This is a genomic window from Sphingobium cyanobacteriorum (assembly GCF_030580935.1).
Taxonomy (GTDB): Bacteria; Pseudomonadota; Alphaproteobacteria; order Sphingomonadales; family Sphingomonadaceae; genus Sphingobium; species Sphingobium cyanobacteriorum.
In genome coordinates this window covers 57444-112456 of record NZ_JAUQOM010000005.1, presented here as the reverse complement: position 1 = coordinate 112456, position 55013 = coordinate 57444, and the positions used below count along the sequence as shown (strand labels likewise).

The window sequence follows — 55013 nt, the reverse complement described above, 5'->3', positions numbered from 1 at the left end:
GTTCGATGAGGTGGAAAAGGCGCATGGCGACGTGTTCAACATCCTGCTCCAGGTGCTGGACGATGGCCGCCTGACCGACGGGCAGGGGCGCACGGTCGACTTCACCAACACGATCATCGTCCTGACATCGAACCTGGGCAGCCAGTTCCTCACCGGCCTCGCCGATGACGATCCGGTGGAAAAGGTCGAACCGCAGGTGATGGAAATCGTGCGCGCCCATTTCCGCCCGGAATTTCTCAACCGGCTGGACGAGGTGATCCTGTTCCACCGCCTGGGCGCGGCGCATATGGCCCCGATCGTCGACATCCAGGTCGCGCGCATCGGCAAGCTGCTGAAAGACCGCAAGATCGTCCTCGACCTGACCGACGAGGCGCGCGCCTGGCTCGGCCGTGTCGGCTATGATCCCGTCTATGGCGCGCGCCCCTTGAAGCGCGCGGTCCAGCGCTACCTCCAGGACCCGCTCGCCGACCTCATCCTGCGCGGCGACGTGCCCGATGGGGCCACCGTGCGGGTCGAGGATGGCGACGGCGCGCTGATGCTCTCCATCGCCTGAACCGCAAAGGCCCGCCGATCACTCGGCGGGCCTTTTCTTGGATGCGGTCGCTATTCTGCTCTGTTCCGCGTAACTATTGCCGGACTTGTTCTTCGCTATCTCATCACCTCGGCAATTAAGGAGACATTCCCCAATGCCAAATCAGCCTTATTTCCCATCCAGGCGCACGGTACTTGCTGCGGCTGTCGGTGCGATCACCGCCTTGGGTGGGTGTGCTACTCTTTCGCCAGCGGGTCGTAAATTCTGGATGGACGGCCTCAGCTTCCTGCCTGATGACCTGGCGGACATTGGCGTGGCGGGTCTCGACGGCATGATCTGCGACGTGTCGGAGATCGAGGAAATCCGCGATGCACAGGGTGTACCTCGCTATCTGCGCACCTACATCAAATGTAGCGCCGCTCTGGATGCTGCGACTGCCCGGCTGGCGGGTAGCTCTGACGCCTATGTCGCGCGCAAGGGGTCTGACATCGGCACACGGCCGGGATGCGCTACCTTCCTTCAGTTCCAATCCTGTGAGCCGATCGGGACGGACCTGTCGCGAATCGCTGACTTTCACCGACGCGGCCTGCGGGTGTTGCAATTCACCCACCATAATCAGACCCTGTTTGCGGGGGGCGCGCTCGATCCGAAATGGACTGGCCTGACGCCACTCGGCATCGAAGGGCTGGCGGAAATGAACCGGGTCGGCATCATGCCCGACGTGTCGCATGGTTCGGAACCCACGATGCTGGAAGCGGCGCGGCGCAGCAGCACTCCGATCCTGCTGTCGCACGGTGCCTGCAAGGCGATCGTGAATCATCCGCGTTGCGCCTCCGACACGGTGATCCGCGCGATCGCCGACAAGGGTGGGATGATGGGGATTTTCATGATGAGCTTCTGGCTGACGCGCGATCCGGTGCCGACGGTCGATCATCTGATCGCCCATATCCGTCACGTCGTCAATATTGCCGGCATCGACGCGGTCGGCATTTCCAACGACTTTCCGATGGCTGGACAACCAAATCTGGTGAAGCTGGACAATGACAATCGGGAAGGGGTGAAGGAATATATTGCCTGGTGGCTAGCCATGCGCGGGCAGGGGATCAGCGGCTTTGACTGGACCCCGGAACATGTCGTGATCCCGCAATTGAACCGCATTGATCGCATGGCGACCATCGCTGCGGCGCTGGATCGGGCGGGGTTCCGCAGCAGCGCCGTCGAACGGATCATGGGGGGTAACTGGCGCCGGGTACTGACTGACACATTGGGCTGAATACTCTTTAACGAACGATAAAAAAGGCGGCTCCCTTTGGGGGAGCCGCCTTTTTTGGTTCCTGCGACCGGATTACCCGGTCTCAGGCGATCTTAGAAACGGAAATCGACACCGGCGTAGAGCATACGACCATAGAGGTCATAGGTGTTGGCCGAAGTCTGGGTACCTGGGAAAGTGACCGGATTGGTGTCGCCGAACACCGGCGGCTTCTTGTCGAAAACATTGTCGACACCGAAATACAGCTCGTAGGTCTTTTCCTTGTCCAGACCGATGCGCAGTTGGGCGTCATGATACCAGTAAGCGCCAGTGCGGGTTGCGTCAGGATCGGTGATGTCGTCCTTGACCGACGACAGATAGTTTACGCGCCAATTGAGTGAGACATTGTTCAGACCGATAGTCGCCGACACATTGACCTTGTCTCGGAACCCGGTGCCCAGACGGCCGCAGCTATAGCAATCAAGCTGGCCGACTTCCTTCTGGGTGGGGCCACCTGGGAAGCTGGTCTGCTCCTGCTTGAGCAGGTGGGTCCAGCGGGCGACCAGGTCGAACTTGCCGTTGTCGCCAAAGCTCTTGCTGTAATTCACCGCCGTATCGATGCCCGACACTAGGAAGGACCCAGTATTCAGATTGAACGCATCGACCTGCGTGACACGCCCGGTAGCGTCGCGGGTGATATTGTTGCAGAACAGCGCTTCGCCGCCGCCGGTGATGCATTCGTCGAGCGACGTTTGCTGACCGATGATGCCGATCGCGTTCTGGACCTTGATCCGGTAATAATCGACCGTGACGCTGAAGCCTGGGGCGAAGCGCGGCGAAAGGACTGCACCCAGGGTCAGGGTCTTTGCCGTTTCCTCGTTCAGGCTGGGATTGCCGCCGACGAAACCATTGATCGTCTGGATCTGCGCAGTGGTGTAGGTAAAGCCGCCGGCAGCCGCCGCTGCGGCGATCGCCGGGTTGGAAAGGCACGCCGCAGGCAGCGCCGCTGCCGGGATGCTGATTGGCGCGCCGTCACCATTGCCTTCCGCCTGATCGCACGGATCAACCACCGCCGGGAAGGTCTCGCTCTGGGCGGAGAACAACTCGGAAATGCTCGGTGCGCGGGTCGCTTCGGCATAGATACCGCGGAAGCGGATGTCGGGTATCGGCGCCCAATCGCCGCCAGCCTTCCAGCTCCACACGCCGCCGACCGTCGAATAATCGGCGTAGCGAATGGCGCCTTCCAGACCCAGATAATGGAAGAAGGGACGCTCCGACAAGATCGGCGCGAGGACTTCGATGAAGCCTTCCTTCACATTATATTTGCCGCGCGTGTCAGACAGAAGGTTGCCGAGGGTCAGGCCGTCATTCGTTGCCTGGTCGAAATCTTCCGTGCTCGATTCACGACGATATTCAAAGCCCGTAGCAAAGCTCAACGCACCGCCAGGTAATTCGAACAGTTCGCCCGAGATCGATGCGGCCGCTACGTCCTGCTTGATCTTGGCGCGATAGGTCGAAAGCTGACCGCCACGCGTGACATAGTTGGCGGCGGCCGCCGACACCGTATTCGCGCCGAAAATGTTGATCGGCACGCAGGCAGCGTCATTGTTGGTCAGATCGGCATCGACATTGATGCTGCACACCGGGCCATTAGGGCCAGCGACGGCGTTCAACGCATTGACATATTGCGGCCCGAAGATCGTGCCCGAACGGGTATAATCCTTGGTCTGGCCGTGCGAATAATAAACGTCGTAGTTGAACTTCTCGGCCAGACTGCCTTTCAGGCCGGCGACCACACGCCAGGTTTCACGATCATTCTTGTTGCTGCGGTCGAAAATGTCGTTCGACCGGCGGCGGAACGGCAGCGAGGTGACGCCCGCCGCAACCATCGCATCGCGAATCGCGGTCGGAATGAACGGATTGGTGATGGGGATGCCCTCATAACCGGTGCCGTCGGCATTGGTCAGGTCGGTGTTGGCGACCGCCTGTGGTTCCAGCTTCGAACGCGACTTGCTCTTGGCGTAGGTGACTTCGCTGTACAGCGTAACATTGTCGGCCAGTTCATAGCTGGCGAGGCCGGTTGCCAGATAGCGCTCTACCGGTACGCCAAGATAGCGGTCCTGATTGCGGTTATAGCCGTCGATATTGGCGCCCTGATAGTTTTTCAGGACATTGTTGGGGCCGAAGGTGAAGGTGTTCGGACCTGCCGCGAAGCCGCCATTGGGGCTGAAAAGACCCTGGGATGCAAAGGAACTGCGGTTCGGAATGTCGGTGTCGGAAAAGCCGCGATCGCGCGACCGAAGTCCGTTATCCTTGTCGAAGCTGCCATTCACAACAATATGGCCACGGCCGCCGCCGAAGGACAGGCCGCCCGTCACGGTCGCCAAGTAACGACCCGCGTCGCCTTCGTCACTCAGCGTGTTCTGGCCGTGGAAGCGCAGGCCTTCAAACTTGTCATCAAGAATGAAGTTGACCACGCCCGCGATCGCTTCCGAACCATAGACCGCCGAAGCACCGCCGGTGACGACCTGCACTTGCTTGATCAGGTCGGTAGGAATGGTGTTGAGGTCGACAATCGACGTGCCCGGCAGGCCCGCGACGAAGCGGCGGCCGTTGACCAGCACGAGGGTGCGCGAAGAACCCAGGTTGCGCAGATTGACGGTGGCGACGCCGTTGCCGGTGGTCGAGAAATTCGATGAGGTGCGGCTGATATTCTGACCTACGGCAGGCAATTCTGCCAGCACGTCCTGAATATTGGCGGCACCCGTCTGCGTGATCTGCTCCTGGCTGACGACGGCTACGGGCACGGAGGCGCTGAGATCAGGCCGCGCGATGCGCGAACCTGTAACGACAATAACGTCGTCACCTGCATCAGCGGCCTGCGGCGCGGTCTGTGCAAACGCAGCCGTCGCAATCAGCGACGCGCTCAGGATCGCCGGAGCGGCGCTGGCACGCAGAAGTGCCCTCTTCGAAAATGTTTTCACGGTTCCAGTCCCTTGCTCTGGAGTTTGGCAGATGGCCTGCCACAGAAGTGGCCCGTACGGAGGGATAAGGTGCCCGACAGCGATCCCCCCATATGGATGGCCCGAAACTGCGCGGGGTTAAGGGCGCTGTAAAGCCGGGGAAAAGGGCGAAAGCCGCTTTTGAAGCGGGCTGTATCATAAATGCAACAAGCCTGCCCTGCCCTTGTTTTACGCCTGTATTGCAAGATAATTACACGGTCATGCAAAGGGCTGTAGTAATGATGCCCCATGGGTCGGGCTGTGGACGGATTGTGGCGTGCGGCGCGCCTCGCCAGAGGAGAATCGCGATGTTGACCGATGGGTTGGCTGGTGCATGTTAGGGTACGGCACGGCTGATGAAGAGGATGGAATATGATCGGGAAGCGTGATGGACTGATGATGGCGGTCCTGGCGCTCGTCGCCGGCGCGGCGCAGGCGGCGCCCGTAACGCAGCAGCCCCGGCCTGAAATCTTCACCGATCTGCTCCAGTGCCGCACCATAACGGATAATGTCGCGCGCCTGGCCTGTTTCGACCGGCAGGTCGCGGCGATGGACGCGGCCGCCCAGCGCGACGAGGTGGTTGTGCTCGACAAGAGCGAACTCAACAGGACGCGCAAGACGCTGTTCGGCTTTTCCTTCCCCAAACTGCCCTTCCTGGGCGGCGGCGACGATGCGGATGAAGCGCGCGAGCAGGCGGAAGGATTCAGCCATATCGCGGCGAAAATCGCCTCGTTGCGCAGCCTGGGCTATGGGAAATGGCAGATCGGGCTGGAGGATGGCGCACAATGGGCGACGACGGAAGCGGTGACTGGCCGCGATCCCAGGGTCGGCCAGATGATCGAAATTCGTCGCGCCGCCATGGGCAGCTTCATGGGCAAGGTCGAAGGTGGCCGCGCGGTACGGATGAAGCGGATCAGCTAGTCGCGCTGCGGCGCGGCCGGCATCGGCCCGGCGATCAGCATCGGGTCGATTCGCGCCGCGTTCCATTTCATGCCCCAGTGCAGATGCGGCCCGGTCGCGCGCCCGGTCGCGCCGATCGCGCCGATGCGTTGCCCCTGCGCCACAGGATCGCCGACCTGCACGTCGATCCGCGACAGGTGCAGGAAGGCGCTGCTCAGGCCATGGCCATGGTCGATCATCAGCAAATGCCCCTCCAGCGTGAAGGGCTTTTCGGTGGCGGCCAGGATCACCACGCCATCGGCCGGCGCCACCACCGCCGCCCCGGTCGGCCCGGCGATATCGACCCCGCCATGATAGGCGCCCGCCGTCCCCTGATAGATGCGCTGTGCCCCGAACAGCCCGGATATCCGGCCGATGCGCGGCCAGATGAAGCGCTGCCGCCAGCCCTGCGCGTCCGTGACTTTCGTTCGTGCAGCGGCGATCGCCGCCAGTTCGGGCTGTCGCAGCGCCAGAAAGGCTTCGGTGCTTCTGGTCGGTCGCATCGGGGCATTGATCCGTTCGATCCGCCAGTCGCGCGGCGCGACTTGCAGCGATTGCTCGATCGTCCGGCCATCCGCCATCCGTGCGCTGAGCTTCGCCATGGGCGTGGCATCGCGATCAAAGGCGATCAGGAAGCGCCCGTCCGCATCCACCGGCACCGGCTTGCCGTCCAGTTGCAACATCACCGTTCCGGTTGGCGCCGTGCCGAGCAGGGTGCCGCCCTGGACCGCCCGGCCCGTCAGGCGGATGGCGGGGGGCTGGGCAATCGAGGCGCTCGCCGCAGTGAGCAGAAGCAGCGCGGCGGCGATCCTTGTCATCCGATGCGGCCAGCCTTCAGTTCCGCCTGGGTCGACGCCTGCGCACTGGCATAGGGTTCCTGCCGGGCGATGCTCCAGTAACGCAGATCCTCCAGCGCGATCCGTTGCCCGGTCACCGCGCACAGCACATGGTCGCCCGCCTGCAACACGCGAAAGCTGTAGGGCATATAATGGAGCCGGGCGATCCGGTCGCGGTTGGACATCAACATGGTCGGCCTCACTCTACGCCATCGTCACTGTGCTGCGTCAGGAAAACAGATCCTGCTGCGGCGTTCCACCCCCCTCGCGCGCTTTGCGTGCCGGGCGGGGCGGGGATGATATAGCGGGCGGGGCGCTCTTCTCAAGCAGCGCTGCGCCCTGCCCGACCGTCGCATCGACCGTTCCGTCCTTGAAGTGCAGGGTCACGGCGCCCGCCGCCTGCGCCGCCGCGACCGACTGCACCAGCCGTCCCTGCGCCATCACCCGCGCATAGCCGCGCTGCAAAGGCCGATCGGGATCGAGCGAGGCGAAGTGGCGCGAGACCCGGTCGAACGCGGTCGCGCGGTCCTGATAAACGCGGGTCAGATAATCGGGCCGCAGCCGCAGCCGATCGAGCCGCTCGCCGGCCCGCATCACATATTGGCGCAGCAGCGCCGGCCGCAACGCGCCGCCCGCCTGGCCCAGATGCGCGCGCGCATCCGCCAGCCGGTGCCGCAACCCGCTCACCAGCCCGTCGGACAGTTGATCCAGCCGCTGCCGTTGGGGGCTGAGCAATGTATCGGGCGTCGGCATCAGCCGTGCTTGCATGTCCAACCGCTCGCGCGCCTGGCCCGCGCCGCGCCGCACCGCCCGCCCGGCGCGCAGGCCCATCTCGCTCAAGGCCGCCAGCAATTCCGCCCGCACCGGCACCGCCATCTCCGCCGCAGCGGTCGGGGTCGGCGCGCGGCGGTCGGCGGCATAGTCGCACAGGGTCGTGTCCGTTTCATGCCCCACCGCCGATATGATCGGGATGGTGCAGTCGGCCACCGCCCGCACGACGATTTCTTCGTTGAAGCTCCATAGATCCTCGATCGACCCGCCGCCGCGCGCCACGATCACCAGGTCGGGGCGCGGCACCGGCCCGCTGCCGTCCATAGCCGAAAAGCCCCGCACCGCCCGCGCAATCTGCTCCGCCGCGCCCTGCCCCTGCACCAGCACCGGCCACACCAGCACATGGGTCGGGCAACGGTCCGCCAGCCGATGGAGAATATCGCGGATCACCGCGCCGGTCGGCGATGTCACCACGCCAATCGTGCGCGGCAGGAAGGGCAGGGGCGTCTTGCGCTCGACCGCGAACAGCCCTTCGCCCGCCAGCTTCGCCTTCAGCTTCTCCAGCAGCGCCATCAGCGCGCCTTCGCCGGCCAGTTCCATCCGCTCGATCACGATTTGATATTTGGACCGGCCCGGATAGGTGGTCAGCTTGCCGGTGGCGATCACCTCCACCCCGTCCTGCGGCGAAAAGGCCAGCCGCTGTGCGCCGCCCTTCCACATCACCCCGTCCAGCACGGCATTCTCGTCCTTCAGCGCCAGATAGAGGTGCCCCGACGCCGCCCGCTTGAAACCCGAAATCTCGCCGCGCAAGCGGACATGGCCGAACCGCTCCTCGACCGTGCGCTTGAGCATTCCCGACAATTCGCTGATGCTGAGCGGCGGCGCGTTGTCCCCTGCGCGTTCCTCCGCTAACAGGCGGCCCGAACTGTCATAGGCATCAAATTCCGGGGACATGGGCGACATGAACATCCTTCTGCTTGGCGGCGGTGGCCGCGAACATGCGCTGGCGTGGAAGCTGGCGCAATCGCCCCGGCTCGTTACGCTCTACGCCGCGCCGGGCAATCCGGGCATAGCCGAGCACGCGCAATTGGTCGACCTCGACGCGACGGATCATCGCGCGGTGCTCGATTTCTGCACCCGCCATTCGATCGGCCTGGTGGTGATCGGCCCGGAAGCGCCGCTGGTCGATGGTCTGGCAGACAATCTGCGCACCATGGGCGTGCCGGTGTTCGGTCCCAACCGGAAAGCGGCGCAACTGGAAGGGTCGAAGGGCTTCACCAAGGATCTGTGCCAGCGCGCGAACATCCCCACCGCCGCCTATCAGCGCGTCACCAGCAAGGATGGCGCACTGGCCGCGCTCGACGATTTCGCGCTGCCGGTGGTGATCAAGGCGGACGGGCTGGCCGCGGGCAAGGGGGTCATCATCGCGCAAACCCGCGACGAAGCGCTCGCCGCGCTCGATTCGATGTTCTCCGGCGCATTCGGCGCGGCGGGGGAGGAAGTGGTGCTCGAAGAATTTATGACCGGGGAGGAAGCCAGTTTCTTCGCCCTCACCGACGGCGTCGCCATCCTGCCCTTCGGTTCGGCGCAGGATCACAAGCGCGTGGGCGACGGCGATACCGGCCCCAATACCGGCGGCATGGGCGCCTACAGCCCGGCGCGCGTGCTGACCCCCGAATTGGAGCGCCAGGTGATCGACACGATCATCCGGCCGACGGTGGAAACGCTGGCAGCCGAGGGCATGCCCTATTCCGGCGTCCTCTATGCCGGACTGATGCTGACCGCCGAAGGGCCAAAGCTGATCGAATATAATGCCCGCTTCGGCGATCCCGAATGTCAGGTGCTGATGACCCGCTTCGACGGCGATCTGGTCGATCTGCTGCTCGCCGTGGCGCAGGGCAGGCTGGCCGACCAGGGGCCGGTGCACCTGGCGGATCGCACCGCGCTCACCATCGTCATGGCGGCGCAGGGCTATCCCGATACCCCGCAAAAGGGCGGGGCGATCGCCGGCATCGAAGCGGCGGAGAAGGCCGGGGCCAAGGTCTTTCACGCCGGCACCGCCGACCGGGACGGGGTGCTGGTCGCCAATGGCGGGCGCGTCCTCAATGTCACCGCCACCGGCGACACGGTGGGCGCGGCGCAGTCCGCCGCCTATGCCGCCGTCGATGCGATCGACTTTCCCACCGGCTTCTGCCGCCGCGACATCGGCTGGCGGGAGGTCGCGCGCGAACGCGGCTGAACCCCTTGCGGCGGGCCGCCAGCCGTTCTTAAATAGCGGCATCGTTATTCGGGGAGATGGAACTGATGCAGGAATTCTTCATGGACTATGGGCTGTGGCTGCTGGTGGCGCTGCTCGTGGTGATCGTCCTGGTGTTCCTGCTGTCGGGCAAGGGCAAGGCGGATGCGCCGGCCGAGCCTGTCGCACCGCCTGCGCCCGTCGCACCGCCTGCGCCCGTCGCGCCTCCGGCGGTAGCGGCTGTCCCGGAACCTGCGCCCGTTCCGGTCGATCCGGTTCCTGCCGCACCCGCGCCAGTGATCGCGCCCGTCCCCGTCTCGCCGGCCGTGACCACGCCCGCCGCCGCCGATCAGGACGACCTGCTCCGGCTCAAGGGCGTCGGTCCCAAATTGCACGCGCTGCTGATCGAGCTGGGCGTCACCCGCTTCGCCCAGATCGCCGCCTGGACCGACAGCGACATCGCCACGATCGACGCCAGGCTGGGCAATTTCAAGGGCCGCCCGATCCGGGACCAGTGGGTCGATCAGGCCAGATATCTTGCCGCCGGCGACATTGCCGGGTTCGAGGCGAAATATGGCAAATTCTAGGTCGGCCGGGCCAGCGGCTCCAGCGATGGCATAAGGGGCGGGCGAGGCGAGGGTGCACTGCCAAGGCACCGCCGCCCATATAGATGGGGCGCCGACAGTCGGCTGATGAACAGCAGGATCAGCACCGACAGCGCCAATGTCGTCACCGCGTCCGCCCCGCTCATCAACACCATCCCCATCACCAGCGGGTGCCAGAGGTAGAAGAACAGGCTGTCCCGCCCGATCCGGCTGATCGGCGCGCAGGACAGACGCCGCGCCGTCAGCCGGGGCAGCAGCGCGATCAGGCTGAGGCACATCATCAGCCGTGCGGGGACATAGGCCAAGGCGTTGTCACTGCCCCACAGGCTTGACCACCAGATCAGCCCCAGCGCCCCGGTCAGCAGGGTGACGCCCAGATAGCGGGCGGGCAGGCCGCGTTCGGCCATCATCATGCCGAAGAAGAAATAGACCGGATAGCAGAGGAAGCGGTTGTCGGCGGACAGCAGGCCGTCCCCCAGCGGGCCATGGCCCAGTCCAAAGCTGTACATGGTTGCCAGGCTGATCGGCGCGCCGATCGCCAGCAGCATCAGCGGCGGCAGCGGCGCCAGCCGCGTCACCAGGATCAGGAAGAAGAGGACCGGCACATACCAGAGGTGGAAGGGCGGCCGCAGCACCATCTCCAATGGTGTCGCCCAGGACAGCGACCAGCCACTGGCCAGCAGATAGACCGATATGGCAAAGGCCCAGGGCAACAGCATCCGTTCGCCATAGCGACCGAACAGCCGGTCGGCCGGGTCGGTGCGGGTACGGGCGACATTGAGCAGATAGCCGGAAATGCCGATCATCAGCGGCATGCGGAAACCGGCGCCGATCCACAGCGCCAGATGCTGCTGATGCGTCAATTCCATGGCGTGCCCCGCCATCACCAGCAGGATCAACACGCCCTTCAGCAGATCGATCGACGGATTCTTGCCCAAATTGCCTGGTCCCGGTTCCCGCCGGACCATAGGGCGGTACAGGTTGCCAATCCCTAAATGCCGCTGATCCTTCCGCCAGGGCAGCGTCTACGCACGATATCGCTGCCATGCCCCGAAGCTGACAGGCAGCATATCGGGCGTTGTGGCCGCAAGCCGATGATCATTGGCGGTGCGTCGCGCCTGGTGGCGCATCCCATGAAAAAGCCCGCCGGTCGTGGCGACCGGCGGGCTTTTTCAACCAGCAGCGCGCCGGCTCAATATTGGACGGTCACGGTCACGGCGCGCCGGTTCTGCGCCCAGCTTGCCTCGTCCGATCCCAGCGCCGCGGGCCGTTCCTTGCCATAGCTGACGGTGGTGATGCGGCCGGGATCGATGCCCAGCGAGGCGAGATAGTTTTTCGCCGCATTGGCGCGGCGCTCGCCCAGCGCGATATTATAGTCGCGGGTGCCGCGTTCGTCGGCATGGCCCTCGATCGTCACGCGCACCGACGGATTCTGCTGCAACCAGGCGGCCTGGCTCTGGAGCGTCGCCTGATCCTCCGCATCGACATCATATTGGTCGAGCGCGAAGAAGATGCGGTCCGACGCGACCGATGCGACGAAATCCTCCTGGCTGCCCTTGCGCGGGCCGGTCGGCGTCATGGGGCCGCTCGGAACGGTTGTGCCGTCGCTGCCGCCGGGGGCAGGGGGTAACTGCGCCGGCGGCTTTTTCGAGCAGGCGGCCAGTGCGATGATGGCGGTGGCCATAACCACGGTCCGGGACAATTTCATCGGAATCTCCTTGTTGCGCTGTCAGCCGCCCGCAGGAACGGCGACAGGGTCCGTGAAGTTCGTTACGCTGTCAAGACGATTAGGTTCCCCGTCCTGAACGCAGCATCAGGGCAGCAATGGTCCCCAGGCCGGATCGGAACCGCTCAAGGGCGTGGGTATGCGCCGTTCGTTCACCCCGGTCAGGTCGACCTGCCACACCTGGCTGCTGCCCTGCTTGCCCGGCGTGGTACGGAAAAATTGCAGCACGCGGCCATTGGGCGACCAGCTTGGCTGTTCGTCCTGCCAGCCATTGGTCAGGATGCGCTCATTGTCGCCGCCCGGCGTCATCACCGCGATCTTGAAGTCGCCCGACATCTTGGTGAAGGCGATCAGGTCGCCGCGCGGCGACCATTCGGGCGTTGCATAGCGGCCGCCGCCATGGCTGATCCGTCGCTGGTTGGAACCGTCGGCGTTCATCACATAGATTTGCTGCCCGCCCGACCGGTCGCTTTCGAACACGATCTGGCTGCCGTCGGGCGAATAGCTGCCGCCCACGTCGATGCCCGGCGAATTGGTCAGCCGCATCGGCGCGCCGCCACTGGCCGACACGCGGTAGATGTCGGTATTGCCCGCCACCGCCATCGAAAACAGGATATTGCGGCCATCGGGCGACCAGCGCGGCGCGAAGGTCGCATTGCTGCTCTCCGTCACCAGCTTCTGCTGCCCGGTGCCATAGTCATAGATATAGAGCCGGACCCGGCTGCCCAGATAACTGACATAGACGATCGACTTGTAATCGGGCGACCAGCGCGGGGTCAGGGCGATCGACTGGCCATTGGTGATGAAACGATGGTTCGCGCCATCCGAATCCATGATCGCCAGCCGCTTGACGCGCGCGCCCTTGGGGCCGCTTTCGGCGATATAGGCGATGCGGCTGTCGAAGAAGGGGCTTTCGCCCGACAGCCGGGCATAGATGGCGTCGGCGCATTTATGCGCGGCGCGCCGCCAGTCGCGCGGGGCGACGACATAGCCCTGCCGCGTCAGTTCCTGCTTGAGTGCCACGTCATAGAGGTAGCAGCCCACGGTGATGTCGGCCTCTCCCCCGGTGGTGCGGACGAAGCCCTGGACCAGCGCCTGATAGGCGCCCCATTTGTCATAGACGGGATTGGTGACTTCGGCGAAGGCGACCGGCGGCATCCCGCCCGGACCGGACGGATCGAACAGGCCCGACCCTTTAAGGTCGGCGGCGATCACCTCGGCCACCTTGCGCCCCAGTTCGCTGGCCGACCCGGCCGGGGTCGCGACCTCCTGCTGCGCGGGCAAAGCGGGGACGGCGATCTTCAGGTTGGCGTCGATCTCGCCGGTCACGTCGACCGACAATTGCGCCAGGGCGGGCGGTGCGCCCGACAGGAGCAGGATCGCAAGGGTGACGGGCAGTGATCGCAATAGCGCGCGCCGTGCTCCTGCCTTCGCAGGAGTACGAAGCCGTTCATCGCCAAACCTGAAGCCTGTCATCGTGCTTTCCTTGCATAGACCCGCAATGGGCTGAGCCATTTCCATTGGTCATAATATTCGGGCGGCAGGTTGCGGAACGGCGACGCCGCCATCACCGCCTGGATCGCCCGTTCCTTGTACACCGACACTTGCGGCCGGTTGCTCGCGGTTTCGCCCTGGATGTCGATCACCGACGGCTTGCCGATGATGCGCCCGTCCCGGTCGATTTTCACGTCCAGCAACGCCACCAGTTGTTCGACATCCGCGCCCGACGGCAGGCGCAGATGCGGATAGATCTGTTCGCTGATGACGCGGTCGAGCGCCGCCTTCTGCTGCGGCCCCATGGCGGCGGCGAGCGGCGGCGCGGGCCTGCGCGGCGCGTCGGAACTGGTGTCGATGCCTTTCAGGAAATCCTTGCCCAGCAACGATCCCTTGGGCTTGTCCGCCTTGCCCGCGCCGGACTCCCGCGCCGCCGTGTCGGCCTTGGCCTTGGCGTCACTCTTCGCCTTGGCATCGCTTTTTGCCTTGGCGTCGGCCTTGGCCTTCGCATCGGCCTTCGTTTTCGCGTCGCTCTTCGACGGTGCAGCGACCGCAGCCTTGGGCTTTTCGGGCGGCGCTTTGGGCTTTGGCGGGGCCTTTGCCACCTCTTTCTTCGGCGGCATCGGCTTGGGCTTGGCCGGTGCTGCTTTCGCGACCTCCTTGGGCGGCGTCGGCTTGGACACTGGCTTGGGTACGGGCTTTGGCTCGGCCTTGGGCGGTGGTGGCACGGGCGCGGGTTCCGGCGCGGGGGCGGGTTCGGGCGCGGGCCTGGCCTCCTGCGTCGGGCCTTCCTCCGGCGCGACGCTGGGCGGGGGCGGCTGGGTCGACACTTGCGGCGCGGTCGCTTGCAGCGCCACCTCGTCCACCAGGGTCACGTCCATCGGCGGCGATTTCAGCTTCAGCGGGTTGGGGGTGGCCAGGAAACCGGCCGACAGCAGGCCGAACAGCAGGACATGTCCCGCCGTCGCCACGCCCAGACCGATCTTTTCCGCACGCTCCATATGATTGACCTATGGCCCCTATTCTGAACCGCTGCTGTCCGCGCCCGAACCGGCGTCGGTGCTGACCAGCGACACCTTGTTCAGGCCCGCGCGATTGAGTTCGCCCATCACCCGCATCACCCGGCCATAATCGAGCGCCGTGTCGGCGCGCAGGAAGATTTGCGGCGGTTCGGTCTGGCCGGCATGGGCGGACGCGATCTCGGCCAGCCGGTCGGCCAGGTCGGCATCGCTCACCTGATCCTCATCGATGAACAGCCCGCCGTCGCGGTCGATCGACACCACGGTCGGCTTGGCGTCCGCGTCCAGCCCCTTGGCGCGGGTTTCGGGCAGGTTCACCGGCACGCCCGTTACCAGCAGGGGGGCCGTCACCATGAAGATGATCAGCAACACCAGCATCACGTCGACCAGCGGCGTCACATTGATATCGGCCATCGGCGCGCGCCCGCGCCCGCGACGACCCGATGGTGGGCCGGACATCGCCATCAGTGCGCTCCCCGGCGCGCAGCAACGCCCACCTTCATCGCTGGGCCTCCAGCTCGCGGCTCAGCGTCGCATAGAAGCCGTCGGCAAAGCGGGTCAGGCTCGATTCCAGCCGGTTGATGCCGTGGGAAAAACGGTTGTAGGCGATGACCGCCGGGATCGCCGCGAACAGGCCGATGGCGGTTGCGAACAGAGCCTCTGCAATGCCCGGCGCCACGACCGCCAGCGAGCTGTTCTGTTCCGCCGCGATCGATGTGAAGGCGCGCATGATGCCCCATACGGTGCCGAACAGGCCGACGAACGGCGCGACCGATCCGACCGTTGCCAGGATGTTCAGCCGGTCGGACAGGCGATCGATCTCCGCGGCGATCGCGCTCGACATGGCGGTCGACAGCCGATCGCGCGTGCCGTCGCGGTCGATCACCCGCTGCGCGGTCGATCGCCGCCATTCGCCAACGCCTGCGGCCATCAGCTTGGCTGCCGGAAATTCCGCCTTTCCACGCGATTCATAGAAGCGGTCGATATCCTCGGCCTTCCAGAAATCGGCCTCGAACTTGCGGCTTTCCTGGCTTGCCTTGCGTAGGGAGAAGCTGAATCCGATGATGATCGCCCAGGTCCAGATGCTGGCCAGCAGCAGGCCGATCATCACCCCCTTGACGACGATATCGGCCTGCAAGAACAGGGCCAGCGGGGAAATGGTCGCGGCGTCGGTGATCGCGCCGGCAGGCAGGTTGAGCGTCATGGGTGGATGTTTTCCCCTTGCATCAGGCGAGTGAAAATGTCGGTCCAGGCTTTGGGCTGCCGTTGTGGGCGGCCCTGTGGCGTCAGCCAGGCGACGGTGATGGTGGCGTTGGTCAGCTCTTCGTCGCCACGCATGACGGACTGGTCGATGGCGCAGCGTGCCGCGCGCACGTCGACGACACGGCTCACCACCATCAGGTCATCGTCCAGCCGCGCCGGACGGCGATAGCGGATGGCAAGGTCGGTCACGGCATAGACGCCGCTGCCGTCTCCATGGCTCGCCCGCTGGTCGATGCCGGCGATACGCAGCATGTCGGACCGGGCGCGCTCCATATAGCGCAGATAATTGGCATGATAGACCAGCCCCGACAGGTCGGTATCCTCGAAATAGATGCGCAGCGGGAAATGATGCACGGCGGCGGCGAAGCGTCCGGTCGCCGGCGCTGGCATCAAATCGGAAACGGGCATGGCGGGCTTTTAACCATGGTGGCCGCGCCGCGCAAAGCCGGAAATGATCCTGCGCCTCCAATCCGACCGGCAAGACGGCACGATCCATCGTCGCCGACGGGTCTGGCCATCGTCGCCAACGGGTCTGGCCCCCGCGCTGCCGGGGCGTTATGGGGGCTGCACATCATGGAGGGAGCATCAAGATGACGGATATTCGCACGGTGGGCGTGATCGGCGCGGGACAGATGGGGGCGGGCATCGCCCAGGTCGCGGCGCAGGCGGGCTATGCCGTCATCCTCTCGGATATCGACCTTCCCCGCGCGGAAAAGGGCAAGGCGGGCATCGCGAAATTGCTGGCCCGCGCGGTGGAAAAGGAAAAGATCGTCCAGGCGGACGCGGACGCGACGCTCGCCCGCATCACCCCGGTCGGCGACATCGCGCCGCTGGCCGACGCCCAACTGGTGATCGAGGCCGCGACCGAACGGGAGGAGGTCAAGCGCGCCATCTTCGCCAATGTCGGCAAGATTTTGGCCGACGACGCGATCCTCGCCACCAACACCTCCTCCATCCCCATCACCCGCCTGGCCCAGGCCGCGCCCGATGCGGGCCGGTTCGTGGGCGTCCATTTCTTCAATCCGGTGCCGGTGATGGTGCTGGTGGAGGTCATTCGCGGCCTTGCGACCACGCCTGAAACCGTTGCGGCGGTCGAAGGCTTCGCGTCGAAGATCGGCAAGACCACGGTTCATGCCTTCGACGCGCCGGGCTTCGTCGTGAACCGCATCCTGCTGCCGATGCTGAACGAAGCGGTGTTCGTGCTGGGCGAGGGCGTGGGCAGCGTGGTGGACATCGACCAGGGCTGCAAACTGGGCCTCAATCACCCGATGGGACCGCTGACGCTGCTGGATTTCGTCGGCCTCGACACCGCGCTCGAAATCCTCAATGTCTTTCTCAGCACCACCGGCGATCCCAAATATCGCCCCGCGCCGCTGCTCGTCAAATATGTCGAAGCGGGCTGGTACGGCCGCAAGACCGGCCGTGGCTTCTACGACTATAGCGGCGTGGAGCCGGTGCCGACCCGCTGAACCCGCTACGGGCGCGGGCGTGTCACCCCGCGCTCAACCCATGTTTCTTCATGCAGTGGCGCAACTGGTCGTAGGTCAGGCCCAGCCCCTTGGCGGTTGCGCGCTGATTGTAGCGGAAACGGTCCAGCGCGGCGCGGATGATCGCCGCCTCATGCGCGTCCACCGCCGCGCGCAGGTCAGTGATCGCCTCGAAGGTTACGGGCGGCGCGGGCGGGGCGGCCGCGTCGGGCGCGCAGGGCGCCGCCGCTGCCCGCTGCATCAGCGGCCGGGGCTTCCAGGGCGAAGCGAACGGGTCGAACGTGATGCGGCTGATCGGCTTTCCCGGCTCGTCCCAGCGATAGACCGCCCGCTCCACCACATTGCGCAGTTCGCGCACATTGCCGGGCCACCCATGCCCCTCCAGCTCCGCCGCACACGCCGCCGAAAAGCCTGGCCATTGCGGCCAGTTCAGTTCCGCCGCCATGCGCCGGCCGAAATGGTCGGCCAGCACCGGGATATCGCCCTCGCGCGCGCGCAGCGGGGGCAGGGTGATGACCTCGAAACTCAGCCGGTCCAGCAGGTCGGGCCGGAACCGCCCTGCCTCGGCCGCGGCCGGCAGATCCTCATTGGTCGCCGCGACGATCCGCACGTCCACCCGCATGGGCCGCGATGCGCCGATCCGCGTCACCTCGCCATATTCGACCACGCGCAGCAGCCGTTCCTGCGCCGCCATCGACAGCGTGCCCAGTTCGTCCAGAAACAGGGTGCCGCCATCGGCCTCCTCGAACCGGCCCGGCCGTGCCTTGGTCGCGCCGGTGAAGGCGCCCTGTTCATGGCCGAACAGTTCCGCCTCGATCAGGGTTTCGGGCAGCGCGGCGCAGTTCATCGTGATCAGCGGCTCGCCCCAGCGTGGGGACAGGTGATGCAGCCGCTCGGCGATCAGTTCCTTGCCCGTCCCGCGCTCGCCGATCACCAGCACCGGCCGGTTGAGTTCGGCGGCCCGTCCCGCCTGCTCGACCGCATCGAGAAAGGCGAAGCTCTGGCCGACAAATTGGGTATTTTTCTCCATGCCCCAACTTATGGTGAAATTTCCCACCTTTCGGCAAGGGATATTCTGGCATTGGGGCGCCAAATCTCGAAAAAATCCCGGAAATCCGGCCTTTCTGCAAATTGGCACGGCATCTGCAAAGTTACAGGCAATCCGCGACCAATCGCGGAACCTGTGAAGGCCAAGTTTCAGGGAGATAAGACAATGACCAACCAGACCAGCAGCGTTCGCGAAATCGGCCAGTTGATGGCGGCCGCGCTCGTCGCCGTCCTGTTCGGATCGACCATGATCCTTTCGGCGGTCGGCCCGGCCCGCGCCAGCGAAAATGCGGCCCGTGCCAGCGAAGTCCCGATGCTCGCGACCCGGAACACCCCCGCGACCCTGCGCTATCTGGCGTAAGGATCGCAGCCCGGCCGGGGCGGGTGTGCCCCCTCTCGCCCGCCCCGGCCCCCTTGAAAGACAAGACCAGGAGTGACGTTCAAATGGGTATTTTCTCCCGCACCCGCGACATCATCGCCGCCAATGTGACCGACCTGCTCGACAAGGCCGAAGACCCCGCGAAGATGATCCGCATGATCATCCTCGAAATGGAGGAAACGCTGGTCGAGGTCCGCGCGTCGGCCGCCCGCACCATCGCCGACCAGAAGGAAATGCGCCGCCACATCGCCAAGCTCAACGCCCTTCAGGATAGCTGGACCGAAAAGGCGCAGCTCGCATTGTCCAAGGACCGCGAGGATCTGGCCAAGGCCGCGCTGGTCGAGCGTCAGAAGGCGACCGACATGGCCGATCATCTTGCCCATGAGATCGAGATTCTCGACGAAGCGCTCAAAGCCTCGGAAGAGGATATCGCCAAGCTGCAAGGCAAGCTGCGCGAAGCCCGCGCCCGCCAGAACAGCCTCGTCACCCGGATGCAGAGCGCGGAAAACCGCCTGCGCGTCCGCGAAGCCTATGCCGGCGAGAAGGTCAATGAAGCCTTCGCCCGCTTCGACATGCTGGAACGCCGCGTGGACATCGCCGAAGGCCGCGCCGACGCGATGACGCTGGGCGGCGTCCCCAAGACGCTGGAGGAAGAGATTGCGGAATTGAAGTCGGCCGACAAGGTCGATGCCGATCTCGCCGCGCTCAAGGCGTCGATGAACGCCGGCAAGACCGGGGGAGCCTGATCCGATGGAAGACGTGTTCCTGCCCATCATGATCTGCGGCATGTTGTTCATCGGCATGCCCTGGCTGATCTTCCACTATGTCACCAAGTGGAAGCAGGCGCCCAAGATCACCGACGAGGATGAGAAGCTGCTGGACGACCTCCACCTTCTCGCCCGCCGTCTGGAAGAACGGCTCCAGACGGTCGAACGGATCGTCGCCGCCGACAATCCCGATTTCCGCCCCTCTCGCCCGTCGTCCGACGACGGCTATGAACTCGACCGGAGGAACTGACATGACCGCCCGCCGCACCAAATTCTACCTGGACAAGGCCAAAGGCAAATGGCTGGGCGTCTGTTCGGGGATTGCCGACTATAGCGGGATCGACGTTCTGTGGGTCCGGGTGGGCGCGGTGCTCATCACCCTGATGGGCGCCTTCCCCTGGACGCTGATCGCCTATTTCATCATCGCCTATTTTGCCGAGAACAAGCCGCTGGGCCTCTATGCGGACCGCGATGACGAGAAATTCTGGCAGGGCGTGCGCACCAACCCGACCCGCTCGACCCGCGATGTCCGGTCCAAGTTCCGCGACATCGACCGGCGCCTGGCCGATATCGAAATCTATTATACCAGCCGCAACACCCGCCTCGCCGACGAAATCGACAGCCTGCGCTAAGGGGGGCAGGCAACAGGGGAGAGACAGTCATGCAATTTAGCGGTCCCACTTTCGTCCTGGCCATTATCGCCTTGTCGACCCTGGGCTGGATGTTCACCACCTGGGTCCGGGCGCGCCATGGCTATCCGGTGGAAAATGAATGGACCGGCACCGTTCATCGAACGGACCCTGACGCCGGTCGAAAAATCGACCTGCTTGTCTGTGAAAACGAAAAGCTGATGGGCCGCATCAGCCGCCTCGAAGACCGCATCGCCGTGCTGGAAAGGATCGCCACCGATCCCGCCACCCGCACCGCGCGCGACATCGACGCGCTGCGCTGATACCGGCAGCCAAGGGGAGTATCATCATGTTTCCATTCGAAGCCTTTGCGCCGGTCGCGGTCATTGTCGGATCGCTGGCGGTGGGCGGCTGGATATTCACCACCTGGCTGCGCATCAAACATGGCTATCCGCTCGAAAATAGCTGGGGCAAGCCGATCTATCCGCAGAAGAATGAGGAAATGGTCGAGCGCATCAAGCTGCTGAGCCAGGAAAATGCCCAGCTCCGCGCCGAGATCGGATCGATGAAGGACCGGCTCGCCGTGGTGGAGCGGATCGTCACCGACGAAAGCCACCAGTTGACCCGGCAAATCGAACGGCTGCGCAGCCCCGCCAACTGACGGCATCATACGGAGCCGAAAGATCCGTGCCGTTAAAGGCGGGAATCGGTTTTCCGGTGAAATGATGCCTCAAAAAATCTGGTCATGGCCAGCGCGCCATCAGGGAGTGATCGATATGAATCCGTTTGAAATGGTCGTCGCCATCATCGCCATCACCGCCATCGCCAGCGTCCTGCGCGCCAGATATGGCGTCGTGCGCCGGCACAAGGGCGAAGAGTTCATCCAGCGCGGTCCCGACCCCGAAGCCGAACGGCTCCGTGCCGAGGTGAAGGCGCTCAAGGATCGCGTCGCCGTGCTGGAACGGCTCGCCACGGACGGCTCCACCGCGCTGGAGCGGGAATTCGAAAAACTCCGGGATCGCGACTGAGTATCGCGCCGGACAGGGAGGCTTATATGCAAGACCCCTATCTCTATATCATTTTGGCGATGACCGGCCTGGCCGGTCTTGCCATCATCACGGTCGCGGCCTTGCGCGGCTGGAACGGCTGGCTGGAACTGAAGCGTGCCGAACTGGGGCGCTATGGCCATGCCGATGAAGCGCCGCCGCCTTCGGCCGCCGCCCGGATCGAAGTCGCCGATCTCAAGGAACGCATCCGCAAGCTGGAAGCGATCGCCGCCGGCGTGGATCTGTAACGAAAGACCGCCGTGCTTCCGCGCAGGCGGGAGCACGGCTATCCTCACGGTCCGATCCGCCTAACCCCGCAGCGAACCGCCCAGTTTCTGCGCGGCCTTCACCACCGCGGCGCTGATCGCTTCCAGCTCTTCCTGGCTGAAACTCTTTTCGCCCGGTTGCAACGTCACCTCGATCGCCAGCGACTTGTGGCCGTCGTCCACGCCCGGTCCGACAAAGACATCGAACAGGCGCACATCGACGATAGCCTTCTTGTCCGCGCCTTTCACGCTGCGCACCAGCGCATCGGCCTCGACCCTGTCCGGCACGACGAACGCGAAGTCCCGCTTCACCGCCTGCAACGGCGGCGGCGCATAGGGCGCGCGCATGAAGCCTGCCTTGCGCTTGCCCGGAATCGCATCGAGGAAAATCTCGCCCGCGACCACGGTGCCGCTCAGGCCGAACTGCCTGGCAAGGCTGGGATGCAGCACGCCATATTCGGCCAGCACCACCTTTGGCCCCAGCCGCAGCGTGCCCGACTGGCCGGGATGATAGGCGGCGGACACTTCTCCAAAATTCTGGAGATTGGCGACCGGCGCGCCGGCGGCCGCCAGCAGCGCGATCACTTCCGCCTTGGCGTCGAAGGCGTCGAAGCCCTGCGCCTTGCCGTTCTGCCAGCCGCGCGCCACCTTCTCGCCGGCCAGCACGAAGCCTGCGGTCGCCCGCTCGCCCTGCCGGAAATAGCGGCGACCCAGTTCGAACAGCCGCACGCTGGTCGCGCTGCGATCGACATTGCGCCTGGTCGCCGCCAGCAGGCCGGGCAGCAGCGAAGGTCGCATGACCTTCAAATCCTCGGAAATCGGGTTCGCCAGCGTCCAGTCGCCACCACCCATAGCGGCGGCCTCCTTTTCGGACAGGAACGACCAGTTGATCGCTTCGGCCAGACCCCGCGCTGCGGCAGTGCGACGCACCCGACGCTCGACCAGTTGTTCTGGCGTGGCGGTCGGGCGGGCGACGCCCGGCACGCGCGGCAGCGGGGTGGAGGGCACCTGGCCCAGACCCACGATCCGCACCACTTCTTCCACGATGTCGGGCCAGCCATCAACGTCGCGCCGCCAGCTCGGCACGGCGATCGCCCAGTCGGCCGCGACGCTCACCGGCACGCCGTCCTGATATTCGAACCCGCCATCGCTGCCGGTGACGGTGAAGCCCAGGCTTGCCAGGATGCGGCGCTGTTCGTCGGCGGGCACGTCCACGCCCGCCAGCGTCAGGCACCGGCCCGGATCATAGCTGACGATCTTCGCCGCGACCGGCGGCGTTCCCGCGCGGGTCGCCTCGCTGGGGGTGCCGCCGCACAGGCTCACCACCAGGCTGGTGGCGATCGACAGGCCATCGTCCAGAAAGGCCGGATCGACCCCGCGCTCGAAGCGGCCCCGCGCGTCGGACGTCAGGGCCAGTTTCTGCCCCGTCATCGCAATCCGCTCCGGCGTGAAATAGGCGCATTCGATCAGCACGTCGGTCGTCCCGTCCTGCGCGCCGGAATGTTCGCCGCCCATGATGCCGCCAATGTCGTGCACGGCTGCGTCGTCGGCGATGACGGTCATCGTCTCGTCGACGGTGTAGCTCTTGCCGTTGAGCGCCAGCACCTGCTCGCCGGCGTTGCCCTTGCGCGCCACCAGTCCGCCCTTGAGCGTCGCCATGTCATAGACGTGCAGCGGCCTTCCAAGATCGAACATGATATAGTTGGTGATGTCGACCAGCGTGCTGATCGGCTTCTGGCCGATCGCCTTCAGCCGCCGCGCCATCCATTCGGGCGACGCACCATTGGTCACGCCGCGCACGGTCCGCGCAAAAAAAGCGGGGCAGCCGTCCGTGTCGTCCGTCCGCACATCCGGTCCCGGCCCGACGCCCGCAATCTCCGGCACGATGATGGCATTCAGCGTCCCAAGGCCCGCCGCCGCCAGATCGCGCGCGATCCCGCGCACGCCCATGCAGTCCTGCCGGTTGGGGGTGACGCTGACGTCGATGACCGGATCGTTCAGCCCTGCCCAGTCGGCATAGACCTGCCCCACCGGCGCGTGCGGCTCCAGTTCGATGATGCCGTCATGATCATCGCCCAGTTCCAGTTCACGGGTCGAACACATCATGCCGTTGGATTCGACGCCCCGGATCGCGGTCTTTTTCAGCACCATGCCATTGGCCGGCACTACCGCGCCTTCGGTCCCGAACACGCCGACAAGGCCCGCGCGCGCATTGGGCGCGCCGCACACGACCTGCAACGGCGCACCGTCGCCATGATCGACTGTCAGCACCTGCAACTTGTCGGCCTGCGGATGAGGCTCTGCGGTCAGGACCTTGGCGATCTTGAAGCCGCCCAGCCTGTCGGCCGGATTTTCGACGCCTTCGACCTCCAGCCCGATGGCGTTCAGCGTCCTGAGGATCGTCGGCAGGTCGGCATCGGTCGCCAGATGCGTCTTGAGCCAGCTCAGCGTGAACTTCATGCGCCCACTCCTCCGCTCAGCGTGGGCACGTCCAGCGCCGAAAAGCCATAATGTTTGAGCCAGCGCAGGTCGCCGTCGAAGAAAGCGCGCAAGTCGTTCATCCCATATTTGAGCATGGCGAGCCGGTCGACCCCGGTGCCAAAGGCAAAGCCTTGCCACTCGTCGGGATCAAGGCCGCACGCCTCGATCACCCGGCGGTTCACCATGCCGCTGCCCAGCACCTCCAGCCAGCCGCCGCTTGGCCCTTCGCCATCCCCGCCGATGACCCGCTGGCCGTTCACCAGCGTATAGCCGACATCGACCTCGACCGACGGTTCGGTGAACGGGAAGTAACTGGGGCGCAGGCGCAGGACGATATCCTCACGCTCGAAAAACGCCTTGAGGAACGTCTCCAGCGTCCATTTCAGGTGCCCCAGGGTGATCCCCTTGTCGATCACCAGCCCTTCGATCTGGTGAAACATCGGCGTGTGGGTCGCGTCGCTGTCGCTGCGATAGACACGGCCGGGCGCGATGATGCGGATCGGCGGCTCCTGTGTCATCATCGTGCGGATCTGCACCGGCGACGTATGGGTGCGCAGCAGCATCTTCTGGGCGGCGTCATTTACGTCGGGGAAGTAGAAAGTGTCGTGCATCGCCCGCGCCGGGTGCGTCTCCGGGATGTTGAGCGCGGTGAAATTATGCCAGTCATCCTCGATCTCCGGCCCGGTCGCGACCGAGAAACCCAGATCCGCAAAGATTTCCGCCAGCTCGTCCATCACCTGGCTGACCGGGTGAACGCTGCCCTGCGGGCCAGTCTCGGCGGGCAGGGTCATGTCGACCCTCTCCGACGCGAGCCGCGCGTCCAGCGCCGCCTGCTCCAGCGCCGCCTTCCGCTCCGCCAGCGCGGCGGTCACGCTCTCGCGCAGATCCTGGATCGGCGGGCCTTTTTCCAGTCGCTCGTCCGGCGACATCGGGCCGAGCGTCTTGAGCAGGCCGGTAATGACTCCGCTCTTGCCCAAAGCGCCAACGCGCAACGCCTCGACCGCGTCCAGCGTGTCGGCGGCGGCAATGTCGGCAATCAACCCGGCTTTCAGATTGGCAATCTCAGTCATACATCTTCCAAAGCCAGTGGTGGCGAACATATGCTCGCGCCTTAGCGAGGCAGGGCAATCAAGGAAAGACGGTTAAGCCCGCGCCCCCAGCAATGCGCCGCCAAAGCCGATGAACAGCATCCCTGTCCCCCGATTGAACAATCTCTGCCGGTTGGCCGGCGCCAGCCAGCGCGCCAGGCGCAGGCCGCCCAGTGCATAGACGCTGTACCAGAAACTTTCGATCACCACGAAACTGACGATCAGGATCGCAAGCTGCACCCAGAACGGGCGGCCCGTGTCGATGAACTGCGGGAACAGCGCGGCGGCGAAGATGATCAGCTTGGGGTTGGACAGGCCGGTCAGCAGCCCGGTGGCATAGAGCGCATGGTGCGACCGCGCGGGCGCCGTCGCGGCGGCACTGCCCACCGGCGCGCGCCACGCCTTGATCCCCAGCCAGACCAGATAGGCGACGCCCGCATAGCGCAGCACGTCGAACAGCCGGGGCGATGCTTTGAGCAGCGCGCCCAGACCCAGCGCCGACGCGACCAGGCACAGCAGCACCGCGCTCATCAGCCCCGCCATCGTCGCCATCGCCTTGCGCGGGCCATGGGCGATGCTCTGCGTCATCACATGCAGCATGTTCGGTCCCGGCGTGGCCGAAATCAGGAAAACCGCCGTAACATATAGCCACCAGAGATGCAGCGACATGGGGTTGCTCCCTTAAAGCAGCAGGCGCCCCGCAATCCGTTCGGGCTGAGCCTGGCAAAGCCCCTGCCTTGGCGCAGGACGAAGGGCGGCAGAAAAACAAAAAGGGCGCCGAAGGCATCTGCCCCGGCGCCCTTTTGGACGATCTTGCGATCAATCCGCTCAGGCTGCGGGCAGCGCAGCCTTCGCCTGGGCGATGATGGCGCTGAAAGCCTCGCCTTCGTGCATCGCAATGTCGGCCAGAACCTTGCGGTCCAGCTCCACGCCGGCCAGTTTCAGGCCATGCATGAACTGCGAATAGGTCAGGCCTTCGGCGCGGACGCCAGCGTTGATGCGCTGGATCCACAGGCCACGGAAGCTGCGCTTCTTGACCTTGCGGTCGCGATAAGCGTACTGGCCGGCCTTTTCGACGGCCTGGCGCGCAATGCGGATCGTGTTCTTGCGACGGCCATAATAGCCCTTCGCCTGAACCAATAACCGCTTATGCTTCGCCTTGGTGGTCGTACCACGTTTTACGCGTGCCATGTGCCTCTACTCCTTACTTCAGGCCGTAGGGCGCCCACAGGCGCACATGGGCAACATCGGCATCCGACAGGACGGACGTGCCGCGGTTCTGACGAATATATTTCGCGTTATGGCTGATCAGGCGGTGACGCTTGCCAGCGACGCCGTGCTTGACCTTGCCGGTGGCGGTGAATTTGAAGCGCTTCTTCACACCGCTCTTGGTCTTCATCTTGGGCATTTTCGTCTCCTTGTTCAGCGCGACGATTACAGACAGCCCCGGCAGCCCTCGTTAGCCGGGCGGTCTCACTGAATATCGCGAACGGCGCGCTTAGGGGCCTGCGCGGCAAAAGGCAAGCGATTCGCACCAACCGGAAATCCTCCCCTGGCAGGGGAAGGGGCAGGCCGGATGCCTGACGGAGGGCTGTCACCCTATCGAGAGGGCGCCACCCATCCCCCGACGAGGCTCATTATGCAGACTCAATGATGGTGGCTGTGATCCGCCACCGCCGCCATCGCCTCCAGCACATCCTCCAGCCGGGCCGGGTCGCCCAGCGCCAGCACATGGCCTTCGCTGTCCGCCGTCAGCGGTTCGCCATGCCAGTCGCACATCATTCCGCCCGCGCCCTCGACCACCGGCACCAGCGCCGCGAAATCATAGCTTTGCAGGCCCGATTCGATGACGATATCCAGGAATCCTGCCGCCAGCAGCCCGTAATTATAGCAATCCCCGCCATAGACCGGCCCCTGGCGCGGCGATCCGCCGGACACGGCAGCGACCAGTGCCAGATAATGGGGCACGTCGCCATCGGCGAACAGATGCGGGCTGGTGGTCGCGATGCCCGCGCCCTCCAGCGCCCTGCACGCCCGCGTCCGCACCGGCTTGCCGTTGAAGGTCGTGGGCTGCCCGCTCATCCCGGCCCAGCGTTCGCGCGCGACCGGCTGGTCGATGATGCCGATCGTCGGCCACCCCCCTTGCGTCAGCGCGATCAGCGTGCCGAAGATCGGCCGCCCGGCGATGAAGCTGCGCGTCCCGTCGATGGGGTCCAGGATCCACACCCGCTCGGCATCCTCGCGCACCGATCCATATTCCTCGCCGATGATGCCGTCGCCCGGCCGCTCCTTCTCCAATATGGCGCGGATCGCCGCTTCGGCGGCGCGGTCGGCCTCCGTCACCGGCGACTTGTCCGCCTTGATCTGGGTATCGTAGCGGGCGCGGAAAAAGGGGCGGATCGCCGCGCCGGCGGCATCGGCAAGGCGGTTGGCAAGGGCCAGGTCGTCGCGGGTTGTCATGCCCTTCGCCTAGCGGTTGCGCCGCCGTTGCGCTAGACTGCGCGGCGCAAGACATGAAGGAGAGGAACATGCCCGGTTCGCCCGTCATCCCGTGCCTGCGCTACGCCAACGCCCCCGCCGCGATCGATTTCCTGTGCGCCGCCTTCGGCTTCACCCGCCACGCCGTCTATCCCGATGATGCCGACCCGACCATCATCCATCACGCCCAACTGGTGCTGGGCGATGGCATGGTGCTGCTGGGCAGCGTCAGGGACATGGAAGGCGAATCGCTCTACACCTGGTCCACCGCCCGCGACCTGGGCGGCATCACCGCGTCCGTCTATGTCGTCGTGCCCGATCCCGACGGTCATTGCCTCCATGCCCGCAACGAAGGCGCGGTGGTGGTGCAGGAACCGCAGGACAATGACGGCTATCCCGGCCGCGGCTACACCGCGCTCGATCCCGAAGGCAATGTGTGGAGCTTCGGCAGCTATGATCCCTGGACGCCGATCGATTAAGGCTTCGGCAAGATCGGCTTGCTAGGCTGACCGGCATGGCGCTGATCGGCTGGATATTGAGCTTCATCACCCTGTTTACGGGCCTCGCCCTGCGGCAGGACATGCCGGTCGGCGGATCGGCGACATTGTCCAACATGCTGATCGCGCTGGCGGTGCTGGCCTGTCCGATGCTGTGGCGCGAAAAGCCGCTCGGCATCTCGCGCGGCCAGCGTGTCGTCGTGGCGCTGATCCTGATGCTATGCGCGCCGCTGGTGCTGTTGCCTGCCGCCTGAACGGGGGGCAGGCACTATCAATCGAACAGGCTGGACACCGAGCTTTCATCCGCGATGCGCTTGATCGCTTCGCCCAGCAGCGGGGCGATCGGCAGGTGGCGGATGCTCTTCGCGCCGTTGACCGCGTCGGTGCCCTGGATCGAATCGGTGATGACCAGCTCCAGCAGTTCCGACGCCTCGACCCGCGCCACCGCGCCGCCCGACAGCACGCCATGGCTGACATAGGCGACGACTTCCTCGGCGCCCTGCGCCTTCAGCGCGGCGGCGGCGTTGCACAGCGTGCCCGCCGAATCGACGATGTCGTCGATCAGGATGCAGAAGCGACCCTTCACGTCGCCGATGATGTTCATCACTTCCGATTCGCCCGCCCGCTCGCGGCGCTTGTCGACGATGGCGAGCGGGGCATTGTCCAGCCGCTTGGCCAGTGCGCGGGCGCGCACCACGCCGCCCACGTCGGGCGACACGACCATGACATTGCGGTCGCCGAACCGGGCCTGGATATCGGCCGACATGACCGGCGCGCCGAACAGATTGTCGGTCGGAATGTCGAAGAAGCCCTGGATCTGCCCGGCGTGCAGGTCGACCGAGAGCACGCGGTCGGCCCCCGCCGTGGTGATCAGGTTGGCGACCAGTTTCGCCGATATGGGCGTGCGCGGGCCGGGCTTGCGGTCCTGCCGGGCATAGCCGAAATAGGGGACGACAGCGGTGATTCGCTTGGCCGACGCGCGCTTGAGCGCATCGATCATGATCAGCAATTCCATCAGATTGTCGTTGGTGGGATAGCTGGTCGATTGCAGCACGAACACGTCCTCGCCGCGGACATTCTCATGAATTTCCACGAAAACTTCCTCGTCGGCGAAACGGCGGACGCTCGCGTCGGTCAGGGGGATTTCGATATAGTCGGCGATGGCGGCCGCAAGCGGCTTGTTCGAATTGCCGGTCATGAGTTTCATGGCGAAAACCCCCCAAACGAAGTGGCGTGACGAATTGATGACGATGCGCGAAACGCGGCCCCTTTAGCGGGGCAAGTCCCATGTGGAAAGGCGCTTTTGCGCGCTGCGACAAAATGGACTAGGGGCCGGGGCATGACCGACAAACTCGTGATCGCGCTCGCGCAGATGACCCAGTCCGTGGGCGACCTGAAAGCCAATGCCGACGCCATGCTGGAATGGCGGGCACGGGCGACGGGCGCCGACCTCATCGTCTATCCCGAACTGCAACTGATCGGCTATCCGCCCGAAGACCTGGTTCTCAAGCCCGCCCTGGTAACGCAGGCCAATTACCAGCTCGACCGGCTGGCGCAGGAAACCGCCGATGGCGGCCCGGCGATGCTGGTCGGCACCGTGGTCGCCGCGCAGGGCGTGCTGTTCAACGTCGTCGCGCTGCTGGAAAATGGCGCTGTCACGGCGATCCGGCAAAAGCGCGAACTGCCCAATTACGGCACGTTCGATGAAAAGCGACTTTTCGCTCCCGGCCCGTTGCCCGCGCCGATCGATTTCAAGGGCGTCAGGATCGGCGTGCCGATCTGCGAGGATATCTGGTTCCCCTTCGTCACCGCGCATTTGAAAGCTGAAGGCGCGGACATCCTGATCAGCCCCAATGGCAGCCCCTATGAAGTGGACAAGGATGACCGCCGCCTCAACAGCGTCGCGGGCACGCGCGTCCGTGAAACCGGCCTGCCTCTGGTCTATCTCAACCGCGTCGGCGGGCAGGACGAACTGGTGTTCGACGGCGCCTCCTTCGTCATGAACGGCGACCTCAGCCTCGCCCAGCAACTCCCCGATTGGGAAGAAGCGCTGGCGCTCACCCAATGGGAAAAGCGGGACGGCCAGTGGGTCTGCCTGCCCGGCGAGCCGCACGCGCTGGATGACCGCCCGGCCGACATCTACAACGCCATGGTGCTGGGCCTGCGCGACTATGTGAACCGCAACCGTTTCCCCGGCGTGGTCCTTGGCCTGTCGGGTGGCATCGATTCGGCGCTGTCGGCCGCCGTTGCGGTCGATGCGCTCGGCCCGGATCGCGTCTGGTGCGTCATGATGCCCTCCCGCTTCACCAGTCAGGACAGCCTGGACGATGCGGTGGAATGCGCCCGCCTGCTCGGCGTCCGTTACGACACCATCCCTATCGAACCCGCCGTTGCCGCCTTTGACTCTATGCTGGCCCCGGTTTTCGACGGCCGCCAGCGCGACCTGACCGAAGAAAATATCCAGTCGCGCATCCGGGGCGTGACGCTGATGGCGCTGTCCAACAAATATGGCCATATGCTGCTCACCACCGGCAACAAGAGCGAGATGTCGGTCGGCTACGCCACCATCTATGGCGACATGGCGGGCGGCTATTCGGTGCTCAAGGACGCCTACAAGACCACCGTGTTCGACCTCTGCCGCTGGCGCAACGCGCATGTGCCGTCCCTGGGCGCGGGCATCGGCCCGCAAGGCCCGGTGATGCCCGACCGCGTCATCACCAAGCCGCCCAGCGCCGAACTGCGCGACAATCAGCGCGACGACGACAGCCTGCCGCCCTATGAAATCCTCGACCCGATCCTCTACGGCCTGGTCGAGGAGGAATTGTCGGTCGATGAACTGGTCGCGCGCGGGTTCGAGAAGGAGACGGTCGCCCGGATCGAGCGGCTGCTCTACATCGCCGAATATAAGCGCCGTCAGTCACCCCCCGGCGTGAAACTGGGCACCCGCAATTTCGGCCGCGACCGCCGCTACCCGATCACCAACGGCTTCAGAACCATATAACGGCCGTTCGGTTCGAGCAGTGTCGAGCTTGTCGAGGCACGTCCGTCGAGAACAGTTCTCGACAAGCTCGAACCGAACGGGTTGAGGACCAGCATGACCGTCATCACCCGCTTCGCCCCGTCGCCGACCGGCCATCTCCATGTCGGCAATATCCGCGCCGCGCTCCACAACTGGCTGTGGGCGCGCAAGAGCGGCGGGCAATTCCTGCTGCGCCTGGACGATACCGACCTCGAACGCTCGCGCCCCGAATATGCCGCAGCGATCAAGGCGGACCTGGCCTGGCTCGGCCTCCATTGGGATGGCGAGGAAAGACAGTCCGACCGCTTCGCCCTCTACGAATCCCGGTTTGAGGCGCTCAAGGCATCGGGCCATGTCTATCCCGCCTATGAAACCGCCCAGGAACTCGACCTGCGCCGCAAGATCCTGCTGGGGCGCGGCCTGCCGCCGGTCTATGATCGCGCCGCCCTGTCGCTGACCCCGGACCAGATCGCGGCTCATGAAGCCGAAGGCCGCACCCCCCACTGGCGCTTCAGGCTCGACCATGACCAGCCGATCGCCTGGACCGACCTCATCCGTGGTGACCAGCGGTTCGACCCCAGATTGCTGTCCGATCCCGTCATCCGCCGCGCCGACGGCTCCTGGCTCTACATGCTCCCCTCGGTCATCGACGATATCGCCATGGGCATCACCCATGTCCTGCGCGGCGAGGATCATGTCTCCAACACCGCGACCCAGATCCAGATGTTCACCGCGCTCGGTGCGCCCCTGCCGCAATTCGCCCATGAAGCGCTGCTGACCGGCAGCGAAGGCAAGCTGTCCAAGCGCCTGGGGTCGCTCGGCGTCGCCCATTTCCGCGAGATCGGCCTTGAACCGGCCGCCATCGCCGCGCTGCTCGCGCGCCTGGGCAGTTCGCAACCCATAGAGCCGTTCGCGGACATGGCCCCCCTGATCGCCAGTTTCGACTTCGCCCATTTCGGCCGCGCGCCCGCCCGTTTCGATGAGGCGGAACTGGCGACCCTCAACCAGAAGATCGTCCACCTCCTCCCCTTCGAGGCCGTCGCCGATCGCCTGCCCCAGGGCATGGACGAAGCGGCGTGGGAGGCGATCCGCCCCAATCTGGAAACGGTCGCCGGCGCCGCCGACTGGTGGCGCATCGTCACCGGCCCCATCGACGCGCCCGCACCGGCGCAGGACGACCGCGATTTCCTGACGGCCGCCCATCGCCTGCTTGCCGACCTGCCCTTTGACGCAGGCATATGGCGCGCGCTTACAGATGCGCTCAAAGGCGAGACGGGCCGCAAGGGCAAGACGCTGTTCCTCCCCCTCCGCCGCGCGCTGACGGGCCTTGATCACGGCCCGGACATGGGCCAGTTGCTCCCGCTGATCGGTCGTGACGAAGCCCTGACCCGCCTGCGATCCTGATGCCGGGTTTCCGGCCGGATGGGACCGGAAGCAGGCATGACATGCGGCCCCTGTCAGAGCGAGCTGTCGCATATGGAATGTGCCCTTGGATGTGGCAAAGGCCCCGTTCATCCTGAGCCTGTCGAAGCGCAGCTTTTCCCGTGATCCAATCGTTCCACGCCAAGAAAAGGACAGTCCTTCGACATGCTCAGGACGAACGGACTGTTCATATACGATCGCCCTGCCCTTGCAGGGGAGACATTACCGGAAACGACCATTTTTTGCCTTCAAAACAAGGTGTGCCATTGTCCTGAAGCGGACATTCTTCTTATCGTCACCCCAGCGCAGGCTGGGGTCTCAGGCGGTCAGAGGATAAGGTCCGTCCTATCGCGCCAATCTGGATTACTCTCTTCTACGAGCCGGATTTTCCATTCGCGCTTCCAGGCTTTGAGGGCCTTCTCGCGGGCGATGGCGAGCGCGATGCCATCATGTGGCGCCGCCAGAACGAGGCGCGCCATGCCCTACTGTAACGCGCCGCCGCCTGAGACCCCAGCCTTCGCTGGGGTGACGCTGGATCTTTGTCTGTTCTGTCCCACCTGCACCCCGCAACCCGCCAGTCCGCTCCCCACCCCTTTTCGTCATTCCCGCGCAGGCGGGAACCCATCTCCCGGCCTTTCGACACGGCGAAAGATGCCGGTGAAGAGTCGGATGCCCCTCCACTGCCCGGCCTCCGCATGAGAAAAACATCATCATGCAGAGCATGAATGCCCCCTCCTATTCCGCTTCCAATGTAGGATTTCCTCTGATCTATCCTCGTCGATGGACCTGCCCGCCCTCCGCACGCGCACCCGCCCGCCGATCATCCCCGCCCAGACGCGCCACCGTGATCTATATGGGGCGTTGCCGTTACATCGGCGGTGCATCGTCGTGACCCGACAGGTGCGCCACGGGCGCTTCGGTGGCGCATTCCGGTCCTGTTTTCCGCAAAAAACCGCTAAAATACGATGCTGGCGACGCTGTGTATTTCGGAACTGTGACCCATATGGTCGCTTCATGGCGGCCATATGGCCCGCCTGCGATCAGGCGGCGATCGCTTCCAGCGCCTTGCCCACGGCCGCAATTCCTTCCGGCGCGGCGGCAAAGCCCATATGGGTGCAATCCACCTCGATCGCCCGGTCGCGCTCGCCCGCGCGGCCTTTGGCGCATTCGGGCAGGATCACGCCGTCGCGCCGCGACCACAGCGCCACGGTCGGCACCGGCGGCTTGGCTTCGCGGGTGCAGGGGAAGGGGGGGCGGTCGACCGGAAAGCCCGATACCAGTTGGTATAGTCGCCAGGCATGATTGGCGCGCGGATCGCCGGAAAAGGGCGTGCCCATCGTCACCACGCCGCCGACCTTATGCGCCGCGAATTTGGCATATTCGCGCGCATACAGCCCGCCCAGGCTCCATCCGACCAACGCCACCGGCGAGCCGCTGTCCCGGCGGATCGCGTCCACCTGCCGGTCGATCTGTTCCAGACTGTCAGGCTTCGGCCCGAAATTGCGGCCCATGTCCCAGCCATGCGCGCGATACCCCGCCGCTTCCAATATGGCGCGCAGCGGCTCCATCCGCCGTTCCGACGCCAGCAGGCCGGGGATCAGCAACACCGGCCGCCCGTCGCCGCGCATCCCCTGCGCCAGCATCGCTGCCTGCGCGCGGGTCCGCGCCAGGTCGAAGGGCACCGACATATTGCCCAGCAATTGCTGCAATGCCGGTCGTTCCGGCGCACGCGGCCCGCCGACCAGGCGGTCCTTCCAGAAACTGGCAATGGCGTCGGCATAGGGGGGCACGAATGGATGGTCCTCTTTCGGAATCGAAAGATGACATTCTCATGACATGGGGTGCCCCGTCCATGGCTTTGGTCGATCAGGACAAACGGTTCGTCGTTTGTGACAGCATCCTGAAGAATGTATTAAGGGGCGAGTGGCGATGTCTGGTTTACCGCCGCGCCTTCCGTTCCGCGCAACTGGCGCGGTTCCAATATGGCCGCCGTCTCGATCAGGTCGAGCGCGCGCCGCGCCTCCAGATAGCGCCGCGCCGCCTGAATCCAGCGGTCGGCCGCCGCCCTGCCGGGCAGCCGCTCCACCTCGGCCAGCGCCGCGCTGATCCGGCCGCCGTCGATATAGCGCAGTGCCCGCTCCATCGCCGCCTGTGGCCGGGGCGACGGCGTGGTCGCCTTGCGGATCGTCACCAGTTCGCGCGCTTCCCGCTCCAGCGCGCTCCACCAGCTTGCGTCGGACGGTGTCCGCGTCACCCTGTCGGCAATATCGATCAGACCGGCCCGCAGGTCGATGAGCGTGATCGGTTCGCGCGCGGCATTGATGATCGCGGCGACCGCACGGGGCTGTGCCTGGCCGAAGCGCAGCCGCAACTGCCCCTCGATATAGCCGAGCGGGGCGCCGCTATCGAGCGCGCGCCGGGCGGCGAAGGCGACCAGCAACCCTTCGGCCCGCGCCGCATTGCCCGACGCGGCCTGCGCCTCCACGCTGATGCGGTTCAGCCTTTCCTCCAACTGCATCACGCGCGTGTCGAGCATCTGCCCGGCATCGGCGGTCAGCGGTTTGACCGTGACGGCCTGCGGTGCGCCTGTCGTGCCGGGCATGGCGGCGGGCAGCACGGCCTGCGGCTGGGGATCGCCCCACCGCCGCTGGATCTGCGGCCAGGCCCAGACGGTCAGGACAACGCCCAGGGCAAAGGCCAGCAAGACCATGATCAGCACCGGCAACAGGCTGCGGCGGCGCACGGGCGGCGGCACTGCACCGATGCTGGCTGCCCCGACCTCGTCGCTCATGCGGACCCTTTCGTCTGTCATCGTCCCGTCATTCGCACAATCGGCGGGCGAGGGCCAGCATCTCGTCATCCCGCGGCAGCGCAGGGGCCGTCGCGCTCAGCCAGCCGGTCCCGCAGGTGGCCAGGGCGGCGGTGCTGATCGCGATCAGGTGCAGTGTCGCGCGCTGCGCTTGCGGCATCTGCGCCGCCAGCCGCGCCCCCGCGCGTGGCGAATGGATCAGCAGGACCGATCCCGGCACCGCCGCCGCCAGCAAGGTCGGGTCGGGCGGCAGGCTCGCCATACTATAGACCGGGATGCGGCTGATCCGAAGTGGCCCCGCTTCCATCGGCGCGACGGTGGTGCCGGCCAGGTGCAACAGCCGGCCATGCCCGTCCGCCGCGATTTGCCGCACTATGGCACTGCCATCGCCGACGCCTGCCACCACATCGGCAAAGCCTGCCCCGCGCAACGCCCGCGCCGTGGCCTCTCCCACCGCATAAGCGGGCAGCGCGTGATACTGGCGCAGGCCCGCCCCGGCCATCCGCACCCCATTGGCGCTTGTCAGCAGCAGGGCGTCGAACGCATCGGGCGGTGGCGGTGTCCAGTCGACCGGCTGGGGCGCGAACAGCGGATGGACCTGTGCGTCCAGCCCCAGCGCCGCCGCCTTGGCCGCTGTCCTGCCCGCCGCCGGTTCGGGGCGCAGGATGAGGATGCGCGTCACGGTTCGAACAGGGCGCGCAAGGCCGGACTGGCGCGGTCGAGCAGCATCCGGCCGATCGCCTCGGCCGCTGCGGCATCGCCGCGCGGCAAATGCGCCTCTTCCCGCACCGTTTCGGTCCCGTCCGGGCTGATGATCTCGGCGCGCAGGAACAGGCCGTCGCCGTCCACCACCGCCAGCGCCGCGATCGGCGAATGGCAGGTGCCGCCCAGGCCGCGCAGCACCGCCCGCTCGGCCAGCACCGCGTCACAGGTGTCAACATCGTTGATCGCATCCAGCGCCGCCAGCATCGGGCGATTGGCCGCCAGCGTCTCGATCCCCACCGCGCCCTGCGACGGGGCGGGCAGCATCGTTTCGATCGGGATCAGCGTGCCGACATCCTGCTGGTCCAGCCGGTCGAGACCCGCTGCCGCCAGCAATGTGGCATGCACCTCGCCCGCCGCCAGCTTCGCCAGGCGCGTCGCGACATTGCCCCGGAACAATGTGATGGTGGCATCGGGCCGCAGCCGCTTCACCTGCGCCGCCCGGCGCGGCGAACTGGTGCCGACGATCGGATTGGCCGGCAGCGCGTCGAAACCGTCCACCCCCACCAGCTTGTCGCGCACATCGGCGCGCGGCAGCATCGCGGCGATACGGAAGGCGTCAGGGCGCAGCGTCTCCACATCCTTCATGCTATGCACCGCAAAGTCGATCTGCCCGCTGGCCAACGCCCGGTCCAGTTCCTTGGTCCACAGCGCCTTGCCGCCGATCTCGGCCAACGCCCGGTCCTGTATCCGGTCGCCGCTGGTCTGCACGGTGACGATGGTGATCGCCTCCATGGCCCAGCCATGGGCGGCGCGCAAAGCCTGCGCGGTCATATGGGCCTGGGCCAGTGCCAGTGGCGATCCCCTGGTGCCCAGGCGCAACGGTCGGTCGGTGAAAAGCATATGCGGCTTGCTCTAATGGCCACGACCTTTAGATGGAAGCGGCAATGACCATCATTCTTGGCCTGGAATCGAGCTGCGATGAAACCGCGGCGGCGCTGGTGACGGCCGATGGTCGCATCCTGGCGCATCGCCTTGCCACACAGGAGGAGGCGCACCGCCCCTATGGCGGCGTCGTGCCCGAAATCGCGGCCCGCGCTCATGTCGAGGCGCTCAGCCCCCTGATCGAGGCAGCTCTGGCCGATGCGAAGATGAGTCTGGCGGACGTGGATGTCATTGCCGCCACCGCCGGGCCGGGCCTGATCGGCGGGGTGATGGTCGGCCTGGTGACGGCCAAGGCCCTTGCCCATGCGGCGGGCAAGCCGTTGATCGCGGTCAACCATCTGGAGGGGCATGCGCTCTCGCCGCGTCTCGCCGATTCGACCCTGCAATTCCCCTATCTGCTGCTGCTGGTGTCGGGCGGCCATTGCCAGTTGCTCCATGTGCAGGGGCCGGGCGCCTATGCCCGCCTTGCCACCACGATCGACGATGCGGCCGGCGAAGCCTTCGACAAGACCGCCAAGCTGCTGGGGCTGGGCTATCCCGGTGGCCCGCAGGTGGAGAAAGCGGCGGCGCGGGGCAATGCAAAAGCGGTGCCGCTGCCGCGCCCGCTGGTCGGCACGGCCGAACCGCATTTCTCCTTTGCCGGCCTCAAGAGCGCGGTGATGCGCGCCGTCCAGTCCGGCCAATATGGGACCGAGGATATCGCCGCGAGCTTTCAGCAGGCCGTGATCGACTGCCTGATCGACCGCACCCGTCGCGCGCTGGGGCAAAGCGAAGGCGTGACCGCGCTGGTCGTCGCCGGGGGGGTCGCCGCCAACATGGCCATCCGCACCGCGCTTGAAGCGCTGGCTGCCGATCACGGCCTGCCCTTCGTCGCGCCGCCGCTCTGGCTTTGCACCGACAATGCGGCGATGATCGCCTGGGCCGGGGCGGAACGCTATGCGATCGGCCTGGTCGACGATCTCACTTTCCCCGCCCGGCCGCGCTGGCCGCTCGATCCGGCGGCGGAAAAAGCGCGCGGCGCCGGAGTCAAGGCATGAGGGGCGTGAAGGCATGAAGGCAGGAGTCATTGGCGCGGGCGCCTGGGGCACGGCGCTGGCGCAACTGCTGGCCAGCGACGGCCAGGACGTGGCGCTGTGGGCGCTGGAGCCGGATGTGGTCGGCGCGATCAATGGCGTCCATGAAAATCCGCTCTATTTGCCCAGCATCCCGCTCTCGCCCTCGATCCGCGCGACCGGCGACATGGCCGACATGGCGGCCTGCGACCTGTTGCTGGTCGTCAGCCCGGCGCAGCATCTGCGCAGCGTCGTGCGCCAGGCGCCCGCCGGCGTGCCGCTGCTGCTCTGTTCCAAGGGGATCGAGGCGGGCACCAGCCTGCTCATGTCGCAGGTGGCGCAACAGGCGCAGCCGACCGCACCCATCGCCGTCCTGTCCGGCCCGACCTTCGCGCATGAAGTGGCCAGGGGGCTGCCGACCGCCATCACGCTGGCCTGTGAGGATGTCAGCCTTGGCCAACGTCTCGCCGCCCGTATCGCCCGCCCGTCCTTCCGTCCCTATCTGTCCGACGATGTGATCGGCGCGGAAATTGGCGGGGCGGTCAAGAATGTGCTCGCCATCGCCTGCGGCGTGGCCGAAGGCGCGGGGCTTGGCCTCAACGCCCGCGCCGCGCTGATCAGCCGGGGCTTTGCCGAAATGACCCGCTTCGGCCTGGCGCGGGGCGCGCGGGCGGAAACGCTGGGCGGCCTTTCGGGGCTGGGCGATCTCGTCCTCACCTGCTCATCCACCAATTCGCGCAACTTCTCGCTCGGCAAGGGGCTGGGCGAAGGGGCGCGCGCTGCCGACCTGCTCTCCAACCGTCGCACCGTGGCCGAAGGCGCGCATACCGCGCCTGTCCTGCGCGATGCCGCGCGCGCGGCTGGGGTGGAAATGCCGGTGGTGGAGGCGGTCTGCGCCTTGCTCGCCGACGCCGCGCCGCTCGGAACGGTGATCGACGCACTGCTCGCGCGACCGTTGCGGCCCGAATAAGCCGTCGCGCCGTCGCCATATTGCGCCTACAGCAGTTGACAGACATATGATGACGCAGGGGGATCAGGAGGCGTTGGCCACGCAGGCATCCGTGTCGAAGGGGGAGGATGACATCGCCGCCCTGGCCAAAGGTGGGCGAACCAATATTTTCGGTTTCCTGCTGCGACTCGCCGCGCGCCTGCCATTTCTGTTCATTGCCGGGCGCTGGTATGGCGCGGATGCGCTGGGCCGTTTCGCCTATGCCGTGCTGGTGGTGGAATTCGTGGCCCAACTCGCCACGCTGGGCCTGAAACGGGGTCTGGCCGGCGCGCTCAGCCAGACGGAGCGGCCACATGGCCATGTCGTTACCGATGCGCTGGTGGTGACGTTGCTTGCGGCGCTGGTCGGGGCGGTTCTCCTGGTCGCCTTTCCGCAGGCGATGTTCCCCAATAGCGGCATCAACGGCCTCGACCGGCTGCTCGCCTTGGTGGTGATCGCGGTGGCGGTATCGGACGTGGCGCTCGCTGCCTGCGCCTATCGCTTCGATGTGGGGGCGACGGTGCGGGCGCGGTCGATCATCGAACCCTGGGCGATCAGCATCGGTGCCTTCGCCTTCGTCTTTTATTCAAAGCGTGACGGCCTGATCCTCTCCTATGCCGTGTCGATGATCGCGGCGCTGGTCGCCTCGCTTATCCCGATGGCGCGCCATTATGGCATGCCGCACGGCTGGCGGCCTGACGCCGGGCGCTTGTGGCGGCTCGCCCGGCGCAACCTGCCGCTTGCCGCCGCTGACGGCGTCGAATGGGGATCGCGTCGGCTCGACATGGCGATATTGGGCCTGTTCGTCAGCCCGGCGGTGATTGGCGTCTATTATGTCGCACAGCAGGTCGCCTCGCTGCCGCAAAAGCTCAAGACCAGCTTCGACCCCATTCTCGGCCCGGTCATCACCCGCAATCTGGCGGAAAACAATCTCGCCGCCATTGCCCGCCAGGTCAGCCAGGTCGGCTTCTGGATCATCGCCGCGCAGGCCGGCATCGCACTTGCGCTCGGCATTCCCGGCGAAGCGGTAATGGGTCTTGTCGGCCCGCATTTCGTCGGCGGCACCGGTGCGCTTGCGTTCCTGCTGCTGGCCGAAGTGGTGGCTGCCACGGCGGTGGTCAGTGAATCCGCGCTGGTCTATATGGCCCGTCATCGCAATCTCATGATATCGCTCGTCATGATCGGATTGCAGGCGGGCTTCAGCTTCGTCCTGATCCTGCTCGCACGGGAACTGGGGTGGCCGGTGATGTGGGTCGCCGCCGCGCCCGCACTGGCGCTTTGCCTTGCGCTGGGGGTGGGGGCCTTCATCAAGGCGCGGCTGCTGTCGCGGCTGCTGGGCGCGCCGATCAACGCATGGCGCTGGCCGCTATTGAGTGCGGCGGGTGCCGCCTGCATCGTCGGCGCGGCCTTTGTCGCCCTGCCGCCCCGTTTCGAATGGGTCGAACTGGTGGTCGGGGTGTGGGCGATCCTGGGCGTCTATGGCCTAGTCATCTGGCGCTGGGGCTTCGGCCCCGACGATCGCACCCTCTTCCGCAAGCAGAAGCCGGCATAAACGAAACGGCCCGCCTCTCGCCGGAGAGGCGGGCCTTGCTTGTCAGGTGAACCCTGTCAGGCGAACAGTGTGTCGCGGATCACGCCCAGATCCTCTTCGGGGCGTGCGCCCCAGTGGGATATCACCTCGGCTGCTGCCGCCGCGCCCAGCGCCAGCGCATCCTCTACACTGCGACCATCGATATGGGCAGCCAGGAATCCCGCCGCGAACAGGTCGCCCGCGCCGGTCGTGTCGATGATCTGCGCGACCGCAGCGGCCGGTGCTTCATAGCGCACGCCATCGACGATCGCCACCGCGCCCTTTTCGCTGCGGGTCGATACCAGCACCGGGACCTTGCCAGCGAAGCGGGCGAGCGCGGCGTCGAAATCATCGACCTGCGCCAGTGACTGGATTTCACCCTCGTTGGAAAAGAGGATGTCGATCTGGCCATTGTCGATCAGGTCGATGAAGTCGGCGCGATGCCGGTCGATCACGAAATTGTCGGACAGGGTGAAGGCGACCTTGCGGCCCGCCCCGCGCGCCGCGTCGATCGCCGCCCGCATTGCCGCGCGCGGCTGTTCGGGATCCCACAGATAACCCTCCAGATAGAGGATTTTCGCCGACCGGATCAGGTCGAAATCGACTGCCGCTTCCGGCAGGAACTGCGATGCGCCCAGGAAGGTGTTCATCGTCCGCTGCGCGTCCGGCGTGACCAGGATCAGGCAGCGGGCGGTCGGCACGTCGCCCTGGCGAACCGGCGTATCGTAACGGATACCCAGCGCGCGCACGTCATGCGCGAACACCGCGCCCAACTGGTCGTCATTGACCTGGCCGATGAAACCGCATGTCTTGCCCAGCGCGGCAAGGCCCGCCAGTGTGTTGGCGGCGGAACCACCGCTGATTTCCTTAGCCTGGGCCATGTCGGCGTACAGCGTTTCGGCCATGTCGGCGTCGATCAACTGCATCCCGCCCTTGGTCAGCGCATGTTGCGCCAGAAAGGCGTCGTCGCTGCGGGCGAGAACATCGACGATGGCATTGCCGATCGCGACGACGTCAAGCGTGGGATCGGAAGGGGTCACGCAATATCCTTGTCTTGTGAAGGGAATAAAATTTCGTCGTCTCTACCGGGGCGGGCGATCTCATGCAACGGCGCTGATTGACGGGAAAGGGCGTCAGGAGGATAGCAGGGGCATGATCCTGACCGCCGCCTTGCGCGCCTTTCCGTCCATCTTCCATGGCGCGGCGCTGCGCCTGATGGGCAAGACACTGTTGTTGACCCTGTTGCTGTTCGGACTGCTCGCCGCCGCATTCTGGGGCGCATTCCATGCGCTGCGGCTGCATTATGGCTGGGGCGGGGGTGGTGTCGGCGAAGGGGCGGCGACCGTGCTGGTGATGGTCGCGACCGGCTGGTTGCTGTTTCGCGCCACGGCGATGGCGGTGATGGGCCTGTTCGCCGACGACATCGTCGAAGCGGTCGAACGCGATTGCTATCCCCAGGCGGCACTGACCGCCAGCCCGGCTGGCTGGGCGCGCAGTCTGCGCTTCGCGCTGCTGTCGCTCGGCCGGACGATCGGCTGGAACATCGTCGCGCTACCCGCCTATATTCTGCTGCTGGTGACGGGTATCGGCACGATCGGACTGTTTTTGGCCTTGAACGCCTATCTGCTGGGCCACGACATGGCCGACATGGTGGAACCGCGCCATCCCGCCCTGCCGCCCTTGTCGCGCGGCAGCCGGTGGCTCCTTGGCCTCGTTTCGGCGATTCTCTTCCTGGTGCCGGTCGCCAACCTGCTTGCGCCGATCTTCAGCGCGGCTATGGCGGTCCATATGTTGCTCGGCCGAAAAATGTCCGCATGACGACGCTCCGTTGCCTCTGGGCCTCGCTCCTTGCCTTGCCGCTCGCCGCTTGCGGCGCGGGCACCATCGTGCCGCCTTCCGCGCAGGTCGCGCCGCCCGGCCCCCCGGCCAGCGCCTTCATGAAACAAGGCCCGCTCCTCGGTGCCGACGCCCGGCAATTGACCCAGATGTTTGGCCAGCCCCGGCTCGACATTCGCGAGACGACGGTGCGCAAGCTGCAATATGCCAATGGCCGCTGTGTCCTTGACGCCTATCTCTACGCTCCGGCGCGCGGAAAAGAGCCGGTCGTCACCCATGTCGATGCCCGGTCGCCATCGGGCACGGACCTTGATCCTGCGGCCTGCGCGAGTGCGCTCCAGGCAAAATAGCGCGGTGACAGGGATGGGATGCGCGTCGCGCCCATTTGCTTTGCCCGATCACCATCATGCGCCAGGGCGGGGGCCGCATCCCGCCTTTCCGTAAGGGGGTCCAGCCCCTTATTCCGCCGCGATGCCCGCTGCCTTGAACATGTCGGGGTCCGCGTCGATGTTGGCCGCTTCGCCGCCCTTGATCTTCTGGCGACGGTCGAAGGCGTCCCAGACATCGTTCCACTGGCCCCGCGTCGCGCCCTTGCTATATTCGGTCGCGCGGGTTTCGAAGAAATTGGCATGCTCGACGCCGTTCAGCAGCGGGGCGAGCCAGGGGAGCGGATGCTCGTCGATCATGTAGATGGGCTTCAGGCCGAGCTGGCCCAAGCGCCAGTCGGCGATGTAGCGGACATATTTCTTGATGTCCTTGGGCGTCATGCCCGGCACCGGACCCATTTCGAACACGAGATCGACGAACGCATCCTCGATCCGCACCGTTTTCTGGCACATGTCCATGATGTCGTCCTTGACCGCGGGGGTCAGGCAGTTGCGTTCCGCGCAGAAGGCGTGGAACAGCTTGATGATGCCTTCGCAATGGAGGGTTTCGTCGCGGATCGACCAAGTGACGATCTGGCCCATGCCCTTCATCTTGTTGAAGCGCGGGAAGTTCATCAGCATCGCAAAGGAGGCGAAGAGCTGCAAGCCTTCGGTAAAGCCGCCAAACATGGCGAGCGTGCGGGCGATATCCTCGTCCGTGTCGACGCCGAACTGCTGCAGATAGTCGTGTTTGTCCTTCATCTCCTTATATTGCATGAAGGCGCTATATTCGCTTTCGGGCATGCCGATCGTGTCGAGCAGATGCGAGTAGGCGGCGATATGGACGGTTTCCATGTTGCTGAACGCGGTCAGCATCATCTTGACTTCCGTGGGCTTGAACACGCGGCCATATTTTTCGTGGTAGCAATCCTGCACCTCCACGTCGGCCTGGGTGAAGAAGCGGAAGATCTGCGTCAGCAGGTTGCGCTCATGATCGGACAGCTTCTGCGCCCAGTCGCGGCAATCCTCGCCCAGCGGCACTTCTTCCGGCAGCCAGTGGAGCTGTTGCTGGCGCTTCCAATATTCATAGGCCCAGGGATATTCGAAGGGCTTGTAGACCTTGGAGGCTTGGAGAAGGGACATTTGGGGTAATCCTTGGATTGATACGTCATGCCAATGAACGCAGGCATCGCGCTTTAAGAAGCGGGACCCCAGCTTTCGCTGGGGTGACGATTAAGTATGGTTTTGCGTTTGCGTTAGAGCGGATGCACAAACCGATTTGATCTCGCTAAGCGTCAAACTCTCAGGCGCTTGCAACCCACGCGATGCAATTGAGGCGACGCGAGCAGAAGTCTGCTCATCATATCCCAGCAGAGCATTAGCAGCAGGCGTTACGCGCCGACCAAAAATACCGTGCCCTAGCGGGGTTGTACGACCAATATAGCTTGGAGGAAGCCCTTTGCTTTCTAGCATTTGCGCGAGTTCTTCAAGAATATTACCGGACATTCCGCTTCTCCTACTGACAGGCAAGGCACTCGTCATAGTCGGTGGTTTCGCCGATTTCGAACTTGGGCGCGTCGATCGTGTTGTCGGCTTCCACCCCGCCGGCGAAGCCCGCGCGCTGCACGCTCTTCGAGCGCAGATAGTAAAGCGACTTGATGCCCAGTTCCCAGGCGCGGAAGTGGAGCATGAGCAGGTCCCATTTCTCCACGTCGGCCGGGATGAACAGGTTCAGCGACTGTGCCTGGTCGATATAGGGAGTGCGGTCGGCCGCGAGTTCGAGCAGCCAGCGCTGGTCGATTTCGAAGCTGGTCTTGAACACATCCTTTTCTTCCGGGGTGAGGAAGTCGAGATGCTGGACCGATCCGCCCTTCTCCAGGATTGAATTCCACACCGCGCTGCTGTCCTTCGCCTTGGCGACCAGCAGCTTTTCCAGATAGGGATTCTTGATCGAGAAGCTGCCCGACAGCGTCTTGTGGGTGTAGATATTCGCCGGGATCGGTTCGATACAGGCGCTGGTGCCGCCGCAGATGATGGAAATCGACGCAGTCGGCGCGATCGCCATCTTGCAGGAGAAGCGCTCCATCACGCCCTGGTCGGCGGCGTCGGGGCATGGCCCGCGCTCCTGCGCCAGCATCATCGACGCTTCGTTCACCTTGGCATTGATATGCTTGAAGATGCGCAGGTTCCAGGACTTCGCCATCGCGCCTTCGAACGGAAGTCCACGCGCCTGGAGGAAGCTGTGGAAGCCCATGACGCCCAGGCCGACCGAGCGTTCGCGCATCGCGCTATATTTGGCGCGCGCCATTTCCGGCGGGGCGCGGTCGATATAATCCTGCAGCACATTGTCGAGGAAACGCATGATATCCTCGGCGAAGGTCGGATGATCCTTCCACTCGTCCCAGGTTTCCAGGTTCATCGAGGAGAGGCAGCACACGGCGGTGCGGTCGTTGCCGAGATGGTCGCGACCCGTCGGCAGGGTGATTTCCGAACAGAGGTTGGAGGTGGAGACCTTCAGCCCCAGATCCCGGTGATGCTTGGGCATCATCCGGTTTACGGTATCGTTGAACACGATATAGGGTTCGCCGGTGGCCAGGCGCACTTCGACCAGCTTCTGGAACAGGGCGCGGGCGTTGACCGTGCCGCGGATCGACTGATCCTTGGGGCTGCGCAGCGCGAAGTCGGCGCCGTCGCGCACCGCCTCCATGAATTCGTCGGTCAGCAGCACGCCATGGTGCAGGTTGAGCGCCTTGCGGTTGAAATCGCCGCTGGTCTTGCGGATTTCCAGAAACTCCTCGATCTCCGGGTGGGAGATGTCGAGATAGCAGGCGGCAGACCCGCGCCGCAGGCTGCCCTGGCTGATCGCCAGCGTCAGCGAATCCATCACCCGGACGAAGGGGATGATGCCGCTGGTCTTGCCATTCAGGCCCACCGGCTCGCCGATGCCGCGCACATTGCCCCAATAGGTGCCGATGCCGCCGCCACGCGATGCGAGCCAGACATTCTCGTTCCAGGTGTTGACGATGCCTTCCAGGCTGTCATCGACCGAGTTCAGATAGCAGCTTATCGGCAGGCCGCGCCCGGTGCCGCCGTTGGACAGAACCGGCGTGGCGGGCATGAACCAGAGTTGCGAGATATAGTCATAAACACGCTGGGCATGGGCTGCGTCGTCGGCATAGGCAGCAGCGACGCGGGCAAAGAGATCCTGATAGCTCTCACCGGGCAGCAGATAGCGGTCGTTCAGCGTATCCTTGCCGAATTCGGTCAGCAGCGCATCGCGCGACCTGTCGGTCGTGACGGGGAAGCGCCGCGCCAGCACGGTGGAGGATGTGAGCGGTTCGGAGGACGCTGGTGCCATCTCCGCCTGCGTCTTTGCCTCTTCCAGCAGATCGTCCATCACAGTTGCCACGTTGCCACCTTGTCCACTATCCCGAAAGTCCATGCCCGCCCCCGAATGTTCCTGTTTCGTTCGATTCGGTCAAGCGGGTCGCGGGTGAGCCGCGCATCCTAGCATGAACCGTACCGCGCCGGGGACGGAAAAAGGCCCAACAGGGCAGATCGCAAGGTCGGAAACCTCCTTCCGGCGGAGATCGATCCGGCGGCGCAATCACAATCTGTTGGGGAACCCCCGTTAACCCGATACCATGGATAGTGCCATAGCCGCTTGTTGGCGCAAGAGGGTAAATGACAAAATGAGGACTCGGTTCGTCGCCGTCATGACTCGGGTCGGCGATGTTGCGGACGCCGACGCATGGACTTTCCTTGCTCTCGAAAAAGGCAAGGGGTGGCGGATAAAGAAAAAATAAATTGAGGCTTGTCACGCAAATGCGCCGATGGTCGATTCCACCCCTCAATCATGGACGATGGGTTGATGGGAACGCATGATGATTCTCTATTACCACCCCCTTTCTTCCTATTGCTGGAAGGTTCTGATCGCCCTGTATGAAAGCGGCGTGCCATTCGAGCGGCGGATGCTGGAGGAGGAGGGCGTGACGCAGCAATGGCTGGCGCTGTGGCCGATCGCCAAGTTCCCCATATTGCATGACCGCGCGCGCGCCGCCACCGTCGCGGAAGCGAGCATCATCATCGAATATATGGCGCAGCATGAACCGGGCACCTTCCGCCCGATCCCGGCCGATCCCGATGCGGCGCTGGAGGCGCGGCTGATGGACCGGCTGTTCGACAATTATGTCATGACGCCGATGCAGGCGCTGGTCGGCGACCGGCTGCGGCCGGAAGGCGAGCGCGACCCCCATGGCGTGGCGCAGGCGCGCGCGCTGCTGGCCAAGGCCTATGCGCTGATCGGGTCGCGGATCGCGGGCCGGACCTGGGCGGCGGGCGAGACGTTCGGGCTGGCCGATTGTGCCGCTGCGCCGGCGCTTTTCTATGCCGACAAGATCGTGCCGATGCGCCGCGATCATCCCGTCCTGGCCGCCTATCTCGACCGGCTGGAGTCGCGGCCGAGCGTTGCGCGGGTGCTGGAGGAGAAACAGCCCTGGTGGCGCAACTTTCCCTATGCCGATGGCTGATGCTGGACTTGGACGGGATTCCCGATTAGCCGCGCGATGCGAAGACCCGCCGTGCAGGGCGGGCGGCAGATAAGGACTTTGGGAAGATGACGCTCATCAAGACCGCCGACCTGATCGAGAGCGTCGCCGACGCGCTCCAGTTCATCAGCTATTATCATCCGATGGATTATATCCGGGCATTGGGCAAAGCCTATGAAGCCGAAGCCAATCCGGCGGCCAAAGACGCTATCGCCCAGATCCTGACCAACAGCCGCATGTGCGCGGAGGGGCATCGCCCGATCTGTCAGGACACCGGCATCGTCAACGTGTTCATCAAATGGGGCATGGACTGTCGGCTGGATGACAATAGCCGCTCGATGCAGGATGTGGTTGATGAAGGGGTGCGCCGCGCCTATCTCAATCCCGAAAATCGCCTGCGCGCCTCGATCCTGCGCGACCCGGCGTTCAGCCGCCAGAACACGAAGGACAACACGCCCTGCGTGCTGAACGTGGAAATGGTGCCGGGTAACAAGGTTACGATCGATGTCGCGGCAAAGGGCGGCGGCAGCGAGAACAAGACCAAGTTCAAGATGATGAACCCGGCCGATTCGATCGTCGACTGGGTGCTGGAGATGATCCCGCAGATGGGCGCGGGCTGGTGCCCGCCCGGCATGTTGGGCATCGGCATCGGCGGCACTGCGGAAAAGGCGGTCGCGCTGGCCAAGGAAAGCCTGATGGAACCCATCGACATGGGCGAACTCAAGCTGCGCGGGCCGCAGAACAAGATCGAGGAAATGCGGATCGAGATTTTCGACAAGGTCAATGCGCTGGGCATCGGCGCGCAGGGGCTGGGCGGCCTGTCCACCATCCTTGACGTCAAAATCTACGACTATCCCTGCCATGCGGCGGGAAAGCCGGTGGCGATGATCCCCAATTGCGCCGCGACCCGCCACGCCCATTTCACGCTGGACGGGTCCGGCCCGGCCTATCTGGAAGCGCCCAAATTGTCCGAATGGCCGCAGGTCGACTGGAAGCCCAGCAAGGAAGCGATCCGCGTCGATCTCGACACGCTGACGCCGGAGGTGGTGCAGAGCTGGAAGCATGGCGACCGGCTGCTGCTGAACGGCAGGATGCTGACCGGCCGCGACGCCGCGCACAAGCGGATCAAGGACATGCTGGCCAAGGGCGAGAGCCTGCCGGTCGATTTCCAGGGCCGCGTGATCTATTATGTCGGCCCGGTCGATCCGGTGCGCGACGAGGTGGTCGGCCCGGCCGGTCCCACCACCGCGACCCGGATGGACAGCTTCATGGACATGATGCTGGAACAGGGCCTGGCCGCCTGCGTCGGCAAGGCCGAGCGCGGCCCGGCAGCGACCCAGAGCATCGCCAACCACAAGAGCGCCTATCTGATGGCGGTGGGCGGCGCGGCCTATCTGGTCGCGCGCGCGATCAAGCAGTCGCGGGTGGTGGGCTTCGAGGATCTGGGTATGGAGGCGATATACGAGTTCACGGTCGAGGACATGCCCGTGACCGTCGCCGTCGACAGCGAAGGGCAGAATGTTCACCGCCTCGCGCCCCTGGTGTGGCAGGAAAAGATCAAGCGCGAAGGGCTGTTGGAGCAGGCATGATGTCGGTTTGATCCTCCCCAGGCTTGCTTGGGGAGGGGGACCGGCGTAGCCGGTGGAGGGGAACGCGATGCCTCCGGGCAGGAGCACTGTCGAGAAGGCGCGCAAATTCAGGTGCGCCCTTCCCTTTCCCCCCGCTGCGCGCGGGGAGGATTAAAAGAGGCTGATCCGGGTTAAGCCCCAGGAACTCCGTGCCCTTGCCCCGCATTGTCACCGGCACCCTTATACCGCCGGAGCATATCATGTCCTTCACCCAGCTCGATCCGCCCCTGCCCGTTACTGTCGAGGGAAAGGGAAAAGGCTATGCCCTGGCCGTCATCGACTATGGGCAGGAGCATAATCTGATCTGGGTGACGGGTTTGAGCGAGTCGGGCGAAATCTGGTGCGCGCCCAATCCGCTGGTCCGGTTGCAGGGCAATTGGACGATGGGGCGCGAGGCCGCGCCCGATGCGACCGAGCGGATGATGCGGCTGGCGGGCGGCGTTTAGCCCCTGGCGGCCTGCGCGCTTTCCAGCAGGACCGCCACTTGCCGCGCATAGGCGCTCAGCGTGGCGATCACTTCAGATGTCGCCACCTTTCGCCGGCGTGGGTCGATCGCGCAGAGCGTGCCATAGAAATCCCCGTTCGACAGGATGATCGGGAAGGACGCATAGCTTTTGAAGCCGTAGAGGATCGGCACCGGATGGGTGCGCCAATCGGGATCGACCGATGCATCGTCGAAGATGACCGCCTGGCCATGGTCGCGAATCTCGGTGCAGATGGTCTGGGCGATTTCCAGTTCGTCGCCTGGCGTCAGGCCGAACTCGATCTTGTCCAGCACCTGGCAGGCGATCCAGCGCCGCTCGGTCACATGGGCAACGGCGGCAAAGCCCATGTCGGTCAGGCGGCAGACATCGGCCAGAATCGCCCGAATGGTGTCCTGATCGCCATCCGCGATCGCCCGGCTGGTCAGTTCGTCCCCCATGTCGCCGTCATGAAACCGTGCGCAGCGATTGTCCAGTAGGCCGTGCCCGGCAGCCTCCATCAAGGTGACTGGCAAGCGTCATACAGGGCTGGTATCGTTAGCGCATGACGGGGGAACTGGACGCGGCGGGAGACGCCATCACGGGCGCCATGGTGGCGCGGACGGTCGAGCCGGGCCATGGGGAGGCGCATGACGCCGGCCATGGCGCCGGCCATGGCGCCTGCCTGAATTGCGGCGCGGCGATCACCGGAAATTATTGCGCCAGTTGCGGGCAGGCGGCGCATCTGCACCGCAGCTTCGGCGCGATCGGCCATGACCTGGCCCATGGCGTGCTGCATTTCGAAGGCAAGATCTGGACCACCCTGCCTGAACTGGCGTTGCGACCGGGCCATCTGACGCGGCGCTATATCCAGGGCGAGCGCGCGAAGTTCGTGTCGCCTTTCGCCCTGTTCCTGTTTTCCGCCTTCCTGATGTACGCGATCTTCTCACTCACCAGTTATGGCCCGGAAACGGGCAGGATGGTGCAGATGGACAAGGGCGAGATCGCCGCGCTGAAAGGGGAAGAGGCCAAGGCCGACGCCCGGATCGCGAAGATCGAGGCCAGGCTGGCCGCACCGGGCCTGTCGGCCGACCGCAGGCAATCGCTGACCGGCGATCTGGCCGAGGCGCGGGACGAGCGGCAGGCGCTGGGCATGGCGAGCAGCATTACCGATAGGCTGACGGGCGAAGGCATGAATGGCGGCGTCGCCCAGACCGTGGGCAAGACTCTCAGCGCGGCCGCCAGGAACCCGGAGTTCGCTTATTACAAGCTCAAGGCGAACGCCTATAAATTCTCTTGGGCACTGATCCTCATTTCATTGCCTTTCCTCTGGCTGCTCTTTCCTTTCAGCCGCCGCTACCAGATGTACGACCATGCGATCTACATCACCTATTCGATCGCCTTCATGTCCCTGCTCTTTTCGCTCTCCATGGTGCTGACCATGGTGCATGTGACCAGCGGGCTGGTGACGCTGGCGTTGCTGCTGTTCGCTATCTGGCACATGTATCGCCAGTTCAAGGATGCCTATGCCCTGTCGCGGATGGGCGCTTTGTGGCGGTTGCCGTTGCTCTACGGCTTTGCCTGCGTGTCGCTGTCCCTGTTCTTCACCTTCCTGGTGATGATGGGGTGACACCGGGGTAGGACGCATTATAGCGCCCCGCGATGATCACATCCCCAATCTGGTTGCCCGCGACCCTGATCGCAGGGGCGGTGCAGGCGTGGCGCACCGCGATCCAGCGCCGGGTGAGCCACAGCCTGTCGCTCAACGCCGCCGGACTGGTGCGCTATCTCTATGGCATCCCCTTCACCCTGATGCTGCTGGGCGGATATCGCCTGTTCTTTCCCGGAGCGTTGCCGGGGATCGGGCCGGGCTTCCTGCTCTTTTGCGTCGCGGGCGGGCTGGCGCAAATCATCGCCACCAATTTGCTGATCCTGGCGTTCCGATATCGCAATTTCGTCGTGGGCACCGCTTATTCCAAGACGGAGGCGGTACAGGGGGCTGTCCTTTCCTTCCTGTTGCTGGATGAGCGGCTGTCACCGCTCGCCTGGGCCGGGATCGGCTGTGGCGTGATGGGGGTGATGCTATTGTCGACCGGCGGCAAGCGGATGGGGGCGATGGATGTCCTGCGTGCGCTTACCCAGCCGGCCGCATTGACTGGCATCGCGTCCGGCTTTTTCTTCGCGTTGACCGCGATCGGCATCAGGCGTGCGACCCAGGCGGTGGACGGCGGCGACCGCTTCCTTGCGGCGTTGCTCGTGCTGGCGGTAACGGTGCTGCTCCAGACGCTGATACAGGGTGCCTGGCTGATGTTGCGCGAACCGGGCGAGATGCGCCGGGTGTTGCGTAGCTGGCGCGTGTCGGGGCAGGTCGGGCTGCTCTCCGCACTGGGATCGGCCTGCTGGTTCACCGGCTTTGCGACCGCGCCGGTCGCGCTGGTGCGGATCGTTGGCCAGGTGGAGGTCGCCTTCACGATGGCGTTTGGCCATTTCTACCTGAAGGAACGGATGCGGCGCAGCGAGGTGGCGGGATTGTTCTTGGTGGTGAGCGGCGTCGCGCTGGCCCTGATGGGCGCGCTCTGAACCGTCTTTCCGGCCGTTGCAGCGCTAACCCTTCCTTTACCACAACGCGATAGCCATGCATGTTGTGGGAAACGAAGCACACGCCGAATCCGTTGCCAAAGCGGTCATGCAAGTTGCCAGATTATCGGGCGACCTGGGCCTTCGCACGCTCGATTTGCAGGCGGATATCAGCGAACTGGCCGACCGGGTGACACAGCAGGCGCGCACGATCGAGGCGATCAGCGGCGCGGCGGCGCAATTGTCGCGCGACGGCGACAGCGTATCGCTGGCCGGGCAGGAAGCTCGTGAAAAGGCGATTGCGGCCCGCGCCATCATCGATGATTCGGGCCGGCAATTGTCTGCCGCCAACAGCAATTTCGTCGACCTGATCGAACAGGTCAGCCGTATCCATGCGCGGCTCGACGGCTTTGGCGAAGCCCTAAAGACCGTCGCCCATGTCACCAGTGTCATCAGCGGCATCGCCCGGCAGACGAACCTCCTTGCGCTCAATGCCACGATAGAGGCAGCGCGCGCCGGTGATGCCGGGCGCGGTTTCGCCGTGGTCGCCTCCGAAGTGAAGAAGCTGGCGCAGGAGACGGCGGCGGCGACGCACACGATCGAACAGTCCATCGGTGCGCTGACCGGCGAGGCGGGCGGGATGCTGGACAGCATTACCCATGGCGCGCAGACGGCGCGCACGGCGCTCAGCGACACCAAGAATATCGAAACCCTGGTCGACCGGCTGGGCACGCTGATGCTGGGCCTGTCGACCAACAGCGAGGCAGTGGCAGTACGGATCGGATCGATGGTCGGGTCGGCGGCGGAGATTCGCACCGGCCTGTCCGCGTTGGCGAGCACGTCGACGGATAATGCCGACGGGCTGCAACGCCTGTCGGGCCGCGTTTCCACCGCCAGCAACGACACCAACGAATTGCTGCAATATCTGGCCGAAAGCGGCGTCGATATTCCTGATTCGCCCTATATCCGCTTTGGGCTGGACAGCGCGCAACAGGTCAGTCGCGCGATTGAACAGGCGATCGATGCAGGCCTTGTCAGCGAAGCGGCGATCTTCAACGAACATTATGTGCCGATCGCCGGGGCCAACCCGCCCCTTTTCACCCATCCGGTGCAGGATGTGATGCTGCCTGCTGCGCGGGCAGCCCAGGAAAAGGCACGCGCTTTTTCCGGCCTGTTCGGCATGACCTTCACCGACCGCAATGCCTTTGGCGCGGTTGCCATGCCCGAACGTGCGCAGCCTCAGCGTCCGGGCAACATCAACTGGAATCTCGAATATTCACGGCAGGGGCTGATCTTCGAAGGCGATGATACGCGATCGGAATGCCTGACCGTCAAGCCCTTCCGCATCAAGGCTTATCGCCGCCTGACCGCGGATGGAGAGGTGATCCTGCTCAAGCAGGTGATCGCATCCATCCATGTGAAGGGGCGCCACTGGGGCATCCTGCAAATGGCCTATCGGGACCAGGGATAGGCACGCGGCGACGAATCCCTGACTGACCAGGAGCAAGGCCGTGCCGACAGCGGCGTGGCACCCTGATCCATGATCGACATAGCGGCTCTGTGCTGGTCTATCAGACTGGGTGAGGACCGTTGGGCAGCGCACATGACGCATTGCCTGCCACGCCGATCTCTGCCTGCGGATCGTCGGGCCTTGTTGCCTGCCACTGCACGCATCGGATGGCGATTGCCATCAACCGGCAAAGGATGATCCAGACGCCATCGGTCTGGTTATCGATACGCGGTGGCTGGCCTTTGACGCGCGATCAGCCCTCCAACATCCGCACGCCGCGCCGCTTCTTCCACGCCATCGCCACGCCGATCCGCTGTTCCAGCCGGCCGCCCCATTGGGTCGTCAGGCCCTGCGCCTCCAGTTGCGCGACGATGCGATAGCCGATGGCGATCGCGGCGGCCTCGCCCTCCGTGCAGGCGCCGTAATTCAGGTAGAGGCCATGTCCTTCCACTGCTGCTTCGGTATCCTGCATGTGGAAAAAGACATAGCCTTCCACGCGCTCGCCTTCGTCCCGCGCCGCCTCGATCTCGTCCCAGATTTCGGATGCGCCACAGATGCCGCAGCAGGTAAAATTCTGCCGCGCGATCACGCCTTCGGCCTCCAGCGCGACAAAGGCGGCGTCCAGCCGGTCGCAATCGGTGTTCTCGCCCCAGTCCCGTTCGGCGGCGCGATGATCGGCCAGCGCCGCGCGCAGTGCCGCCGACGCCTCGACCCGCAAAAGTGGCCGGGGCAATTCCTCCTCGAACATGTCGTTGGCGTTGGTCAGGATCGCGTCATCATCGAAAAAGCCGCCAGCCACATCGCGCCGCACCAGATCGCGCAACGCTTCAACCGGGTCATAGCTTTGCACAGCGCCTTGCTGCACGCTCGTTTCCGCCCCGTTTCCGAAAATTCGCTGCCCGAAAATCCGATTCCACAAAGATCCGAACATGCGCCTGCCTTGCCTCCCACGATGCGCCGCAACGCCCCATCATGACGCGCGGCATGTCAAAGGGGAAGGGGGCATGATGCGGCCGATGCCGGTGCAGGGGAACATCCGCGCCCTGGCTGTCACCATCGCCGCCTGTTTCCCTGGCACGCATGCCTGCGGACTGGACCGCCGCGCGGATATGACTACATAGCGTCCATGCCGCCAGATACCGCCCCTTCCGCGCCGATCCCGCCCGTATGGGCGACCTTGCGGCGTTTTCTTCCCTATCTCTGGCCTGCCGACTCGGCCGCATTGCGGCGCCGGGTCGCGCTTGCCATGGGGCTGGTGCTGCTGGCCAAGGGCGTCAGCCTCGCCATGCCATTCGCCTACAAGGCCGCGATTGACCGGATGGCGCCGGGGCTGGAACCGGCCGTCGGCCTCGCCATCGCGTTGATCGCCGTCTATGCCGGCGCGCGCTTTGGCAGCGTGCTGTTCGACAACCTCCGCAACGCTGTGTTCGAAAAAGTGGGGCAGGAAGCCGGACGGCGACTGGCCGACGACGTGTTCGTCCATCTTCATCGCCTGTCGCTGCGCTTCCATCTCGACCGGCGCACCGGAGCAGTCACCAAGATTGTCGAACGCGGCACGAAGAGCATCGACACGATGCTGTATTTCCTGCTGTTCAACATCGCGCCCACCGTGCTGGAGCTGGTCGCGGTCTGCGTCATCTTCTTCATAAAGTTCGGCCCCGGCCTGGTCGTTGCGACACTCGTGATGGTGGCGCTTTATATCGGCTTCACCCGCACCGTCACCGAATGGCGCAACCAGTTGCGCC

59 protein-coding genes and 1 pseudogene (2 of these 60 cut by a window edge) are annotated in these 55013 nt (G+C 65.0%); 30 read left to right on the top strand and 30 right to left on the bottom strand.

The annotated features are described in order from the left end of the window. Positions 1-553: the 3' end of an ATP-dependent chaperone ClpB gene (gene clpB / locus Q4610_RS11910; protein ID WP_304536170.1), read on the top strand. It extends 2027 nt beyond the left edge of the window; 553 of the gene's 2580 nt are visible here — the last part of the coding sequence; its start codon lies off the left edge, out of view; its stop codon occupies positions 551-553. A 247-nt stretch (positions 554-800) separates the two neighbouring features. Further along, complete coding sequence (locus Q4610_RS11905) at positions 801-1805, top strand: membrane dipeptidase (protein WP_304536169.1); 1005 nt, start codon at positions 801-803, stop codon at positions 1803-1805. A gap of 92 nt (positions 1806-1897) precedes the next feature. Here Q4610_RS11905 and Q4610_RS11900 read toward each other — a convergent pair whose 3' ends face one another. Then, positions 1898-4765 carry a TonB-dependent receptor domain-containing protein gene (locus Q4610_RS11900; protein WP_304536168.1) on the bottom strand — a complete coding sequence of 956 codons (2868 nt, stop codon included), beginning with the start codon at positions 4763-4765 and terminating at the stop codon, positions 1898-1900. 390 nt (positions 4766-5155) lie between these two features. Here Q4610_RS11900 and Q4610_RS11895 point away from each other — a divergent pair, with 390 nt between their 5' ends. Next, positions 5156-5704, top strand: a complete 549-nt coding sequence (locus Q4610_RS11895) for a hypothetical protein (protein WP_425262559.1) — start codon at positions 5156-5158, stop codon at positions 5702-5704. Here Q4610_RS11895 and Q4610_RS11890 read toward each other — a convergent pair. Genes Q4610_RS11890 through xseA form a run of 3 tightly spaced genes read right to left on the bottom strand, consistent with a single transcriptional unit; the run spans position 5701 to position 8283 of the window. Further along, entirely contained in the window at positions 5701-6540 is an 840-nt protein-coding gene (locus Q4610_RS11890; RefSeq protein ID WP_304536167.1) for a M23 family metallopeptidase, read from the bottom strand. The two genes, Q4610_RS11895 and Q4610_RS11890, sit on opposite strands and share 4 nt — an antisense overlap. Further along, positions 6537-6749 (bottom strand): DUF2093 domain-containing protein, encoded by a 213-nt coding sequence (locus Q4610_RS11885; RefSeq protein WP_304536166.1) that lies wholly within the window; start codon positions 6747-6749, stop codon positions 6537-6539. The genes Q4610_RS11890 and Q4610_RS11885 overlap by 4 nt, the downstream gene beginning before the upstream one ends. Positions 6750-6786: 37 nt before the next feature. Then, complete coding sequence (gene xseA / locus Q4610_RS11880; protein ID WP_304536288.1) at positions 6787-8283, bottom strand: exodeoxyribonuclease VII large subunit; 1497 nt, start codon at positions 8281-8283, stop codon at positions 6787-6789. A 7-nt stretch (positions 8284-8290) separates the two neighbouring features. Between xseA and purD the strand changes: the two genes are divergently transcribed. Together purD and Q4610_RS11870 are read left to right on the top strand one after the other, a co-directional pair. Beyond that, a complete protein-coding gene (gene purD / locus Q4610_RS11875) occupies positions 8291-9568 on the top strand; it encodes a phosphoribosylamine--glycine ligase (RefSeq protein WP_304536165.1) in 1278 nt (425 codons plus the stop codon). 65 nt (positions 9569-9633) lie between these two features. Further along, positions 9634-10152: a hypothetical protein gene (locus tag Q4610_RS11870; protein ID WP_304536164.1), complete on the top strand. Its 519-nt coding sequence runs from the start codon at positions 9634-9636 to the stop codon at positions 10150-10152. Here the strand turns inward: Q4610_RS11870 and Q4610_RS11865 are convergent. The 7 genes from Q4610_RS11865 to Q4610_RS11835 all read right to left on the bottom strand — a co-directional run bounded on the left by Q4610_RS11865 (position 10149) and on the right by Q4610_RS11835 (position 16080). Then, complete coding sequence (locus Q4610_RS11865; protein ID WP_304536163.1) at positions 10149-11108, bottom strand: acyltransferase family protein; 960 nt, start codon at positions 11106-11108, stop codon at positions 10149-10151. The two genes, Q4610_RS11870 and Q4610_RS11865, sit on opposite strands and share 4 nt — an antisense overlap. A gap of 254 nt (positions 11109-11362) precedes the next feature. Continuing rightward, complete coding sequence (pal, locus tag Q4610_RS11860; protein ID WP_304536162.1) at positions 11363-11878, bottom strand: peptidoglycan-associated lipoprotein Pal; 516 nt, start codon at positions 11876-11878, stop codon at positions 11363-11365. Positions 11879-11983: 105 nt separating this feature from the next. After that, the gene (gene tolB, locus Q4610_RS11855) at positions 11984-13372 is read right to left on the bottom strand and encodes a Tol-Pal system beta propeller repeat protein TolB (RefSeq protein ID WP_304536161.1); all 1389 of its coding nucleotides are present in this window, start codon (positions 13370-13372) and stop codon (positions 11984-11986) included. Further along, positions 13369-14391 (bottom strand): cell envelope biogenesis protein TolA, encoded by a 1023-nt coding sequence (locus Q4610_RS11850; protein WP_304536160.1) that lies wholly within the window; start codon positions 14389-14391, stop codon positions 13369-13371. The genes tolB and Q4610_RS11850 overlap by 4 nt, the downstream gene beginning before the upstream one ends. Before the next feature lie 18 nt (positions 14392-14409). Then, positions 14410-14874: a protein TolR gene (tolR, locus tag Q4610_RS11845; protein ID WP_304536159.1), complete on the bottom strand. Its 465-nt coding sequence runs from the start codon at positions 14872-14874 to the stop codon at positions 14410-14412. A gap of 34 nt (positions 14875-14908) precedes the next feature. Then, positions 14909-15613 carry a protein TolQ gene (tolQ, locus tag Q4610_RS11840; protein ID WP_304536158.1) on the bottom strand — a complete coding sequence of 235 codons (705 nt, stop codon included), beginning with the start codon at positions 15611-15613 and terminating at the stop codon, positions 14909-14911. Beyond that, on the bottom strand, positions 15610-16080 hold the full coding sequence (locus Q4610_RS11835; RefSeq protein WP_304536157.1) for a YbgC/FadM family acyl-CoA thioesterase: 471 nt from the start codon (positions 16078-16080) through the stop codon (positions 15610-15612). Before Q4610_RS11835 ends, tolQ begins: the two co-directional genes overlap by 4 nt. Positions 16081-16262: 182 nt before the next feature. On the opposite strand from Q4610_RS11835, the gene Q4610_RS11830 reads away from it, so the two are divergent. Then, entirely contained in the window at positions 16263-17141 is an 879-nt protein-coding gene (locus Q4610_RS11830) for a 3-hydroxybutyryl-CoA dehydrogenase (protein WP_304536156.1), read from the top strand. Between the two features lie 22 nt (positions 17142-17163). Here Q4610_RS11830 and pspF read toward each other — a convergent pair whose 3' ends face one another. Next, entirely contained in the window at positions 17164-18189 is a 1026-nt protein-coding gene (gene pspF, locus Q4610_RS11825) for a phage shock protein operon transcriptional activator (RefSeq protein ID WP_304536155.1), read from the bottom strand. 183 nt (positions 18190-18372) lie between these two features. Between pspF and Q4610_RS11820 the strand changes: the two genes are divergently transcribed. From Q4610_RS11820 to Q4610_RS11785, 8 genes are all read left to right on the top strand, one after another. Then, on the top strand, positions 18373-18567 hold the full coding sequence (locus Q4610_RS11820) for a hypothetical protein (RefSeq protein WP_304536154.1): 195 nt from the start codon (positions 18373-18375) through the stop codon (positions 18565-18567). An 83-nt stretch (positions 18568-18650) separates the two neighbouring features. Then, positions 18651-19331 (top strand): phage shock protein PspA, encoded by a 681-nt coding sequence (gene pspA / locus Q4610_RS11815; protein ID WP_304536153.1) that lies wholly within the window; start codon positions 18651-18653, stop codon positions 19329-19331. 4 nt (positions 19332-19335) lie between these two features. Next, entirely contained in the window at positions 19336-19602 is a 267-nt protein-coding gene (gene pspB, locus Q4610_RS11810) for an envelope stress response membrane protein PspB (protein WP_304536152.1), read from the top strand. 1 nt (position 19603) lies between these two features. Further along, positions 19604-19984 carry an envelope stress response membrane protein PspC gene (pspC, locus tag Q4610_RS11805; protein ID WP_304536151.1) on the top strand — a complete coding sequence of 127 codons (381 nt, stop codon included), beginning with the start codon at positions 19604-19606 and terminating at the stop codon, positions 19982-19984. 29 nt (positions 19985-20013) lie between these two features. Continuing rightward, complete coding sequence (locus tag Q4610_RS11800; RefSeq protein ID WP_304536150.1) at positions 20014-20304, top strand: hypothetical protein; 291 nt, start codon at positions 20014-20016, stop codon at positions 20302-20304. Positions 20305-20330: 26 nt separating this feature from the next. Then, a complete protein-coding gene (locus Q4610_RS11795) occupies positions 20331-20642 on the top strand; it encodes a hypothetical protein (RefSeq protein WP_304536149.1) in 312 nt (103 codons plus the stop codon). A gap of 115 nt (positions 20643-20757) precedes the next feature. Continuing rightward, positions 20758-21009: a hypothetical protein gene (locus Q4610_RS11790; RefSeq protein WP_304536148.1), complete on the top strand. Its 252-nt coding sequence runs from the start codon at positions 20758-20760 to the stop codon at positions 21007-21009. Between the two features lie 26 nt (positions 21010-21035). After that, positions 21036-21275: a hypothetical protein gene (locus Q4610_RS11785; RefSeq protein ID WP_304536147.1), complete on the top strand. Its 240-nt coding sequence runs from the start codon at positions 21036-21038 to the stop codon at positions 21273-21275. A gap of 60 nt (positions 21276-21335) precedes the next feature. On the opposite strand, the gene pheT is transcribed toward Q4610_RS11785, so the two are convergent. The 6 genes from pheT to Q4610_RS11755 all read right to left on the bottom strand — a co-directional run bounded on the left by pheT (position 21336) and on the right by Q4610_RS11755 (position 27322). Then, entirely contained in the window at positions 21336-23753 is a 2418-nt protein-coding gene (gene pheT / locus Q4610_RS11780) for a phenylalanine--tRNA ligase subunit beta (protein ID WP_304536146.1), read from the bottom strand. Further along, the gene (gene pheS / locus Q4610_RS11775) at positions 23750-24844 is read right to left on the bottom strand and encodes a phenylalanine--tRNA ligase subunit alpha (RefSeq protein WP_304536145.1); all 1095 of its coding nucleotides are present in this window, start codon (positions 24842-24844) and stop codon (positions 23750-23752) included. Before pheS ends, pheT begins: the two co-directional genes overlap by 4 nt. 72 nt (positions 24845-24916) lie before the next feature. Then, the gene (locus Q4610_RS11770; protein ID WP_304536144.1) at positions 24917-25531 is read right to left on the bottom strand and encodes a LysE family translocator; all 615 of its coding nucleotides are present in this window, start codon (positions 25529-25531) and stop codon (positions 24917-24919) included. A 159-nt stretch (positions 25532-25690) separates the two neighbouring features. Beyond that, positions 25691-26053 (bottom strand): 50S ribosomal protein L20, encoded by a 363-nt coding sequence (gene rplT, locus Q4610_RS11765; protein ID WP_304536143.1) that lies wholly within the window; start codon positions 26051-26053, stop codon positions 25691-25693. 13 nt (positions 26054-26066) lie between these two features. Beyond that, the gene (gene rpmI / locus Q4610_RS11760; RefSeq protein ID WP_007711873.1) at positions 26067-26270 is read right to left on the bottom strand and encodes a 50S ribosomal protein L35; all 204 of its coding nucleotides are present in this window, start codon (positions 26268-26270) and stop codon (positions 26067-26069) included. Between the two features lie 239 nt (positions 26271-26509). Next, positions 26510-27322, bottom strand: a complete 813-nt coding sequence (locus Q4610_RS11755) for an inositol monophosphatase family protein (RefSeq protein WP_304536142.1) — start codon at positions 27320-27322, stop codon at positions 26510-26512. A 68-nt stretch (positions 27323-27390) separates the two neighbouring features. Here Q4610_RS11755 and Q4610_RS11750 point away from each other — a divergent pair, with 68 nt between their 5' ends. Continuing rightward, a complete protein-coding gene (locus Q4610_RS11750) occupies positions 27391-27819 on the top strand; it encodes a VOC family protein (protein WP_304536141.1) in 429 nt (142 codons plus the stop codon). A gap of 35 nt (positions 27820-27854) precedes the next feature. Continuing rightward, positions 27855-28091 carry a hypothetical protein gene (locus Q4610_RS11745; protein WP_304536140.1) on the top strand — a complete coding sequence of 79 codons (237 nt, stop codon included), beginning with the start codon at positions 27855-27857 and terminating at the stop codon, positions 28089-28091. 17 nt (positions 28092-28108) lie between these two features. On the opposite strand, the gene Q4610_RS11740 is transcribed toward Q4610_RS11745, so the two are convergent. Next, entirely contained in the window at positions 28109-29044 is a 936-nt protein-coding gene (locus Q4610_RS11740) for a ribose-phosphate pyrophosphokinase (RefSeq protein WP_304536139.1), read from the bottom strand. Positions 29045-29176: 132 nt separating this feature from the next. Here Q4610_RS11740 and Q4610_RS11735 point away from each other — a divergent pair, with 132 nt between their 5' ends. Together Q4610_RS11735 and gltX are read left to right on the top strand one after the other, a co-directional pair. Continuing rightward, positions 29177-30838, top strand: a complete 1662-nt coding sequence (locus Q4610_RS11735) for an NAD+ synthase (RefSeq protein WP_304536138.1) — start codon at positions 29177-29179, stop codon at positions 30836-30838. Between the two features lie 93 nt (positions 30839-30931). Continuing rightward, positions 30932-32260: a glutamate--tRNA ligase gene (gene gltX, locus Q4610_RS11730; protein ID WP_304536137.1), complete on the top strand. Its 1329-nt coding sequence runs from the start codon at positions 30932-30934 to the stop codon at positions 32258-32260. Positions 32261-32604: 344 nt separating this feature from the next. Here the strand turns inward: gltX and Q4610_RS11725 are convergent. From Q4610_RS11725 to hemC, 5 genes and pseudogenes are all read right to left on the bottom strand, one after another. Then, positions 32605-32760, bottom strand: a pseudogene (locus Q4610_RS11725) (GIY-YIG nuclease family protein); the annotation flags it as partial. 558 nt (positions 32761-33318) lie between these two features. Then, positions 33319-34068 carry an esterase/lipase family protein gene (locus Q4610_RS11720; RefSeq protein ID WP_304536135.1) on the bottom strand — a complete coding sequence of 250 codons (750 nt, stop codon included), beginning with the start codon at positions 34066-34068 and terminating at the stop codon, positions 33319-33321. Between the two features lie 122 nt (positions 34069-34190). Further along, positions 34191-35090 (bottom strand): hypothetical protein, encoded by a 900-nt coding sequence (locus Q4610_RS11715; RefSeq protein ID WP_304536134.1) that lies wholly within the window; start codon positions 35088-35090, stop codon positions 34191-34193. A 7-nt stretch (positions 35091-35097) separates the two neighbouring features. Next, complete coding sequence (locus Q4610_RS11710; RefSeq protein ID WP_304536133.1) at positions 35098-35769, bottom strand: uroporphyrinogen-III synthase; 672 nt, start codon at positions 35767-35769, stop codon at positions 35098-35100. After that, on the bottom strand, positions 35766-36692 hold the full coding sequence (hemC, locus tag Q4610_RS11705) for a hydroxymethylbilane synthase (protein WP_304536132.1): 927 nt from the start codon (positions 36690-36692) through the stop codon (positions 35766-35768). Before hemC ends, Q4610_RS11710 begins: the two co-directional genes overlap by 4 nt. Before the next feature lie 44 nt (positions 36693-36736). Between hemC and tsaD the strand changes: the two genes are divergently transcribed. From tsaD to Q4610_RS11690, 3 genes are read left to right on the top strand one after another with little or no spacing between them, the layout of a single operon-like run. Beyond that, positions 36737-37771, top strand: a complete 1035-nt coding sequence (gene tsaD, locus Q4610_RS11700; RefSeq protein WP_304536131.1) for a tRNA (adenosine(37)-N6)-threonylcarbamoyltransferase complex transferase subunit TsaD — start codon at positions 36737-36739, stop codon at positions 37769-37771. Positions 37772-37784: 13 nt separating this feature from the next. Continuing rightward, positions 37785-38756: an NAD(P)H-dependent glycerol-3-phosphate dehydrogenase gene (locus Q4610_RS11695; RefSeq protein ID WP_304536130.1), complete on the top strand. Its 972-nt coding sequence runs from the start codon at positions 37785-37787 to the stop codon at positions 38754-38756. A 46-nt stretch (positions 38757-38802) separates the two neighbouring features. Further along, positions 38803-40326 carry a lipopolysaccharide biosynthesis protein gene (locus Q4610_RS11690; protein ID WP_425262558.1) on the top strand — a complete coding sequence of 508 codons (1524 nt, stop codon included), beginning with the start codon at positions 38803-38805 and terminating at the stop codon, positions 40324-40326. A gap of 56 nt (positions 40327-40382) precedes the next feature. On the opposite strand, the gene Q4610_RS11685 is transcribed toward Q4610_RS11690, so the two are convergent. Further along, a complete protein-coding gene (locus Q4610_RS11685) occupies positions 40383-41384 on the bottom strand; it encodes an adenosine kinase (RefSeq protein WP_304536129.1) in 1002 nt (333 codons plus the stop codon). Positions 41385-41496: 112 nt separating this feature from the next. Here Q4610_RS11685 and Q4610_RS11680 point away from each other — a divergent pair, with 112 nt between their 5' ends. Both Q4610_RS11680 and Q4610_RS11675 read left to right on the top strand, forming a co-directional pair. Further along, positions 41497-42162, top strand: a complete 666-nt coding sequence (locus Q4610_RS11680) for an EI24 domain-containing protein (protein WP_304536128.1) — start codon at positions 41497-41499, stop codon at positions 42160-42162. Continuing rightward, positions 42159-42530, top strand: coding sequence for a hypothetical protein (locus tag Q4610_RS11675; protein WP_304536127.1), 372 nt, complete (start codon positions 42159-42161; stop codon positions 42528-42530). The genes Q4610_RS11680 and Q4610_RS11675 overlap by 4 nt, the downstream gene beginning before the upstream one ends. A gap of 108 nt (positions 42531-42638) precedes the next feature. Here Q4610_RS11675 and Q4610_RS11670 read toward each other — a convergent pair whose 3' ends face one another. The 3 genes from Q4610_RS11670 to Q4610_RS11660 form a co-directional block, all read right to left on the bottom strand. After that, positions 42639-43688 carry a ribonucleotide-diphosphate reductase subunit beta gene (locus Q4610_RS11670; RefSeq protein WP_304536126.1) on the bottom strand — a complete coding sequence of 350 codons (1050 nt, stop codon included), beginning with the start codon at positions 43686-43688 and terminating at the stop codon, positions 42639-42641. A 90-nt stretch (positions 43689-43778) separates the two neighbouring features. Then, on the bottom strand, positions 43779-44051 hold the full coding sequence (locus Q4610_RS11665) for a hypothetical protein (protein ID WP_304536125.1): 273 nt from the start codon (positions 44049-44051) through the stop codon (positions 43779-43781). Between the two features lie 10 nt (positions 44052-44061). Continuing rightward, positions 44062-45903 (bottom strand): ribonucleoside-diphosphate reductase subunit alpha, encoded by a 1842-nt coding sequence (locus Q4610_RS11660; RefSeq protein ID WP_425262562.1) that lies wholly within the window; start codon positions 45901-45903, stop codon positions 44062-44064. A gap of 526 nt (positions 45904-46429) precedes the next feature. Between Q4610_RS11660 and Q4610_RS11655 the strand changes: the two genes are divergently transcribed. From Q4610_RS11655 to Q4610_RS11645, 3 genes are all read left to right on the top strand, one after another. Further along, positions 46430-47074, top strand: a complete 645-nt coding sequence (locus Q4610_RS11655; protein ID WP_304536285.1) for a glutathione S-transferase family protein — start codon at positions 46430-46432, stop codon at positions 47072-47074. 86 nt (positions 47075-47160) lie between these two features. Then, positions 47161-48681, top strand: a complete 1521-nt coding sequence (locus Q4610_RS11650) for a fumarate hydratase (RefSeq protein WP_304536124.1) — start codon at positions 47161-47163, stop codon at positions 48679-48681. 239 nt (positions 48682-48920) lie between these two features. Next, positions 48921-49166: a hypothetical protein gene (locus Q4610_RS11645; protein ID WP_304536284.1), complete on the top strand. Its 246-nt coding sequence runs from the start codon at positions 48921-48923 to the stop codon at positions 49164-49166. On the opposite strand, the gene Q4610_RS11640 is transcribed toward Q4610_RS11645, so the two are convergent. After that, the gene (locus tag Q4610_RS11640; protein WP_304536123.1) at positions 49163-49642 is read right to left on the bottom strand and encodes a GAF domain-containing protein; all 480 of its coding nucleotides are present in this window, start codon (positions 49640-49642) and stop codon (positions 49163-49165) included. The two genes, Q4610_RS11645 and Q4610_RS11640, sit on opposite strands and share 4 nt — an antisense overlap. 104 nt (positions 49643-49746) lie before the next feature. Here Q4610_RS11640 and Q4610_RS11635 point away from each other — a divergent pair, with 104 nt between their 5' ends. From Q4610_RS11635 to Q4610_RS11625, 3 genes are all read left to right on the top strand, one after another. Beyond that, entirely contained in the window at positions 49747-50811 is a 1065-nt protein-coding gene (locus tag Q4610_RS11635) for a DUF3667 domain-containing protein (RefSeq protein ID WP_304536122.1), read from the top strand. A gap of 32 nt (positions 50812-50843) precedes the next feature. Continuing rightward, positions 50844-51761: a DMT family transporter gene (locus tag Q4610_RS11630; protein ID WP_304536121.1), complete on the top strand. Its 918-nt coding sequence runs from the start codon at positions 50844-50846 to the stop codon at positions 51759-51761. A gap of 106 nt (positions 51762-51867) precedes the next feature. Next, positions 51868-53229: a methyl-accepting chemotaxis protein gene (locus Q4610_RS11625; RefSeq protein WP_304536120.1), complete on the top strand. Its 1362-nt coding sequence runs from the start codon at positions 51868-51870 to the stop codon at positions 53227-53229. A gap of 292 nt (positions 53230-53521) precedes the next feature. Here Q4610_RS11625 and Q4610_RS11620 read toward each other — a convergent pair whose 3' ends face one another. Next, positions 53522-54133, bottom strand: coding sequence for a DUF6891 domain-containing protein (locus Q4610_RS11620; protein ID WP_304536119.1), 612 nt, complete (start codon positions 54131-54133; stop codon positions 53522-53524). A 261-nt stretch (positions 54134-54394) separates the two neighbouring features. Between Q4610_RS11620 and Q4610_RS11615 the strand changes: the two genes are divergently transcribed. Continuing rightward, on the top strand, positions 54395-55013 hold the 5' end (the start) of the coding sequence (locus tag Q4610_RS11615) for an ABCB family ABC transporter ATP-binding protein/permease (protein WP_304536118.1). The gene runs 1226 nt beyond the window's last position; the window shows 619 of its 1845 coding nt (coding positions 1-619); its start codon is at positions 54395-54397; the stop codon falls past the right edge of the window.

Excerpts from the sequence above, each read along its gene's own strand:
- Q4610_RS11750 (WP_304536141.1), top strand. The coding sequence starts at position 27,391 with ATGCCCGGTTCGCCCGTCATCCCGTGCCTGCGCTACGCCAACGCCCCC.
- tolB (WP_304536161.1), bottom strand. The coding sequence starts at position 13,372 with ATGACAGGCTTCAGGTTTGGCGATGAACGGCTTCGTACTCCTGCGAAG.
- tolQ (WP_304536158.1), bottom strand. The coding sequence starts at position 15,613 with ATGACGCTCAACCTGCCTGCCGGCGCGATCACCGACGCCGCGACCATT.
- pspA (WP_304536153.1), top strand. The coding sequence starts at position 18,651 with ATGGGTATTTTCTCCCGCACCCGCGACATCATCGCCGCCAATGTGACC.
- Q4610_RS11670 (WP_304536126.1), bottom strand. The coding sequence starts at position 43,688 with ATGTCCCTTCTCCAAGCCTCCAAGGTCTACAAGCCCTTCGAATATCCC.
- Q4610_RS11645 (WP_304536284.1), top strand. The coding sequence starts at position 48,921 with ATGTCCTTCACCCAGCTCGATCCGCCCCTGCCCGTTACTGTCGAGGGA.
- Q4610_RS11690 (WP_425262558.1), top strand. The coding sequence starts at position 38,803 with ATGATGACGCAGGGGGATCAGGAGGCGTTGGCCACGCAGGCATCCGTG.
- Q4610_RS11850 (WP_304536160.1), bottom strand. The coding sequence starts at position 14,391 with ATGGAGCGTGCGGAAAAGATCGGTCTGGGCGTGGCGACGGCGGGACAT.
- Q4610_RS11895 (WP_425262559.1), top strand. The coding sequence starts at position 5,156 with ATGATCGGGAAGCGTGATGGACTGATGATGGCGGTCCTGGCGCTCGTC.
- Q4610_RS11795 (WP_304536149.1), top strand. The coding sequence starts at position 20,331 with ATGTTTCCATTCGAAGCCTTTGCGCCGGTCGCGGTCATTGTCGGATCG.
- Q4610_RS11885 (WP_304536166.1), bottom strand. The coding sequence starts at position 6,749 with ATGTTGATGTCCAACCGCGACCGGATCGCCCGGCTCCATTATATGCCC.
- pheT (WP_304536146.1), bottom strand. The coding sequence starts at position 23,753 with ATGAAGTTCACGCTGAGCTGGCTCAAGACGCATCTGGCGACCGATGCC.
- Q4610_RS11870 (WP_304536164.1), top strand. The coding sequence starts at position 9,634 with ATGCAGGAATTCTTCATGGACTATGGGCTGTGGCTGCTGGTGGCGCTG.
- Q4610_RS11715 (WP_304536134.1), bottom strand. The coding sequence starts at position 35,090 with ATGACAGACGAAAGGGTCCGCATGAGCGACGAGGTCGGGGCAGCCAGC.
- Q4610_RS11785 (WP_304536147.1), top strand. The coding sequence starts at position 21,036 with ATGCAAGACCCCTATCTCTATATCATTTTGGCGATGACCGGCCTGGCC.
- Q4610_RS11675 (WP_304536127.1), top strand. The coding sequence starts at position 42,159 with ATGACGACGCTCCGTTGCCTCTGGGCCTCGCTCCTTGCCTTGCCGCTC.
- rplT (WP_304536143.1), bottom strand. The coding sequence starts at position 26,053 with ATGGCACGCGTAAAACGTGGTACGACCACCAAGGCGAAGCATAAGCGG.
- gltX (WP_304536137.1), top strand. The coding sequence starts at position 30,932 with ATGACCGTCATCACCCGCTTCGCCCCGTCGCCGACCGGCCATCTCCAT.
- Q4610_RS11905 (WP_304536169.1), top strand. The coding sequence starts at position 801 with ATGGACGGCCTCAGCTTCCTGCCTGATGACCTGGCGGACATTGGCGTG.
- Q4610_RS11745 (WP_304536140.1), top strand. The coding sequence starts at position 27,855 with ATGGCGCTGATCGGCTGGATATTGAGCTTCATCACCCTGTTTACGGGC.
- Q4610_RS11625 (WP_304536120.1), top strand. The coding sequence starts at position 51,868 with ATGCAAGTTGCCAGATTATCGGGCGACCTGGGCCTTCGCACGCTCGAT.
- Q4610_RS11680 (WP_304536128.1), top strand. The coding sequence starts at position 41,497 with ATGATCCTGACCGCCGCCTTGCGCGCCTTTCCGTCCATCTTCCATGGC.
- Q4610_RS11830 (WP_304536156.1), top strand. The coding sequence starts at position 16,263 with ATGACGGATATTCGCACGGTGGGCGTGATCGGCGCGGGACAGATGGGG.
- Q4610_RS11735 (WP_304536138.1), top strand. The coding sequence starts at position 29,177 with ATGACCGACAAACTCGTGATCGCGCTCGCGCAGATGACCCAGTCCGTG.
- Q4610_RS11770 (WP_304536144.1), bottom strand. The coding sequence starts at position 25,531 with ATGTCGCTGCATCTCTGGTGGCTATATGTTACGGCGGTTTTCCTGATT.
- rpmI (WP_007711873.1), bottom strand. The coding sequence starts at position 26,270 with ATGCCCAAGATGAAGACCAAGAGCGGTGTGAAGAAGCGCTTCAAATTC.
- Q4610_RS11740 (WP_304536139.1), bottom strand. The coding sequence starts at position 29,044 with ATGAAACTCATGACCGGCAATTCGAACAAGCCGCTTGCGGCCGCCATC.
- pspF (WP_304536155.1), bottom strand. The coding sequence starts at position 18,189 with ATGGAGAAAAATACCCAATTTGTCGGCCAGAGCTTCGCCTTTCTCGAT.
- pspB (WP_304536152.1), top strand. The coding sequence starts at position 19,336 with ATGGAAGACGTGTTCCTGCCCATCATGATCTGCGGCATGTTGTTCATC.
- pspC (WP_304536151.1), top strand. The coding sequence starts at position 19,604 with ATGACCGCCCGCCGCACCAAATTCTACCTGGACAAGGCCAAAGGCAAA.
- pheS (WP_304536145.1), bottom strand. The coding sequence starts at position 24,844 with ATGACTGAGATTGCCAATCTGAAAGCCGGGTTGATTGCCGACATTGCC.
- Q4610_RS11790 (WP_304536148.1), top strand. The coding sequence starts at position 20,758 with ATGAATCCGTTTGAAATGGTCGTCGCCATCATCGCCATCACCGCCATC.
- Q4610_RS11635 (WP_304536122.1), top strand. The coding sequence starts at position 49,747 with ATGACGGGGGAACTGGACGCGGCGGGAGACGCCATCACGGGCGCCATG.
- Q4610_RS11630 (WP_304536121.1), top strand. The coding sequence starts at position 50,844 with ATGATCACATCCCCAATCTGGTTGCCCGCGACCCTGATCGCAGGGGCG.
- tsaD (WP_304536131.1), top strand. The coding sequence starts at position 36,737 with ATGACCATCATTCTTGGCCTGGAATCGAGCTGCGATGAAACCGCGGCG.
- Q4610_RS11755 (WP_304536142.1), bottom strand. The coding sequence starts at position 27,322 with ATGACAACCCGCGACGACCTGGCCCTTGCCAACCGCCTTGCCGATGCC.
- Q4610_RS11835 (WP_304536157.1), bottom strand. The coding sequence starts at position 16,080 with ATGCCCGTTTCCGATTTGATGCCAGCGCCGGCGACCGGACGCTTCGCC.
- tolR (WP_304536159.1), bottom strand. The coding sequence starts at position 14,874 with ATGGCGATGTCCGGCCCACCATCGGGTCGTCGCGGGCGCGGGCGCGCG.
- purD (WP_304536165.1), top strand. The coding sequence starts at position 8,291 with ATGAACATCCTTCTGCTTGGCGGCGGTGGCCGCGAACATGCGCTGGCG.
- Q4610_RS11650 (WP_304536124.1), top strand. The coding sequence starts at position 47,161 with ATGACGCTCATCAAGACCGCCGACCTGATCGAGAGCGTCGCCGACGCG.
- pal (WP_304536162.1), bottom strand. The coding sequence starts at position 11,878 with ATGAAATTGTCCCGGACCGTGGTTATGGCCACCGCCATCATCGCACTG.
- Q4610_RS11800 (WP_304536150.1), top strand. The coding sequence starts at position 20,014 with ATGCAATTTAGCGGTCCCACTTTCGTCCTGGCCATTATCGCCTTGTCG.
- Q4610_RS11655 (WP_304536285.1), top strand. The coding sequence starts at position 46,430 with ATGATTCTCTATTACCACCCCCTTTCTTCCTATTGCTGGAAGGTTCTG.
- xseA (WP_304536288.1), bottom strand. The coding sequence starts at position 8,283 with ATGTCCCCGGAATTTGATGCCTATGACAGTTCGGGCCGCCTGTTAGCG.
- Q4610_RS11665 (WP_304536125.1), bottom strand. The coding sequence starts at position 44,051 with ATGTCCGGTAATATTCTTGAAGAACTCGCGCAAATGCTAGAAAGCAAA.
- Q4610_RS11660 (WP_425262562.1), bottom strand. The coding sequence starts at position 45,903 with ATGGCACCAGCGTCCTCCGAACCGCTCACATCCTCCACCGTGCTGGCG.
- hemC (WP_304536132.1), bottom strand. The coding sequence starts at position 36,692 with ATGCTTTTCACCGACCGACCGTTGCGCCTGGGCACCAGGGGATCGCCA.
- Q4610_RS11640 (WP_304536123.1), bottom strand. The coding sequence starts at position 49,642 with ATGGGGGACGAACTGACCAGCCGGGCGATCGCGGATGGCGATCAGGAC.
- Q4610_RS11820 (WP_304536154.1), top strand. The coding sequence starts at position 18,373 with ATGACCAACCAGACCAGCAGCGTTCGCGAAATCGGCCAGTTGATGGCG.
- Q4610_RS11695 (WP_304536130.1), top strand. The coding sequence starts at position 37,785 with ATGAAGGCAGGAGTCATTGGCGCGGGCGCCTGGGGCACGGCGCTGGCG.
- Q4610_RS11890 (WP_304536167.1), bottom strand. The coding sequence starts at position 6,540 with ATGACAAGGATCGCCGCCGCGCTGCTTCTGCTCACTGCGGCGAGCGCC.